This is a genomic window from uncultured Arthrobacter sp., from assembly GCF_964021775.1.
Lineage (GTDB): Bacteria > Actinomycetota > Actinomycetes > Actinomycetales > Micrococcaceae > Arthrobacter.
This window is the reverse complement of the sequence record NZ_CAXHZI010000006.1, coordinates 1-56666: the sequence shown is the minus strand read 5'-3', so window position 1 is coordinate 56666 and position 56666 is coordinate 1. Positions and strand designations below refer to the sequence as shown.

Annotated in this window: 52 protein-coding genes, 1 tRNA gene and 1 pseudogene (1 of these 54 running past the window's edge); 13 read left to right on the top strand and 41 right to left on the bottom strand. The window is 68.0% G+C overall.

All coding sequences use genetic code 11. The features are described from left to right. On the top strand, nt 1–35 hold the end of the coding sequence (locus tag ABIN76_RS08025; RefSeq protein WP_346959187.1) for an isochorismatase family protein. Its footprint begins 619 nt before the window's first position; only the last 35 of its 654 coding nucleotides appear in the window; the start codon falls outside the window, past its left edge; its stop codon occupies nt 33–35. A 76-nt stretch (nt 36–111) separates the two neighbouring features. Further along, nucleotides 112–456 carry a hypothetical protein gene (locus tag ABIN76_RS08020; protein WP_346959186.1) on the top strand — a complete coding sequence of 115 codons (345 nt, stop codon included), beginning with the start codon at nt 112–114 and terminating at the stop codon, nt 454–456. Nucleotides 457–540: 84 nt separating this feature from the next. On the opposite strand, the gene ABIN76_RS08015 is transcribed toward ABIN76_RS08020, so the two are convergent. The 8 genes from ABIN76_RS08015 to ABIN76_RS07980 all read right to left on the bottom strand — a co-directional run bounded on the left by ABIN76_RS08015 (nt 541) and on the right by ABIN76_RS07980 (nt 10161). Further along, nucleotides 541–2328, bottom strand: coding sequence for a DEAD/DEAH box helicase (locus ABIN76_RS08015; protein WP_346959185.1), 1788 nt, complete (start codon nt 2326–2328; stop codon nt 541–543). A 193-nt stretch (nt 2329–2521) separates the two neighbouring features. Further along, nucleotides 2522–2842: a DUF3039 domain-containing protein gene (locus tag ABIN76_RS08010; protein WP_346959184.1), complete on the bottom strand. Its 321-nt coding sequence runs from the start codon at nt 2840–2842 to the stop codon at nt 2522–2524. A gap of 29 nt (nt 2843–2871) precedes the next feature. Continuing rightward, a complete protein-coding gene (gene nagB / locus ABIN76_RS08005) occupies nt 2872–3654 on the bottom strand; it encodes a glucosamine-6-phosphate deaminase (protein ID WP_346959183.1) in 783 nt (260 codons plus the stop codon). A gap of 52 nt (nt 3655–3706) precedes the next feature. Further along, nucleotides 3707–5278 (bottom strand): transporter, encoded by a 1572-nt coding sequence (locus ABIN76_RS08000; RefSeq protein ID WP_346959182.1) that lies wholly within the window; start codon nt 5276–5278, stop codon nt 3707–3709. Further along, nucleotides 5260–6045: an ABC transporter ATP-binding protein gene (locus ABIN76_RS07995; RefSeq protein WP_346959181.1), complete on the bottom strand. Its 786-nt coding sequence runs from the start codon at nt 6043–6045 to the stop codon at nt 5260–5262. The genes ABIN76_RS08000 and ABIN76_RS07995 overlap by 19 nt, the downstream gene beginning before the upstream one ends. 36 nt (nt 6046–6081) lie before the next feature. Next, nucleotides 6082–7182, bottom strand: coding sequence for an NADH:flavin oxidoreductase/NADH oxidase (locus tag ABIN76_RS07990; protein ID WP_346959180.1), 1101 nt, complete (start codon nt 7180–7182; stop codon nt 6082–6084). Continuing rightward, the gene (locus ABIN76_RS07985; protein WP_346959179.1) at nt 7182–8183 is read right to left on the bottom strand and encodes a tetratricopeptide repeat protein; all 1002 of its coding nucleotides are present in this window, start codon (nt 8181–8183) and stop codon (nt 7182–7184) included. Before ABIN76_RS07985 ends, ABIN76_RS07990 begins: the two co-directional genes overlap by 1 nt. Nucleotides 8184–8310: 127 nt before the next feature. Then, the gene (locus ABIN76_RS07980; protein WP_346959178.1) at nt 8311–10161 is read right to left on the bottom strand and encodes a hypothetical protein; all 1851 of its coding nucleotides are present in this window, start codon (nt 10159–10161) and stop codon (nt 8311–8313) included. Nucleotides 10162–10492: 331 nt separating this feature from the next. Between ABIN76_RS07980 and ABIN76_RS07975 the strand changes: the two genes are divergently transcribed. Further along, nucleotides 10493–11686, top strand: coding sequence for an AI-2E family transporter (locus ABIN76_RS07975; RefSeq protein ID WP_346959314.1), 1194 nt, complete (start codon nt 10493–10495; stop codon nt 11684–11686). Nucleotides 11687–11772: 86 nt separating this feature from the next. On the opposite strand, the gene ABIN76_RS07970 is transcribed toward ABIN76_RS07975, so the two are convergent. Both ABIN76_RS07970 and ABIN76_RS07965 read right to left on the bottom strand, forming a co-directional pair. Further along, nucleotides 11773–12570 carry an alpha/beta hydrolase gene (locus tag ABIN76_RS07970; RefSeq protein ID WP_346959177.1) on the bottom strand — a complete coding sequence of 266 codons (798 nt, stop codon included), beginning with the start codon at nt 12568–12570 and terminating at the stop codon, nt 11773–11775. Between the two features lie 59 nt (nt 12571–12629). Further along, complete coding sequence (locus ABIN76_RS07965; protein ID WP_346959176.1) at nt 12630–13004, bottom strand: ATP/GTP-binding protein; 375 nt, start codon at nt 13002–13004, stop codon at nt 12630–12632. Between the two features lie 101 nt (nt 13005–13105). Here ABIN76_RS07965 and nucS point away from each other — a divergent pair, with 101 nt between their 5' ends. The 3 genes from nucS (at nt 13106) to ABIN76_RS07950 (ending at nt 15604) form a co-directional block, all read left to right on the top strand. Then, entirely contained in the window at nt 13106–13801 is a 696-nt protein-coding gene (gene nucS / locus ABIN76_RS07960; protein WP_346959175.1) for an endonuclease NucS, read from the top strand. 33 nt (nt 13802–13834) lie between these two features. Then, complete coding sequence (locus ABIN76_RS07955; protein ID WP_346959174.1) at nt 13835–15079, top strand: amidohydrolase family protein; 1245 nt, start codon at nt 13835–13837, stop codon at nt 15077–15079. Nucleotides 15080–15400: 321 nt separating this feature from the next. Next, on the top strand, nt 15401–15604 hold the full coding sequence (locus tag ABIN76_RS07950) for a cold-shock protein (RefSeq protein ID WP_011692441.1): 204 nt from the start codon (nt 15401–15403) through the stop codon (nt 15602–15604). 151 nt (nt 15605–15755) lie between these two features. Here ABIN76_RS07950 and ABIN76_RS07945 read toward each other — a convergent pair whose 3' ends face one another. The 26 genes from ABIN76_RS07945 to argS all read right to left on the bottom strand — a co-directional run bounded on the left by ABIN76_RS07945 (nt 15756) and on the right by argS (nt 44916). Further along, entirely contained in the window at nt 15756–18245 is a 2490-nt protein-coding gene (locus ABIN76_RS07945) for a DUF2156 domain-containing protein (protein WP_346959173.1), read from the bottom strand. Continuing rightward, nucleotides 18242–19582 carry an alpha/beta hydrolase-fold protein gene (locus tag ABIN76_RS07940; protein WP_346959172.1) on the bottom strand — a complete coding sequence of 447 codons (1341 nt, stop codon included), beginning with the start codon at nt 19580–19582 and terminating at the stop codon, nt 18242–18244. Before ABIN76_RS07940 ends, ABIN76_RS07945 begins: the two co-directional genes overlap by 4 nt. 5 nt (nt 19583–19587) lie before the next feature. Beyond that, complete coding sequence (locus ABIN76_RS07935) at nt 19588–20019, bottom strand: DUF2550 domain-containing protein (protein WP_346959171.1); 432 nt, start codon at nt 20017–20019, stop codon at nt 19588–19590. A gap of 10 nt (nt 20020–20029) precedes the next feature. Further along, nucleotides 20030–20314, bottom strand: coding sequence for a F0F1 ATP synthase subunit epsilon (locus ABIN76_RS07930; RefSeq protein ID WP_104172348.1), 285 nt, complete (start codon nt 20312–20314; stop codon nt 20030–20032). Nucleotide 20315: 1 nt separating this feature from the next. Then, nucleotides 20316–21770 (bottom strand): F0F1 ATP synthase subunit beta, encoded by a 1455-nt coding sequence (atpD, locus tag ABIN76_RS07925; RefSeq protein WP_138768903.1) that lies wholly within the window; start codon nt 21768–21770, stop codon nt 20316–20318. An 82-nt stretch (nt 21771–21852) separates the two neighbouring features. Further along, nucleotides 21853–22746, bottom strand: a complete 894-nt coding sequence (locus ABIN76_RS07920) for a F0F1 ATP synthase subunit gamma (protein ID WP_346959170.1) — start codon at nt 22744–22746, stop codon at nt 21853–21855. A gap of 76 nt (nt 22747–22822) precedes the next feature. Beyond that, the gene (gene atpA, locus ABIN76_RS07915; protein ID WP_346959313.1) at nt 22823–24460 is read right to left on the bottom strand and encodes a F0F1 ATP synthase subunit alpha; all 1638 of its coding nucleotides are present in this window, start codon (nt 24458–24460) and stop codon (nt 22823–22825) included. Between the two features lie 87 nt (nt 24461–24547). Beyond that, complete coding sequence (locus ABIN76_RS07910) at nt 24548–25372, bottom strand: F0F1 ATP synthase subunit delta (RefSeq protein WP_346959169.1); 825 nt, start codon at nt 25370–25372, stop codon at nt 24548–24550. After that, nucleotides 25372–25920: a F0F1 ATP synthase subunit B gene (locus ABIN76_RS07905; RefSeq protein ID WP_346959168.1), complete on the bottom strand. Its 549-nt coding sequence runs from the start codon at nt 25918–25920 to the stop codon at nt 25372–25374. The genes ABIN76_RS07910 and ABIN76_RS07905 overlap by 1 nt, the downstream gene beginning before the upstream one ends. 54 nt (nt 25921–25974) lie before the next feature. Then, nucleotides 25975–26178, bottom strand: a complete 204-nt coding sequence (atpE, locus tag ABIN76_RS07900; protein WP_009356484.1) for an ATP synthase F0 subunit C — start codon at nt 26176–26178, stop codon at nt 25975–25977. Between the two features lie 77 nt (nt 26179–26255). Beyond that, nucleotides 26256–27056 carry a F0F1 ATP synthase subunit A gene (gene atpB / locus ABIN76_RS07895; RefSeq protein ID WP_346959167.1) on the bottom strand — a complete coding sequence of 267 codons (801 nt, stop codon included), beginning with the start codon at nt 27054–27056 and terminating at the stop codon, nt 26256–26258. 91 nt (nt 27057–27147) lie between these two features. Next, nucleotides 27148–27489, bottom strand: a complete 342-nt coding sequence (locus ABIN76_RS07890; RefSeq protein WP_346959166.1) for a hypothetical protein — start codon at nt 27487–27489, stop codon at nt 27148–27150. Beyond that, a complete protein-coding gene (locus ABIN76_RS07885; protein ID WP_346959165.1) occupies nt 27482–27967 on the bottom strand; it encodes a hypothetical protein in 486 nt (161 codons plus the stop codon). The genes ABIN76_RS07890 and ABIN76_RS07885 overlap by 8 nt, the downstream gene beginning before the upstream one ends. 80 nt (nt 27968–28047) lie before the next feature. After that, nucleotides 28048–29073 (bottom strand): glycosyltransferase family 4 protein, encoded by a 1026-nt coding sequence (locus tag ABIN76_RS07880; protein WP_346959164.1) that lies wholly within the window; start codon nt 29071–29073, stop codon nt 28048–28050. Next, entirely contained in the window at nt 29070–30938 is a 1869-nt protein-coding gene (locus ABIN76_RS07875; RefSeq protein WP_346959163.1) for a nucleoside-diphosphate sugar epimerase/dehydratase, read from the bottom strand. Before ABIN76_RS07875 ends, ABIN76_RS07880 begins: the two co-directional genes overlap by 4 nt. A gap of 101 nt (nt 30939–31039) precedes the next feature. After that, nucleotides 31040–32014, bottom strand: a complete 975-nt coding sequence (locus tag ABIN76_RS07870; protein ID WP_346959162.1) for a glycosyltransferase — start codon at nt 32012–32014, stop codon at nt 31040–31042. A gap of 6 nt (nt 32015–32020) precedes the next feature. Beyond that, entirely contained in the window at nt 32021–32929 is a 909-nt protein-coding gene (locus ABIN76_RS07865; protein WP_346959161.1) for a glycosyltransferase, read from the bottom strand. Nucleotide 32930: 1 nt separating this feature from the next. Beyond that, on the bottom strand, nt 32931–33707 hold the full coding sequence (locus tag ABIN76_RS07860; RefSeq protein ID WP_346959160.1) for an L-threonylcarbamoyladenylate synthase: 777 nt from the start codon (nt 33705–33707) through the stop codon (nt 32931–32933). Then, entirely contained in the window at nt 33704–34600 is an 897-nt protein-coding gene (gene prmC / locus ABIN76_RS07855; protein ID WP_346959159.1) for a peptide chain release factor N(5)-glutamine methyltransferase, read from the bottom strand. The genes ABIN76_RS07860 and prmC overlap by 4 nt, the downstream gene beginning before the upstream one ends. A gap of 34 nt (nt 34601–34634) precedes the next feature. Beyond that, entirely contained in the window at nt 34635–35708 is a 1074-nt protein-coding gene (prfA, locus tag ABIN76_RS07850; protein WP_346959158.1) for a peptide chain release factor 1, read from the bottom strand. Between the two features lie 230 nt (nt 35709–35938). Next, on the bottom strand, nt 35939–38032 hold the full coding sequence (rho, locus tag ABIN76_RS07845) for a transcription termination factor Rho (RefSeq protein ID WP_346959157.1): 2094 nt from the start codon (nt 38030–38032) through the stop codon (nt 35939–35941). A gap of 307 nt (nt 38033–38339) precedes the next feature. Beyond that, nucleotides 38340–39326, bottom strand: coding sequence for a homoserine kinase (gene thrB, locus ABIN76_RS07840; protein ID WP_346959156.1), 987 nt, complete (start codon nt 39324–39326; stop codon nt 38340–38342). 2 nt (nt 39327–39328) lie between these two features. After that, complete coding sequence (gene thrC, locus ABIN76_RS07835) at nt 39329–40435, bottom strand: threonine synthase (RefSeq protein WP_346959155.1); 1107 nt, start codon at nt 40433–40435, stop codon at nt 39329–39331. Continuing rightward, entirely contained in the window at nt 40436–41752 is a 1317-nt protein-coding gene (locus tag ABIN76_RS07830; RefSeq protein ID WP_346959154.1) for a homoserine dehydrogenase, read from the bottom strand. Then, a complete protein-coding gene (gene lysA, locus ABIN76_RS07825) occupies nt 41753–43246 on the bottom strand; it encodes a diaminopimelate decarboxylase (RefSeq protein WP_346959153.1) in 1494 nt (497 codons plus the stop codon). Nucleotides 43247–43251: 5 nt separating this feature from the next. After that, nucleotides 43252–44916: an arginine--tRNA ligase gene (argS, locus tag ABIN76_RS07820; protein WP_346959152.1), complete on the bottom strand. Its 1665-nt coding sequence runs from the start codon at nt 44914–44916 to the stop codon at nt 43252–43254. A gap of 171 nt (nt 44917–45087) precedes the next feature. Between argS and ABIN76_RS07815 the strand changes: the two genes are divergently transcribed. After that, nucleotides 45088–45163, top strand: a tRNA-Arg gene (locus ABIN76_RS07815). A gap of 51 nt (nt 45164–45214) precedes the next feature. On the opposite strand, the gene ABIN76_RS07810 is transcribed toward ABIN76_RS07815, so the two are convergent. Beyond that, entirely contained in the window at nt 45215–46192 is a 978-nt protein-coding gene (locus tag ABIN76_RS07810) for a cation transporter (protein ID WP_346959151.1), read from the bottom strand. Nucleotides 46193–46304: 112 nt separating this feature from the next. On the opposite strand from ABIN76_RS07810, the gene ABIN76_RS07805 reads away from it, so the two are divergent. Together ABIN76_RS07805 and ABIN76_RS07800 are read left to right on the top strand one after the other, a co-directional pair. Beyond that, nucleotides 46305–47351 (top strand): M4 family metallopeptidase, encoded by a 1047-nt coding sequence (locus ABIN76_RS07805; protein ID WP_346959150.1) that lies wholly within the window; start codon nt 46305–46307, stop codon nt 47349–47351. Between the two features lie 25 nt (nt 47352–47376). Then, entirely contained in the window at nt 47377–47694 is a 318-nt protein-coding gene (locus tag ABIN76_RS07800; RefSeq protein WP_346959149.1) for a protealysin inhibitor emfourin, read from the top strand. Nucleotides 47695–47699: 5 nt separating this feature from the next. Here ABIN76_RS07800 and ABIN76_RS07795 read toward each other — a convergent pair whose 3' ends face one another. Next, nucleotides 47700–48665 carry a helix-turn-helix domain-containing protein gene (locus ABIN76_RS07795; RefSeq protein WP_346959148.1) on the bottom strand — a complete coding sequence of 322 codons (966 nt, stop codon included), beginning with the start codon at nt 48663–48665 and terminating at the stop codon, nt 47700–47702. Nucleotides 48666–48746: 81 nt separating this feature from the next. On the opposite strand from ABIN76_RS07795, the gene ABIN76_RS07790 reads away from it, so the two are divergent. Then, nucleotides 48747–48914 carry a hypothetical protein gene (locus ABIN76_RS07790; RefSeq protein ID WP_346959147.1) on the top strand — a complete coding sequence of 56 codons (168 nt, stop codon included), beginning with the start codon at nt 48747–48749 and terminating at the stop codon, nt 48912–48914. A 107-nt stretch (nt 48915–49021) separates the two neighbouring features. Here the strand turns inward: ABIN76_RS07790 and ABIN76_RS07785 are convergent, their stop codons facing one another. Next, nucleotides 49022–49687, bottom strand: coding sequence for an SDR family NAD(P)-dependent oxidoreductase (locus ABIN76_RS07785; protein WP_346959146.1), 666 nt, complete (start codon nt 49685–49687; stop codon nt 49022–49024). Between the two features lie 101 nt (nt 49688–49788). Between ABIN76_RS07785 and hrpA the strand changes: the two genes are divergently transcribed. Continuing rightward, nucleotides 49789–53850: an ATP-dependent RNA helicase HrpA gene (hrpA, locus tag ABIN76_RS07780; RefSeq protein WP_346959145.1), complete on the top strand. Its 4062-nt coding sequence runs from the start codon at nt 49789–49791 to the stop codon at nt 53848–53850. A 31-nt stretch (nt 53851–53881) separates the two neighbouring features. Here the strand turns inward: hrpA and ABIN76_RS07775 are convergent, their stop codons facing one another. Continuing rightward, nucleotides 53882–54310 (bottom strand): HIT family protein, encoded by a 429-nt coding sequence (locus ABIN76_RS07775; protein WP_346959144.1) that lies wholly within the window; start codon nt 54308–54310, stop codon nt 53882–53884. Beyond that, a complete protein-coding gene (locus ABIN76_RS07770) occupies nt 54307–55467 on the bottom strand; it encodes an NAD(P)-dependent alcohol dehydrogenase (RefSeq protein ID WP_346959143.1) in 1161 nt (386 codons plus the stop codon). The genes ABIN76_RS07775 and ABIN76_RS07770 overlap by 4 nt, the downstream gene beginning before the upstream one ends. 142 nt (nt 55468–55609) lie before the next feature. Between ABIN76_RS07770 and ABIN76_RS07765 the strand changes: the two genes are divergently transcribed. Next, entirely contained in the window at nt 55610–56041 is a 432-nt protein-coding gene (locus tag ABIN76_RS07765) for a hypothetical protein (RefSeq protein ID WP_346959142.1), read from the top strand. A gap of 290 nt (nt 56042–56331) precedes the next feature. Continuing rightward, nucleotides 56332–56666, top strand: a pseudogene (locus tag ABIN76_RS07760) (HNH endonuclease); the annotation flags it as partial.

Below are 56666 nucleotides of genomic sequence, written 5' to 3'. Positions count from 1 at the left end.
CGGAGATGGAGCTCGGCGGCGTCGACCTCGCCTGAGCCCGCCTCCCCCGAACCACAGTAGACTCGGAACCCTTGCCAGTAACGTCGGACCCGTAAATTCCCGGAGTACACCATGAAGAAGACCCTGACCGTCCTGATCGCTGCCGGGACCCTGCTCGGCGCAGCCGCCTGCTCGGCCCCGAAGATGACCAACGAGGAAACCTGCGCCCGCATCAAGACCATCACCGCGTCGCCGACGTCCGGCTCGGACAAGTTCGGCATGACCCGGCTGGCGAACCAGATCCGGCCCATCGAGGCGACCGCCTCCGAGGAGCTGCAGGCTCCGCTGCAGTCGATCCTGGACTACCTGGACGAGTCCGCGAAGAAGGATTCGGACGCCGCCAAGCTTGACGAGCTCAAGGCCAAGTACACCGCGGCCGGCCAGTCGCTCTCGCAGACCTGCGGCGCCGCCCAGTAGCGGGAACACCGCAGACAAAAAGGGACCGGGTGACCCCGGTCCCTTTTTTTGCGCCCCGCGGCCTGCCGGGGCTGCCGCCGGCGGCTACTTCCGGCCGATGAACCAGTCCTGGAGCTTGCGCAGCCGCGTCTGCAGCTGCTCCTCGTTGGCCTGCGCCACGGGAGGGCCGCCGCAGACCGTCCGCAGCTTGGTGTGGATGACGCCGTGCGGGGTCCCGGTCCGCGCGGACCAGGCCGCCACGTTCTTCGCCAGTTCGGTGCGCAGGTCCATCAGCATCCGGTGGTCCGGCACGGCGGGCGCGGCCTCCGCCGCGGCTGCTCCCTGCGGGGAACGCTTGTTCTTGCGGTTCAGCTGCTCGTGCTGGCGCTGGCGCAGCAGGGTGCCGACCTGTTCGGCGTCGAGCAGGCCGGGGATCCCGAGGAAGTCCAGCTCGTCCTCCGAGCCCACCTCGCCGCCGGTCCCGAACTCACCGCCGTCGAACAGCACCCGGTCGAAGGAGGCCTGCGAGTCGAGCGCCTCGAACTTGCCCTTCATCAGGGTGTCGGAGGCCTTCTCCTCGCGGTTCGCCTCGTCCATCAGCGAGTCCTCCGGGTTGAAGAGCCCGTCGGCGTCTTCCTTCTCCGGACGGTCCAGGGCGTGGTCGCGCTCGGCTTCCATGGAGTTCGCCAGTGCCATCAGCTGCGGCACGGAGGGCAGGAACACCGACGCCGTCTCGCCGCGCTTGCGGGCGCGCACGAAGCGGCCCACGGCCTGGGCGAAGAACAGCGGGGTGGAGGTGGAGGTCGCGTAGACGCCGACCGACAGCCGCGGGACGTCGACGCCTTCGGACACCATCCGGACCGCGACCATCCAGCGCTTCTCGCCGGCGGAGAACTCCTCGATCTTGGACGAGGCCTTCGCGTCGTCGGAGAGGATCACGGTGGGTGATTCGCCGGTGATCCTCTTCAACTGCCCGGCGTAGGCCCGGGCGTCGTCGTGGTCGGTGGCGATGACCAGGCCGCCGGCGTCGGGCACGGTGCGCCGCACCTCGCTCAGGCGCTTGTCCGCGCCGGCCAGCACAGCCGGAATCCACTCTCCGGCAGGGTTCAGCGCGGTCCGCCAGGCCTGGGAGGTGATGTCCTTGGTGACGGCGGCTTCGCCGAGGGACGCGGCCATCTCGTCCCCGGCGCTGGTCCGCCAGCGCATCTGGCCGGAGTAGGCCATAAACATCACCGGGCGGACCACGTGGTCGCGCAGGGCCTTGCCGTAGCCGTACGTGTAGTCGGCCTTGGAGCGGCGGATGCCGTCGCGGTCCTCGGCGTATTCGACGAACGGGATCGGCGAGGTGTCCGAGCGGAACGGCGTACCGGTCAGCGACAGGCGCCGGGCCGCGGGGTCGAAGGCCTCGCGCAGCCCGTCACCCCAGGAGAGCGCTTCGCCGCCGTGGTGGATCTCGTCCAGGATCACCAGCGTGCGCGCCGCCTCGGTCTTGGCCCGGTGCAGCATCGGTTTGCTGGCCACCTGGGCGTAGGTGACCGCGACGCCGATGAAGCCGCGGCCGTGCTGGCCGTCCGCGTTCTTGAAGTTCGGGTCGATGGCGATGCCGACCTTGGCTGCCGCGTCGGCCCACTGCCGTTTCAGGTGGTCCGTCGGGGCGACGATAGTCACCCGGTTCACGACGCCGGCCTCGATCAGCATCGAGGCCACGCGCAGCGCGAACGTGGTCTTGCCGGCGCCCGGCGTTGCGACCGCCAGGAAGTCCTTGGGGTGGGTGCTGAAGTAGCTGTCCAGGGCTTCCTGCTGCCAGGCACGCAGCTTCGGCGCGGTGCCCCAGGCGGCCCGCTCCGGGTACGCGGGCGGCAGCACGGGTCCGCCAAAGAGTGTCTCTGTCACTTAGCAGGCCTCCGATCCGCACACGGCAACCGGTTCCGGAGAAGCCCAAATAAGCACAAAAACACCAATCTTTTCGGATGAACCGGACAGCAGAATCGCGGCGGATACCGCAGTGCCGGAGGGCAGCGGCGGCACAGCGCCGCCAGCCGCCGCGGATCAGGCCGCGCGGCGCGGGTGGCCTGTTTGAACGGCCTTATTTACCGGAGTCTCCGCCGTCGCCGCCCGGGCGCAGGCCCTCGTAGACCTCTTTGCACTCCGGGCAGACCGGAAATTTCTTCGGGTCGCGGCCGGGCGTCCACACCTTGCCGCAGAGGGCAATGACGGGTTCACCTGACAGGGCGGACTCCATGATCTTTTCCTTGCGCACGTAGTGCGAGAAGCGCTCCCGGTCGCCCGGCTCCACTTCCTGGCGCAGTTCCTCGCGCTCAATCGTGGCCGTCGACGTCCCGGCTCCGGAGAGCTCACGCATCGGGTCGTTTTCCAAGGGATCCGTCATGCTGGTCATGACATCCATCTTAGCCGCTGGAACAGACACCACCGTCGTTACAAACCCTGCCAGCGCGGTTTGCCGTCGTAACTGTGCCGGTAGAAGTCGGCGAGCCGCAGCGAGGAGGCCGCCGCTTCGTCCAGCAGGACCGTGGCGTGCGGATGCAGCTGCAGGACCGAGGCCGGGCAGATGGCGGCGACCGGCCCCTCGGCGAGGTCGCGGACGGCCTGGGCCTTCTGCGCGCCGGTGGCGATGAGGATGACGTGCCGGGCCTCCAGGATGGTGCCAAGGCCCTGGGTGAGGACGTGGTGCGGCACCTCCGCCAGGCTGCCAAAGAAGCGGGCATTGTCCCGCCGCGTCTGCTCGATCAGGGTTTTGATCCGTGTCCGGGAGGCCAGCGAGGACCCCGGTTCGTTGAAGCCGATGTGGCCGTCCGTGCCCAGCCCGAGGAGCTGCAGGTCCACTCCCCCGGCGTCGCGGATGGCATCCTCGTAGGTCCGGCAGGCCGCGGGAATGTCGGCGGCCTGCCCGTCGGGTCCGCGGACGTTGTCCGGGCTGATGTTCACCCGGTCGGTAAATTCGCGCCGGATCACCTCGCGGTAGGCCTCGGGGTGCCCGGCAGGGAGCCCCACATACTCGTCCAGCGTGAAGGCGCGGACGCGGCTGAAGTCGAGGCCGCCGCGCTCATGCCGCTGCGCGAGTTCCTCGTACACCGGCAGCGGCGAGGATCCGGTGGCCAGGCCCAGGACCGCGTCGGGCTTGCGCCGCAGCAGGGCCTCGATCGCGTCGGCGGCGAGGGCGGCGATCGGCTTGCCGCCGGGAAGGATGACAACTTCCATGAACCGCAGGCTACCCCACTGGCGCCGTTCCGGCCCGGGCCGTCGGACCCGGTCAGCGGTTGACGGCCAGCCGCGCGAGCAGTTCCGGGGCGCGCGAGTCGAACCATCGGCCGCCCAGCCGAACCCCGGCAATGAACAGGACGGAGCCAAGGACCGGGCCCAGCACCAGGGCGATCCAGCCCGGCACCGTGCTGCCGCCGGCCAGCTGCAGCGCCACGAGGGCCACCTCCGGGCTCACCAGCAGCAGCAGGACCGCCATGCCGCCGAACTGGACGGCGAGGGTCTGCGCCACGTTGCCCGGCGGTTTCTTGAACGGGCTGTCACCCGGCAGCGGCACCGGCATGGTGTACCGCGCCGAGACGACCGAGGACAGGCCCAGGCCGGTCAGCAGGACGCCCACGGCCAGGCCGAGGATCCCGGGCAGGAGCGGCCAGTCGCCGGTGAGGAACATCGGCACGATGCTGAAGACCAGCACCACGGGGAGCGCGAAGACCAGGCACGCCAGGGCCCGCCCCAGCCTGTCCTGCCGGCCGCGCACGCCGGCGGAGACGTGCAGCGCGAAGGCGGTGCTGTCGTAAGAGACGTCGGAGGAGATGGACCAGGCCAGCAGGAAGGCGGTCAGTGGCCCGACGAACTGCAGGATTCCGTAGTACCCGGACTGGCTGGCCTGGAACCAGAGCAGCACCGGCAGCAGCGGCACCACCACGAGGGAGCCGGCGTAGCGCGGATCGCGCAGCCAGTAGCTCAGCGAACGGGCCACGATCGCCCCGGTGGGGGTTGCCGGAACCAGCGCGAACAAGCCCAGCCCGGAGGTCTTTTTCTTGGCGGTGCCGGCGTATGGCGGGGTGACGAGGGCGCGCTGCAACAGCAGCCTCCAGCACAGGGCCAGGCCGGCCAGGGTGGCGAGGGCGATGAGCAGCTTCAACGCGGCCGGTCCGTAGCTGCCCGCGGCGAGGTCGCCGCCGAGCGCCCAGGCCGCCCCGACGGGCGTCCACGCCACGAACCGCGCCAGCTCTGCGACGAACCCGGCGGACCCGGCGATCCCGCGGGCAACCCCGGCCACGATCGGTCCCATCAGGACCAGCGGGATCAGGAAGGCGACCGCGCTGACGTCCTTGAAGCGCCGGGAGTTGGCCAGTCCCACGGTGCCGGTGGTGACCACCCGGGAGAGCACAACGCAGGTGAGCACCCCGAGGACGGCGCCGGCCAGGGCACCGGACGCGGCCAGGAAGCCCCTGGACCAGGTGCCCACGGTGGCCAGGGCAACCAGCGACGTCGCCGCCCCCGGAATGCCGATCAGGCCGGCGAGGGCCAGGCCGGCCAGCAGCTGCGGCATCGGCACGGCGAAGGTCGTGAAGCGGGCCGGGTCCAACGTCATGTCCGCCGCGGAAGCCACCAGGGGGATAACGGCCCAGCCCAGGACCGCGGCGGCACCGCCCAGCACCACCACTGTCTGCGCCGTCCCGACGTCGGCCTGGCGCAGGAGCAGCAGCCCGGCGACGCCGAGCCCCACAATCCCCAGGGCGTACAGCGCCCCGATGCCCAGGCCCACCAGCTGCCACGGGCTGCGCCGGAGGCTGTTGCGCAGCAGGGTGAGCTTGAGCCTCAGAAGGTGCGCAACCATTCCAGCCCTTCCGTGTGGCTGCGGCCGCCCACCAGCTGGACAAAGCGGTCCTCCAGTGACTCGCCGGCGCGGACCGCGTCGACGCTGCCGGCGGCGAGCACCCGACCCCCGGCCACGACTGCGACGTGGTCGCACATCCGCTGCACGAGGTCCATCACGTGGCTGGAGACGATGACCGTGCCACCGGAGGCGACGTAGCGGTCCAGGATGTCGCGGATGTTGGCGGCGGAGACCGGGTCCACCGATTCGAACGGTTCGTCCAGCACCAGCAGCCGGGGCGCGTGGATCAGTGCGGAGGCGAGGGCGATCTTTTTGGTCATACCCGCGGAATAGTCCACCACCAGCGTGCCGGCGTCCTGGCTGAGGTCCAGGGCCGCGAGCAGTTCCGCCACGCGCGCCGCCACCACCTCCCGGTCCATGCCGCGCAGCAGGCCCGCGTAGCTCACCAGCTGCTCGCCGGTCAGCCGGTCAAAGAGCCGGACGCCGTCCGGCAGCACGCCCATCAGCTTCTTGGCCTCCAGCGGGTGCTGCCAGACATCCACACCGTGGACCAGGGCGGTGCCGAAGTCCGGCCGCAGCAGCCCGGTGGCCATGGACAAGGTGGTGGTTTTGCCCGCGCCGTTGGGGCCGACGATCCCGTAGAAGGAGCCGGCCGGAACGTCCAGGCTGATGCCGTCGACGGCGATCTTTGTGCCGAAGCGCTTGGCCAGCCCGCGCAGCGCCAGCGCGGGGACGGGCGGTTGCGGGTGCGGTTGTTCGAAAGTCATGTCGTTAGACTAACTGCCACCGGCCGGTGTGCGGGCCTAGAACGTATGCCGCGGAATGGCGCGCTCATACTGCGGCGGCCAGGCCAGCTCGTGGCCCAGCTCGAACGCCGCGCGCAGCCACCAGTGCGGGTCCCGGAGCGCGGCCCGGGCGATGAAGACACCGTCCGCCTGCCCGGTGGCGACCGCGTGCTCGGCCTGGCCCGCCGAGGTCAGCAAACCGACGGTGCCGGTCCGGACGCCGGCTTCGCGCCGGATCCGGGCGCTGAACCCGGTCTGGTAGCCGGGGCCGACGGGGATGGACTGGTGCGCGACGGCCCCGCCGCTGGAGACGTCCACGAGGTCCACCCCGTGTTCGCCCGCGGCGCGGGCCAGCCGCACCGAGGCCTCGGCGTCGATGCCGCCTTCGGCCCAGTCGGACGCGGAGATCCGCAGCAACAGCGGCATGGACTCGGGGATGACATCCCGCACGGCGTCGATGACGGCCAGCATCAGGCGGTTGCGGCCCTGTTCGTTCCCGCCCCAGCTGTCCGTGCGGTCGTTGATTAGCGGGCTCTGGAACTGGTGCAGCAGGTAGCCGTGGGCGCCGTGGATCTCGATCGTGTCGAAGCCGGCGTCGACCGCGCGGACGGCGGCGGCGGCGAAGTCGGCGATCATGCCGTCGATTTCTTCCACGGTCATCGCCGACGGCGGCGCGTAGCCGTCAAAGGCGCCGGTGCCCGGTCCCACCGTGGTCCAGCCGCCGTCGGAGACGGGGACGGTGCCGGTCTTGCCGGAGAACGGCCAGTAGGAGGACGCCTTGCGCCCGGCATGCGCCAACTGGGTGCCGATCTTGGCGCCGGCGGAGCCGTGCCGGTGCACAAAGTCGACGATCCGCTGCCATGCCTCGGCCTGGGCATCGTTGTAGAGGCCCGCGTCCCGCGGGCTGATCCGTCCGGCGGCGTTGACGGCGGCCGCCTCGGTCAGGATCAGGGCGGCTCCCCCGGTGGCAAAGGAGCCCAGGTGCATCAGGTGCCAGTCGGTGGGCACGCCCTCGCCGGTCTCCGGTTCGCAGCTGTACTGGCACATCGGCGAAACCCAGCCGCGGTGCTCGAGCCGCAGCGAGCGCAGCTCCAGCGGTGTGAACAGTGCCGACCCCATTAGAACAGCACCCGGGCGAGGTTCTGCCGGGCCTTGGCGACCCGCTCGTCGGACGTGCCCACGACGTCGAACAGCTCCAGCAGGCGCACCCGGGCGGTTTCGCGTTCCGGGCCGAAGTTCCGGCCGATGAATGCCACGATCCGGCCGAGGCCGTCCTCGACGTGGCCGCCGGCGATGTCCAGGTCGGCGACGGCGAGCTGGGCCTCAAGGCTGTCCGGTTCCTCGGCGGCCCGGCCGCGGAGGGCCTCCGTTTCCGCGGCGGACAAGGCCTGCAGGCGGCCCATGAGCTCCACCTGCGCCAGTCCGGCCTTGGCCTCGGCATCGGCCGGCATCTCGGTCAACGCCTGCCGGTAGGCCGCGGCCGCGCCGGCGTAGTCGCCGGCTTCAATGGCGTCAAAGGCTTTCTGGTGCAGCGGCGGCAGCGGCGGAGCCTCGGGCTCGGCCGCGCCGGGGCCGCCGGCACCGATCCGGCCGGTCACGCCGTTTGCTGCCGCCACCTTGAGGAGTTCGTCGAAGAGGCTGCGCACCTGCTGCTCATCGGCGCCGCCCTGGAACAGCGGCACGGGCTGGCCCTTGACGACGGCGACGGCGGTCGGAACGGCCTGCACCTGGAAGGCCTGGGCGAGCTGGGGGAACGCTTCGATGTCGGCGGCGCCAAGGACCAGTTGGCCGCCGTAGCTCTCCACGATCTGCTCCAGCGCGTCCACCAGCTGGGCGGAGCCGGGCGAATAGCCGGCCCACAAAGCAATCACCACGGGGACCTGGGCGGAGAGATCCACCAGCTCCTGGAAGTTGGCCTCGGTGACGTCCACGCGCAGCGGCGCGGCGGAGCCGCCGTCGGGTGCAGCGGCACCCGGCGCGCCAGCTCCGGGGGCCGGCGGCCGGCCCGCGCCCGCGGGCGGCGCAGGGCGCTGCTTCAGCGAGGAGAGGTCGACGGCGCCCCGCAGGTTAAGCGGGTTGGCGGCAGCTGGAGGGACCGGACGGGAAGCTGGCGAAGTCATGGCTCCACTCTATCCACTACGCCCCGCACAGCAACGACCGGGCCGCAATGGCGGCCCGGTCGTCGTAGGTGCGCTGCGGTTTACTGCTCTGCGCGTTACTGTCCTAGGGTTTACTGCCTTGGGCGGGCTACTTGAATTTCGCCCCGACCAGGCCGCGCGTTGCGGCCACCAGTTTCATCGGGTCCTTGGATCCGGTCGGCGGCACGTAGACGGCCACGGACTCGGCGAAGTTCAGGACCATGCCGGTGCTCGTTTCCTTGCCGCCGGCCAGGGCCGCCGCGTCGTTGCCGATCGTCAGCTTGTCGCCGGAGTTCTTCGGCGTGCCGTCCAGGGCAAAATCCAGCCGGCCCAGGACCAGCGCGCCGCCGTCGGCCGTGCGGAACACCACGGTGTCCGCCGGGACCACCTTGTGGGTGAAGGCGAACTTGCCGTTGGCGCCGGACTTCACCACGTCCTTCTGGTAGGCCAGGGTGTCCGCGATGTAGGGCGAGGACTTCCCTTCGATGAGCTTGTCCTTGAAGGTGGAGTCGGCCTTGGTCAGCCGGTCGGCCAATCCGGAGAGTGCTTCCTGGCCGCTGTACAGCAGGCCGGACTTATCCGCGGCGGCCAGGGTTTCGGTGCCCCCGCGGTTGATCCCCGGGAAGGTGGTGCCCGGCTGCAGCGGGGTGGCCCCGACCAGCTTGTAGTTCTCCCGCGGCGAAGCCTGCACCAGGGTCAGCAGTTGCGGAACTACGTTGCCGTCACCCTGGGTCACGGCCATCACTGACCGCGGCCATGCACGCTTGTTGCTGACCACGGTGGTCAGGAGCTTGGTGGCGCGGACCGGCATGCGGGGCTCGTAGCTGCCCACCTTGGAACGGATCTTGTAGTTCTGCTTGCGTACCTCAAGCTCGCTCGCGCCCACGCGGGGCGCCAGCTTGGCGGCGTCCTTGGCCGCGTCGCCGGCGTCGACGGCGCTGGAAACCTGTTCCAGGACGCGGCGGAACTGAGCGTCCAGCAGGACCGGGGCGGCGGCGTCCTCGGCGGCCGAAGAGGCCGAGCCGCTCGGCGACGGCGCGGGGCTTTGGCTGGCTTGCGCCGCAACGCCGGTGCCCGCTACCGCGACGGCGGTGAGCAGCGCCACCGCGCCGGAGCGGCGGCGGACGGCGAACGTGGCCGGCTTGTTCTTTACAGCGCTGCCTGCTGCGTTGCCGCTACGGGCCGGGTTGCCGTCAGCGGCGCCGCCGGCAGGGGCTGCGTTGCCGGCTGCGGACTTGGCCTTGGCTTTCGCCTGGGCCTTCGCCTGGGCGCGGCGGGCAAAGAGGCTGCCCTTCGCAGGGCCGCCGGGGCCGCCGGTGGAACCGTCGGAGCCGTTCCGGTCCTTGGTACCGCGCGCCGGCTTGAGCAGCAGCAGTGCGGCTCCCGCCAGGATCAGCAGTCCGCCCAGCACCATCAGGGGAATAGCCCACGGGGTGGAGGTGTCGTTGGGGAAGGTCATCGAAATCGAGGACGGGGCGGCCTTCTTGCCGTCGGAGGCGAGCAGGAGGGCCCAGTCGCCGTCGGCCGGCGCGGTCCACGAGTAGTCGAGGGTGCCGCTGGCGTTCTCCGTGGTCACCCACAGATCCGACCCGGCCGGTGACGGCGCGGTGGCTTCGCCGTCGGCGTGGTCAAGCTGCAGCGACTTGCCGTCCTCCGAGACGCCGGAGACGGTGTTGTGGGCGGTCTTGCCCACCCACGCGTCGACGTCGTCGGGCCGGCCTGCGGCGAGGATGAAGTTGCCCTCCCCCTTGACCTGGATTTTTACCGTGCCGCCGTGCAGGGTGCGCAGTTTTTCGTCAATGACGGTCAACGGGGCAGCGGTCCCGCCGGCGGGCGCGGTGGCGGTGACGGTCTCGGCCGGAGCCCAGACGGTCTTCTGGCCGATGCCTGCCAGCAGTGTCAGGAGGCCGAGCAGCACTAGTGCAACTGCAGTCTTGAAACGCAAAATAATACCTATCATCAGCGGACACGTAGCTTTAACAGTAACCGTTTTGTTACCTGAGAGTCAGATCGGGGACGTTGTCAAGCCCCTCCCCGCCCCCGGCCACCACCGCTGACCCGCCAGTTGACAAGGCGGCTGATAGTGTTTGCGGTGATCATCACACCCGGCACGCAGCCGCGGTTTCGCAGGGATTTAACAGAGAAAAAGGGCATTCGACGCAGTGACTGAACCCACGGATTCGTCCCCCGCAGGACAAATCGCCAGCCAGGAATCCGGCAGCCAGCCACACGGTCCGCAGGAGCCTGCCACCCAGCTCTCCACCCCGCGCGCGGCCGCTGCCGGTTTCCTGATGTCCATGGCACGCCGGCTGCGCCAGCCGTTGCCCGGCGCGCAGCCGCGGCTGCGTTTCGAGATGCCGCCCGAGCTGCCGCCCGGGCAGGACGAAGAGGTCGAAGCCGGTCCGGACACGGAGAGCACCGCACGGTTCGGCAACCCCGGTCCCCGGATGTCGTCCCAGCACCCGCTCTACGTCGGTTTTATGGGCACGGTCGGCGTCGGCGCGGCCCTGCTGGTGTACTGGATCGGCTCCAACACCACCCAGCTGCTGCTCTGGATTGTCACCGCGTTGTTCATTGCCCTGGGCCTGGACCCGGTGGTGCGCTGGCTCGAAAGCAAGAAGGTGCCGCGGCCGGCCGGAATCCTGGTCTCCGTAGCGGTCCTGGCGCTGGCCGTCACCGGGTTCTTCGCCACCCTGATCCCCACGATCGTCCAGCAGGTGACCCAGGTCGTGCAGGAGGCGCCGCACTGGATCCAGGACTTTATCGACTCCGATTTCTTCCGCACGGTGGACAGCCAGTTCGGCGTCCGCGACCGGATCAGCCAGGAACTGGAGAAGTTCGTCAACAATCCGGAGGCCATGAGCGGCATCTTCGGCGGCGTCGTCGGCTTCGGCACGACCGTGGCGAACGGCCTGTTCGGCGCCCTGATCGTGCTGGTCCTGAGCCTCTACTTCCTCTCCGCCATGCCGGCCATGAAGAAGTGGGGCTACCGGCTGGCGCCGCGCTCGCGCCGCGCCCGGGTCGAGGCCTTGTCCGAGGAGATCACCGGCTCGGTGGGCAACTACGTCATCGGCCAGGTCTGCGTCGCACTGCTGAACGCCACCTTCGCCTTCATCGTGATGTCGGTCGTGCGTGTCCCGTTTGCCCTGCTGCTCGGCTTTGTCGTGGCCCTGCTCGCCTTCATCCCCCTGGTCGGCGGCATGATTGCCGGGGTTCTGGTCACCCTGATCGCGCTCACCGCGGGCTGGCAGACGGCCGTGGTCTTCGCGATCTGCTACTTCGCCTACCTCCAGTTCGAGGCCTACTTCATCTCCCCGCGGATCATGCAGAAGGCCGTCGCGGTCCCGGGCGCGGTCGCCGTCATCTCGGTCATCGCCGGCGGCAGCGTGCTCGGGGTGCTCGGGGCCCTGATCGCCATCCCCACGGCCGCGGCGGTCATGCTGCTGGTCAAGGAAATCTTCATCGTGCGCCAGGACAAGCACTAGCGTTTTCGCTACGCCAACGGACAGCCGCTACGTGGGCCCGCGTAGCGGCTGTCCGTTTCCGTAGCGGTTTCCCGCAGGCAGCGCGTTCAGGCGTGGGCGGTGGCGACCGGGCCGTCCCATTCCTCGGGCAGCGCAGCGGCGGCCCCGCCCGACAGCACCTCGGCCACGATCTCGTTGAGCACCCGGCCGGCGTACTTCTCCCCCACCCACAGGTGCTTGGCACCGTCGACGCCCACGACGTCGGCGTGCGGCACCAGGCTGAAGCGTTCCGCGGCGGCAACGGGCTGGAGGTAGTCGTCGTGCTCCGGGACCAGGACCTTGAGCGGCTTGCCGGACGCGGCCCATTCCTTGAGGTGGACTTCCGTGGCGCGGTGCAGCGGGGGCGAGAGCAGGATGGCGCCTTCGATTTCGGTGGTCACCGGCTCGGTGGCGCCGTACATCAGCGCGAGTTCGGTGCCAAAGGACCAGCCGACCAGCCAGCGGTTGGGCAGTCCGCGCTCGACGGCGAAGCGCACCGCCGCCTCGACGTCGAGCCGTTCGCCGATGCCTTCCTCGAAGGAGCCCTGGCTGGTACCGCGCGGCGAGGACGTCCCCCGGGTGTTGAAGCGCAGTACCGCAATGCCGGCAAGGGCGGGAAGGCGGTAGGAGGCCTTGCGGTAGACATGGGAGTCCATGAATCCGCCGTGGGTGGGCAGCGGGTGCAGCGTGATCAGGGTCGCCTTGATGTCGCCGGATTCCGGAACCGCCAGTTCGCCGACCAGCCGGTGTCCGTCCGCGGTGCGGAGTTCCACGTTTTCGCGGCGGGCCGGCAGCACGGTGGAGGCACGGATGGCGGTGGGCGCGGAAGGCTGGCTGAACACGAAGGACGCCGGGTCGAAAGTCATGCCCTCCAGCTTAGCGAAACCGGGCAGGGTTGGCCGTTTGCGGTCCGTACCGAAGGCCGTCAGCGGTACCGGTAGCTGCGCGAGGTCCAGCAGTTGGAGTGCCAGTGCCGGCGCTCGGCCAGGCCTGCGGCCGCGCCAAAGATGTGATCCTCGGACCAGACCACCAGGTGCGCGGTCCCCGGTGGCACACTGGTGTGGCATCCCGGGCAGATATATGTCTTCCCGGCCCGGCTGGCGGAGATCGAGCGGACTACCCATTCGCCGTCGGGCGCGCTCTCGCGCCGCGCAATCCCGGTCCGGGCGCGTTCCAGGTCCAGTTCCGGTGCGGGGCCGGCGGCGTGCTTGCCGGCGGCCCGCCCTGCCCCTTTCCCTCCGCCCTTCCCTGCGGGAGCGTGGCCGGACACGGCGCGGCGGGGACGGTTGGAACGCGGCATGCCTCCATTCTGCCCCAGCCCGGCTGCTCCCGCGCCCCGCGGGCCACCGGCCGGCCGCCACGGCTCCCGGAAGCGCCGCACCAGGCGGTAGTGTTGACCGGGTGCGTTTAGTCATAGCCCGTTGCTCCGTAGATTATGTCGGCCGGCTCAAAGCCCATCTTCCGCTCGCCACCCGGCTCCTGCTGGTCAAAGCCGACGGTTCGGTCCTGGTCCACTCGGACGGCGGATCCTACAAGCCGCTGAACTGGATGAGTCCGCCGGCGAGGCTCCGGGTCTCCACGCCGGACGAGGTGGACGTCGAAGTCGGCGTGATCGAGCAGTGGACGGTGCAGTCCACCAAAACCGACGACCGGCTCATCATCAACATCCACGAACAGCTGCACGACACCTCGCACGAGCTCGGCGTGGATCCCGGGCTGATCAAGGACGGGGTCGAGGCGGACCTGCAGCGGCTGCTCGCGGAGCAGATCGAGACCCTCGGTGCCGGCTTCTCGCTGATCCGCCGTGAGTACTTCACCGCCATCGGCCCGGTCGACATCCTCGCCCGCGACGCCAGCGGCGCCACCGTGGCGATCGAACTCAAACGCCGCGGCGACATCGACGGCGTCGAGCAGCTCACCCGCTACCTTGAGTTGTTGAACCGCGATCCCCTGCTGGCGCCGGTGCGCGGCATCTTCGCCGCGCAGCAGATCAAGCCGCAGGCCAAGGTGCTGGCGAACGACCGCGGCATCGACTGCGTCACCCTGGACTACGACGCCATGCGCGGCGTTGACGACAGCGAGTCCCGGCTCTTCTGAGACCCTGCCGGGGCCGCGCCCTAGACTCTGAGAATGAACTTCGAGCCGGCCGGCCGGCACCTCCTGTACGGCACGGTGGTCAGCGACGGGGCCGCGCAGCATGACGCCGTCGTGGCAGTGGAAGCCGGCCGGATCGCCTACGCTGGTCCAGCTGCCGGCTTCACACCCGGGCCCGCAGGGTTCGGCGGGGTTCCGGCGCTAGAGCTGCCGCCGGGGGCCCTGATCCTTCCCGGCCTGGTGGACCTGCACTGCCACGGCGCCTACGGCGGCGACTTCCCCGGCGGGGAGGAGGCCCCGGCGCGGCGTGCCATCGACTTCCTGCACCGTGCCGGAACCACCACCCTGCTGGCCAGCCTGGTCACCGCCTCCCGGGAGTCGCTGCTGCGCGGGATCGCCCTGCACGCCCGGCTGAGCGGTGAAGGCCTGCTCGCCGGTATCCATTTGGAAGGACCCTTCCTCGCCGCGGCCCGCTGCGGGGCGCAGGACCCGGACTTCCTCCGGGATCCCGATCCGGAACTCCTCGCCGAGCTGGTGGCCGCCGCACGCGGCACCCTCGCCACGATGAGCTTCGCCCCCGAGCTGCCCGGCGCCGAAGCCCTGGCCCGGCAGCTGGCCCGCCACGGTGTGGTGCCCTCGCTGGGGCACACGGACTGCGACGATGCCACGGCCGAGGCCGCCCTGGGCTCCGCCGGGGAGGCTTTACGGGCCGGGGCGCGCCAGGCCGGGGTGCCCACGCGCGGCACGCGGCCCACGGTGACCCACCTCTTCAACGGCATGCCTCCCCTGCACCACCGGGCGCCGGGACCCGTCACCGCCTGCCTGCGCAGCGCGGCCGCCGGGGCCGCGGTACTGGAACTGATCGCCGATGGCACCCACCTGGACCCGGCCGTCGTAGCCACGGTGTTCCAGCTCGCGGGCGCGGCCAACATCGCGCTGGTAACCGATTCCATGGCAGCCGCCGGTCTGCCCGACGGCGCGTACGCCTTGGGCAGCTCCGCGGTCACCGTCACTGCCGGGGTCGCCCGGCTCGACGACGGCGGTGCCCTTGCCGGCGGGACCGCCACGATGCTGGACGTGGTGCGCCACTCCGTGGCGGCCGGTGTTCCGCTGACCGACGCCGTCCTTTCGGCCACCGTGGTTCCCGCCGCCGTCCTGGGGCTCGGCGCCGAACTCGGCTCGCTGCGCCGCGGATTCCGCGCGGACGCCGTCGTCGTCAATTCCGGGCTGGACCTTTTCCGGGTAATGCGCTCGGGGGAATGGCTGGATGCGCTTTCCTAATGCGTCTTTCGGCCGGCGCCTATGGGGCCGCGGCCGGCCTCGCCGGCGGCTTTCCAGGGCCGCGAAGTCGTTCATGAACTCTTTACATAAAATTTATGCCATTTATGCGCCGGGCCCGTTGACCTGACGCAGGCGGCGTGAAATTCTTGTACCAGTCTTTGTGTAGGTGTTTTTCATGCTCGCAAGACATGTTGCGAGCGTGAAGCTCCTGCCGCCAAGGCCCGGTCAATCCGGGCGGACGCCACGGTTCTTCTCGCAGAGTGACCAAGGCCGGTGCAAAGTGCGCCGGACTTATTCAAGATCCACAATGAGGAGAATTAAATGGCACAGGGAACCGTCAAGTGGTTCAACGCTGAAAAGGGCTTCGGCTTCATTACCCCGGATGACTCCGACGGCGATGTCTTCGTTCACTACTCCGAAATCCAGACCGGCGGCTTCAAGACCCTCGACGAGAACCAGCGCGTTCAGTTCGAGATCGGCCAGGGCGCCAAGGGCCCCCAGGCTACCGGCGTCACGCTGGTCTAGTCTCCCCGGCAGGACTGCCGCCGGCAGTCCGCTCGGATAATGATCCCCGGCATTATTGCCGGGGATCATTTTTTTGCTGTTGAATGGCGCGCGCCGCCGCATTGTTTGTGGCGTAATGCCGGCGGTCCGCTAAATCGCAGCGGCCTCAGAATTAGCGCACCAGGGTGCGGAGCAGCCGGGCGCTCTGGCGGACCGAAAGGTCCGGAAGGTACGCCCGGCTCAGCGCACGGCCTATCGCGGGCAGCTGCAATGGGTCCTGGTAATACAGGTACAGGGTGCGGTACTCCGGTTTGAACCGTGATTTGAATGCGGCCAGGGACCGGAATCCGTACACCGGCTCCAGCGCCCGGCCCACCACATCGAGTATTCCGGCGAGGCCCTCGCCGTCGCGGGGGCCAGCGCCGTCCGACGGCGGCTCCTCCCTGGCCAGCGGGGAGCCGGAGAGGGAGATCACCTCCACCGAATCACGGAGCTCCAGCACGGCCGAGGCGACCAGGAACTCCATGGCACCGGGAAAAGAATCTCCGCGCCGGCGCATCACATCCAGCGTCCAGCTCACCAGCCGCCCGCCGTCGAAGACCGGCAGCCAGCTGGTCACTCCGTGCACGCGGCCCCCGGCGTCCACGGCGAGGCAGCAGAGCACTTCCTCGTCCTCGAGCGAGTCCAGGCTGCCCAGGGTGAATCCCATTTCCGGGACGGACTTGCCGGCAGCCCATTCCTCCGACACCTCGCTCAACTGCGCCCGCAGCGGAGCCGGGAACTCGCGGTAGCGGCCCCAGACGGCGCGGACACCGGTCTTGGCCGCCCGGTTCAGGGCCGTACGCACGTTTTGCCATTCCTTGCCCTTGAAAGTCAGCTCACGGACCGCCAGCCGGGTCTCCAGTGCCACGGCAACGCGGCGGAACCCGCGGGCCTCCAACAGCGGCCAGAGCTCGTCCGTGCACGAATAGAAGCCCGGAATCAGCGCATGCTCGTTGCAGTAGTTCAGGAACTGCAGGGCTGCGTCCGCACGGTGCGCTGCCGGTCCAAAAGGTCCCCCTACCGTGAGCGCGACGTTGCCGTGCCGCTGGTAGGCCACTCCCCCGCGGGCCTCCGGAGCGAACCAGTAGCTGTTCGGCTCCCAGAGCGCCATCCAGGACAGCGAGTCACCGCCCTGCCGGATCAGGGCCCGGGCCACTTCACGGTCCCCGGTCCCGGCGTCGGTGCCGTGGTGCCGGCGGAGCAGGACCAACCAGACACCGGCCAGCGCCACGGCCCAGAAAATGATGCCGGACCAGGCGAAGAGGAAGGCCTCGACCGCATTGCGGTTTTGGAAAACGCGGCTGTAGGTGCCGGGGATGGGCAGCGGCAGGTACTGGCGGGCCAGCTCGGCAGCGAGGCCGAGCCAGCCGCCGTCGCGCTCCAGGCCGCCGGCGGCGAACCATGCCGCGGTGTAGCCGCCCGCAAGCACCAGGAAGGTCCCCGCGACGGCCAGCGCCAGGATACGGCGGGCCCTGCGTGAGGTTTCCACCCGGAACAGGCGCCGGTTGGCAACAAGCAGCAGCACCAGCGCGAGCGGGACGGCCACCAGCGGCAGCACGTGCACAACGGCCGAACCCATAACAGCCGTGTGCGCCCGGGCGGGGTTATGCGGGATCCGGGCGAACAGTGTCAGGTACACGCTGGCCAGGGCAGTGACGCCCAGCTGGACCAGGATGGCGATCCGCAGCGCCAGCCGCCGTCCGTGCCGCATGCCGTCGGCGCAAATCAGCAGCAGCACCACGGGAACCACCGCAAGGGCCAGACCCAGCGGACCGGCGTACCCCTCCCGGCCGGCCCCGAGGCAGCCGATGTCTGCGCCGGCGCCGCAGTTCTGTTCCAGCTGGCCCAGGGTGGGCAGCGGATTGAGCACCATCTCGCGCAGCAGCGCCAGCGGTCCGGTGGGGCTTCGCACTGCCGCCGTGATGAGCGGACCCACGGCGAAGATGGCCACCGTCAGTGCCAGCAGGTTGCGGGTCTCCCGCCCGGTGGAGCGGTGGCGGTGAAGCGTGCCCTTGTCATCCTGGATCCACCAGCCGGCCATGAGTCCGGCCACGGCGCCGGCCAGGCCCACCACCGTCTCAGGATGCCCGACGTACAGCACGAGCAGCAGGGCAGCAGAGACCACTGCGGTGCGCAGCCGCCGCTGCCACAAGGCAGGCAGCAGCGCACAGGCTGCCAGCGTCACAGCGAGGATGGCCGCGTACGGGCCGATCAGCCGCGCCCCGACCATGGCGCCGAGCCAGCCGTCACCGGCGAACCGCGCCAGCTGCGTGGCGAGCAGGAACAGGGTCACAGCCGCGAATTGCCCGACCGCGAAAAAGACGGCGGTGCGCAGCGACCCGAGCCGGCGTTCGGCAATGCCCAGCAATCCAAGAATCATCAGCGATGCCGCCAGGTAGGCCAGCGGGTTGGTCGCGAAGAACAGCGAGCTGAACATGGTCCACCAGAGTCCGCCCTGCAGCCCCGGGGCGCTGACCGATGCGGCCTCCAGCAGGGACTCCGGCGGCCCGGCAAGGAAGCTGCCGGACACCACGCCGGTGGCCAGGAAGGCCGCGAGGAACGCCAGCGAGAAGGGGACCGTCTTCAGATGCCCTCCGATGCGGCTAAAGCCGCGCCTCACCGGGTGATCCCCCACCGCGGGGCCAGGAAATCAAGGCCGCCCCGCAGGCCCCTGGCGGCGACCTCCCAGGAATGGCCGGTGCCGGGGACAATCTGTTCCCGGACCGAAAAACCTGCCGAGCGGGCGGCGCCGGAGAGGACGTGCAGGTACCCGACGAACTGGGTATCCCGCTCGCCGGCGGCGAAGTAGGCGGCGTTGGAGTCAAAACGCTGTTGCTGCATCAGGTGCAGCGGGGTCTGCCGCTCGAAGGCTCCGCTGTCTGCGCCGAACGACGCCTCCACCGTTTTGTGCCGTTCCTTGGCGAGGGCCGGTTCTTCCTCGCTTGAGAAAGCCAGCGCCGCGCTGTAGATGCCGGGGTGCCGTGTCACCATCTGGACTGCACAGGTGGCGCCGAAGGAGAAGCCGCCGGCGGCCCACTTGCGCGGATCCTTATCCACGTCGAGGGTGCCGCGGATCCAGGCGGGCACATCCCGGGCCAGGAACGTGTCGGCCTGCGCGATCTTGCTGTCCATGCAGAGCGTATTGCCGTTGGGGCTCCCGTTGGGATCGACCACCACCACCACGGGCGCCACGCCCCGGTGGGCCGCCGCGAAGCGGTCCATCCGGCTCCGCAGGGCACCTCCGGTGAGCCAGTCCGCGGGTCCCCCGGGCTGGCCGGCGAACAGCACGAGCACGGGCAGCGCCGGTCGCGGGGAGTTCTGGTAGGCGGGCGGTAGGTACACGTAGGCGTCCCGGCTGCGGAACCCGGACTCGGTGCCGGGGATGGAGGCCTTGCGGACCAGTCCGGCCGCGGGCAGGGGTCCCGACGGCGTCCAGCCGGCCAGGCTCGCGGCCCGCTCCCCCGGCCGCCGCTTGTGTTCGTCGGCGAGGCTTTGGATCCGCGCGACGGCGGAACCGGTGAGGTCGCCGACCGTGTGGTTCAAGCCGAAATAGCCGTTGATCTGCACCGCGGAGAGTGCCAGGACGCCGGCGAAGGCGGCAGCGGCCGCCGTCATGGGCAAGCCGGGGCGGGCGGGCCGCGGCCGGGCGCGCCAGGTTCTCCAGGCGCGGTGCAGCGCCAGCAGCAGGGCGGCGACGGCAGGAACGGACCAGCCGAGGACCTCGGACGGAAGCACGTCCGGGAAGACGGCTACGGCGTAGACCAGGAACCAGTGCACGCCCAGGACAAGCGCTGCGGCGGGAACCAGGGCGGCGAGTGCAGCGGCGGCAGCGTGGAGCGCCGGAGTGCGCCGCCGGCCGCGCGGCCAAAGTAGGTACAGGGCGCCCGCGATTCCGGCGACCCACGCGGCCCACAGCACCGGGCCGTCGACGATCCGGAGGTCCTCGGCGAAACCCACCGGGACTAGCGCCAGGTGCCGACGCCGATGACGGGTCCGGCCTCAAGCCAGGAGGACAGCCCGGTGTAGGCGTCGAACCTCATCGCCAGCAGGACGTCCCGGCCCTCATAGCGCAGTTCCACGATCACGGTCTCGGGCTGCACCTTGACCAGTTCGGATTCGGTCGGTTCACGTCGGCCCAGCAGTTCGAGCGAGCTGCGGCGGAAGGTGTGCTTCGGCCGCACGCTCAGCGAGGCGAGGCGGAACCATTCCAGGTCGTTGTCCTGATAACGACAAACCCCCATCTGCCAGCTGTTTCCAGCCACGCAGATGGAGGCGTCCACCGTGCCCAGGGCGCGCCGCAGATTGAAGCGGCGCACCCCGGAAAGGCACAGTGCAAAGACCAGCAACGCAAACACGGTTGCCAGGACGATGAACGGAAAACCAGTAACGTTCATCAAGGTCGGGCTAGCGGATCCCCGCAGTAGCCGCGTCGCCCATTTGGGCGTTGTCAGCAACAATGACGACCCTGTTGTTGTCCACGGAGAAGAACCCACCGTCGACGACTACAGCAATGCGGTCACCGGACACCGGCTCAATCGCCAGTTCACCTTCGGCCAGAATCGCCAGCAGGGGCGAGTGGCCGGGCAGGATTCCGATTTCACCATCGCTGGTGCGGGCCTTGACCATCTTGGCCGCTCCGGACCACACGAAGTGGTCCGCTGCGACAATCTCAACCTCAAGCTCAGCCATATTACTTGGTCTGTTCCTGGATCTTGGCCCACTGGCGCTCTACGTCATCCAGGCCGCCGACGTTGAAGAACGCCTGCTCTGCGATGTGGTCGAGGTCGCCGTCGCAGATCGCGGTGAAGCCTTCCACGGTGTCCTTGATGGACACGGTGGAGCCTTCGACGCCGGTGAACTGCTTTGCCGTGTAGGTGTTCTGCGAGAGGAACTGCTGGATACGGCGTGCACGCGACACGACGATCTTGTCCTCTTCGGAGAGCTCATCGACACCGAGGATGGCGATGATGTCCTGGAGTTCCTTGTTCTTCTGCAGGATCTGCTTGACGCGGACGGCCGTGTTGTAGTGGTCGTGGCCGATGTACTGCGGATCCAGGATGCGCGAGGTCGACGTCAGCGGGTCAACGGCCGGGTACAGACCACGGGAGGCGATTTCACGGGAAAGTTCCGTGGTCGCGTCGAGGTGTGCGAAGGTCGTGGCCGGAGCCGGGTCGGTGTAGTCATCTGCGGGAACGTAGATGGCCTGCATCGAGGTGATGGAGTGGCCCTTGGTGGACGTGATGCGCTCCTGCAGGAGGCCCATCTCGTCGGCCAGGTTGGGCTGGTAGCCCACGGCCGAAGGCATGCGGCCGAGGAGGGTGGAAACCTCGGAGCCTGCCTGGGTGAAGCGGAAGATGTTGTCGATGAAGAGCAGCACGTCCTGGTTCTGCACATCGCGGAAGTACTCCGCCATGGTCAGTGCGGACAGGGCCACGCGCAGACGCGTTCCCGGCGGCTCATCCATCTGGCCGAAGACAAGGGCGGTGTCCTTGAGGACGCCGGCCTCTTCCATTTCAACCCAGAGGTCGTTGCCTTCACGGGTACGCTCGCCAACACCGGCGAACACCGAGGTGCCACCGAAGTTGCGGGCAACACGGGTGATCATTTCCTGGATCAGCACGGTCTTGCCGACGCCGGCACCACCGAACAGACCGATCTTGCCACCCTTGATGTACGGGGTGAGGAGGTCGATCACCTTGATGCCGGTCTCCAGCATCTCGGTCGAGCCTTCCAGCGTTGCGAAGGCCGGAGCCTTGCGGTGGATCGGCCAGCGTTCGCTGATCTGCAGCTCGGACTCGGTCACGTCCAGGGGCTGGCCCAGCACGTTAAAGATGTGGCCCTTGACGCCGTCGCCGACGGGCACGGAAATCGGGGCACCGGTGTCCACCACGTTGGTGCCGCGGACCAGGCCGTCGGTCGCCTGCAGCGAGATGGCGCGGATGAGGTTGTCGCCGAGGTGCAGCGCAACTTCGAAGGTGATGGTCTTGGTCTCACCGTTGAGAGTAATCTCCGTGGTGAGTGCGTTGTAAATCGAGGGGATTGCGTCAGCCGGGAATTCGACGTCGACAACCGGGCCAATAACACGTGCAATACGGCCGGTGGCACCGGACGTTGCGGCTACGTGTTCGGTAGCAGTGGCAGTCATCTCTCTCACTTCACTCAGTAGATGGCGTGGGCGGTTAAGTTTGTTCTTTGGTGCAGGTACAGCTGGGTCCGTAGCGGGCCGGCTAGGACGCGTTCAACGCGTCGGCGCCTGCCACGATTTCGGAAAGCTCCTGCGTAATTTCAGCCTGGCGGGCAGTGTTGCGCAGACGCGTGTACTTCTTGATGAGCTCCGTAGCGTTGTCACCGGCGGATTTCATTGCCCGCTGGCGGGCTGCGAGCTCGGAAGCTGCGGCCTGCAACATGGCGGCGAAGATACGTGACTCGATGTAGCGCGGCAGCAGGGCATCGAGAACCTGCTCCGCCTCCGGCTCGAATTCGTACAGCGGCAGGAGCTCCGATTCGGAGGCAGCCTGCTCTTCGACGACCTCAAGCGGGAGCAGGCGGATGACCGTCGGCTCCTGCGTCACCATGGACTTGAAGCGGGTGTACACCACGTGGATCTCGTCGACGCCGCCCTCTTCGTAGGCCGTGGCGAAGTCCTCCAGCAGTGCTTCGCCGACTTCCCGCGCCGTCTCGAACTGCGGTGCGTCCGTGTTGCCGGTCCACACACGCTCGTAGGGGCGGTTCCGGAAGTCGAAGTAAGCCTGTGCCTTGCGGCCCATGACGTACGTCTTGACTTCCTTGCCTTCCTCGTGGAGCAGCTCGGTGAGGCCTTCGGCCTGCTTGAGCACGGTGGCCGAGTAGGATCCTGCAAGGCCGCGGTCGGAGGTGATGACCAGGACGGCGGCGCGGCGGATCTGCTCCGGCTCGGTAACCAGCGGGTGGTCGATTTCGCTCTGGCTTGCGACAGCAGAAACGGCACGCGTGATCGCGTTTGCGTAAGGCAGTGAAGCCGCTACGCGTGCGCGGGCCTTGCCGATGCGCGAGGTAGCGATCAGTTCCATCGCCTTGAAGATCTTGCGCATCGACGTCGTCGAGCTGATCTTCTGGCGGTAGACCCGGATCTGGGCTCCCATACTTATCCTTTCCTAAGATCCCGGTGGCCGGGACTGCCGGAACCCGGTGGGGTTCCGGCAGTCCCTGCCAGCGAAACTAGCGCTTCTGCTTGACGATTTTTTCCTGGTCGACCTTGTCCTCGTCGATCGGGGCGTACTCCTCGTGCCCCGCACCGACCAGGTAGCTGTCGCCCTCGCCGAAGAAACCCTTCTTGAAGTCCACGATCGCGGTCTTCAGCGCCTCTGCCGTGTCGTCGTCCATGACGTTGGTCTGGGCCAGCGTCGTCAGGATGGAGGACTTGTGCTTGAGGTGCTCCAGGAACTCGGTCTCGAAGCGGTTGATGTCTTCAACCGGAACGTCGTCGAGGTAGCCGTTGGTGCCGGCCCAGATGGAGACGACCTGGTTCTCGACCGGGAACGGCGAGTACTGGCCCTGCTTGAGCAGTTCCATCAGGCGTGCGCCGCGGGTCAGCTGCTGGCGCGATGCCGCGTCGAGGTCCGACGCGAACATTGCGAACGCCTGCATGTCGCGGTACTGGGCCAGTTCCAGCTTCAAGGTACCGGAGACCTTCTTCATCGACTTCACCTGCGCGGCACCACCAACGCGGGACACGGAGACACCCACGTCGACGGCGGGACGCTGGTTGGCGTTGAAGAGATCCGACTGCAGGAAGATCTGGCCGTCGGTGATGGAGATGACGTTGGTCGGGATGTAGGCGGACACGTCGTTCGCCTTGGTCTCGATCAGCGGCAGTCCGGTCATCGAGCCTGCGCCCAGTTCGTCGGAGAGCTTGGCACAACGCTCCAGCAGACGGGAGTGCAAGTAGAAGACGTCGCCGGGGTAGGCTTCGCGTCCCGGCGGGCGGCGCAGCAGCAGCGACACCGCACGGTAGGCCTCGGCCTGCTTGGAGAGGTCATCGAAGACGATGAGGACGTGCTTGCCGCCGTACATCCAGTGCTGGCCGATGGCCGAACCGGCGTACGGTGCCAGGTACTTGAAGCCGGCGGGGTCGGACGCCGGGGAAGCCACGATGGTGGTGTATTCCAGGGCGCCGTTGTCTTCCAGCGTCTGGCGGACGGCCGCAATCGTGGATGCCTTCTGGCCGATGGCGACGTAGATGCAGCGGACCTGCTTGTTCACGTCGCCCGAAGCCCAGTTGGCCTTCTGGTTGATGATCGTGTCGATGGCGATCGCCGACTTGCCGGTCTGGCGGTCACCGATGATCAGCTGGCGCTGGCCGCGGCCGATCGGGATCATGGCGTCGATAGCCTTCAGACCGGTCTGCATCGGCTCGTGGACCGACTTGCGCTGGGTCACGCCGGGCGCCTGGAGTTCCAGGGCGCGGGTGGTCTCGGCCTTGATATCGCCAAGGTCGTCGATGGGCTGGCCCAGGGGGTCAACCACGCGGCCGAGGAAGGCGTCGCCGACCGGAACAGAGAGAACCTGTCCGGTGCGGTGCACTTCCTGGCCTTCTTCGATGCCGGTGAAGTCACCGAGCACGATGACGCCGATTTCGCGGACGTCAAGGTTCTGGGCCAGGCCCAGCGTGCCGTCTTCGAAGCGAAGCAGCTCGTTCGCCATGACCGAGGGAAGGCCCTCAACACGGGCGATGCCGTCACCTGCGGTTGTTACGCGGCCAACCTCTACGCGCTCTGCGTTTCCGGGTTCGTAGGACGCCGCGAACTCGTTCAACGCATTACGGACGTCGTCGGCGTTGATGGTCAATTCGGCCATCTGCAGTCCCTGCTCTCCTGTTTTCGTGATCATCGTTGCTCACGATGACCGGGGTTTCTTGTCGGTAAGTTGTGCTTGTCCGGCTAACTAAGCAAGCTGACGCTGGAGCTGGCCCAGACGGGCGAGGACCGAAGCGTCAACCACTTCGTCGCCGATCTGGATCCGGATACCACCGATCAGTGCCGGGTCAACGTTCATGTTGATCTTCAGCTCGCGGCCGTAGAGGGCGTTCAGGCCCGCCTGCAGACGGTCAGCCTGCGCCGCCGTCAACGGACGGGTGACGCTGACCGTAGCGATCCAGCGCTGCTGGCGCTTGGCTGCAAGCTCGGCAAAACGGCTGACGAGCTTGGTGGCCTTGAGCCCGCGGGGCTGCGAAACTGCCTGTCCGATAAGGACTTTCGCTTCCTCGCTTGCGCCGGGAACGAGCTTTTCGGCGAGGGCAATCTTGGCCGCCGGGCTCGCTTGCGGCTCGGACAGAGCACGCTGTACCTCGTGGCTGGAGTCCACGGCATGGTTGAAGGAGAACAGATCGTTCTCCAGCTCTTCCAGTCCGGTGATTCCCGAGGCAGAGACGGCCGACTTGTTTTCAGCAACGGCAATTACCACCGAAGCGGCAAGAGTCTCGAGTGCATCGCCGATGTCCCGGGCCGACGCCCAGCGCGAGCTGGCCAGCCCGCCCGCGATCTCCGCAGCGTCGGCGGAAACTTTCCCGCCGAAGAGCTGCTTGACCAGCGCCGACTTTTCGTCACCGCTGCGGGACGGGTCGGTCAGGGCACGGCGCAAGCCAGCCGAGCTGTCCACCGTTCCCAGGATTCCGAAGAGTTCCTTTGCCAACTGCAGCGAGGCGTTGGGAAGCTTGGCTTCCAACGCGACCAAGGCCGCCGTCAGCGATTCGCTCGATACACCTGCCATTACTTAGCTGCACCTGCGTTCTGGTTCTCCAGATCTGCCAGGAAACGGTCAACCACACGGGCCGAACGCGCGTCATCAGTGAGCGACTCACCAACAATGCGGCTCGCCAGCGTGGTTGCCAGCGTGCCAACCTCCGAGCGGAGCGACACGACGGCCGCCTGGCGCTCGGACTCGATCTGCGCGTGTGCCTGGGCGGTGATGCGGGCAGACTCTACGGCTGCCTTCTCCTTCAGATCCGCAAGGATCTGTGCGCCTTCGGCGCGGGCTTCCTCGCGGATGCGGTTGGCCTCGGCGCGGGCATCGGTGAGCTGCTGCTTGTACTCTTCGAGGGCGGCGGACGCCTCTGCCTGGGCCTGCTCGGCCTTGGCAATGCCGCCTTCGATGGCCTCGGCTCGCTCTGCGAAGGTCTTCTCGAACATCGGGACCACAAGCTTGATCACGATGCCCATGAGGACAGCAAAGCTGATGATGACAACGAGCATTTCCCAGATGTTGGGGACCAGGGGGTTAGCGCCCTCTGTGGCGGCTGAGACAATCAGCTGCTTCATAATTCCCGTCCTTATCTACTAGGTTCTGGATGTTCGCTTTTTCTGAAGTTCAGACTAGAGAACGAAAGCGAAGACCAGGCCCAGGATGGCGAGGGCTTCAGTCAGCGCGAGGCCAAGGAATGCGATCGGCTGCAGGACGCGCTGGGCTTCCGGCTGACGTGCCACGCCGTTGATGTAAGCGGCGAACACGAGACCAACACCGATACCACCGCCGATTGCGGACAGACCGTAACCTACGAGGTTGAGATTGCCTTCCATTTTTTTCCTTTCAAGATGCCATCTATGTGGCAGGTTGTTTGGTTTGCTTCATCCCCGCGAGGGGAAGATTTGGGAGCCTAGTGGCTGTCCGCGTGCAGAGCGCCTTCGATGTAGATGGCAGTCAGCAGGGTAAAGACGTAAGCCTGCAGCGCCATGATCAGCGCTTCCAGCATGTACATGGCGATCGCGCCGACCAGGACCAGGACCGAGGTGCCCTTGAGGAGCACGTTCTCCTGCATGACCAGGTACTCGATGCCGGAGCCGGCAATCATCACGATCAGGTGGCCGGCCAGCATGGTGGCGAACAGACGGAGGCTGTGCGTGACCGGGCGGACCAGGAAGTTAGAGATGATCTCGATCGGGATAACGATCGGAAGGATGTAGACCGGGACGCCGCTCGGAACGGTGGCCAGCTTGAAGTAGCGCAGGCCGTTCTTCTTGATGCCGATCGCGATCCAGGTGACGTAGACGATGCCGGCGAGCACATAGGCTCCGCCGACGTGCGAGAAGCTCGGCAGCTGGATTACGGGGATGGCGCCGTAGATGTTGTTCACCAGGATGAAGAAGAAGAGGCTGAACAGCAGCGGGACGTACTTCATGAAGTCTTTGCCGCCGATGATGTCCTTGGCGATGCCGTTGCGGACGAAGCCGTAGGCGGCTTCACCCGCGAACTGCAGCTTGCCGGGAACGAGCTGCTGCTTACGCGCAGCCAGCACAAAGAACGTGGCGATAATGACGACCGAGAGGATCACCAGCAGCATCTGCTTGGAGAATCCTTCGGCCGCACCCCAGGGCAGGATAGCCGGCAGGTGCATTTCTTCGATTCCAGGCGGCGTGAAAGTTCCTGAATCTTGGGCCGGGAGCGCAAGCGCGATCAACGCGTTTCCTCTCTGCAGTGTCCATCATTGGGCGTCGGTCGGGGACCGGCGACAATTACGTCGGCCTTTCCCCCTGTGAAATTATTTGGCATTACTGTTCCTCGTCCTGGGACGGGCCACCTGCAGGATTGTCTTCACCGGTTGATGTGCGCGAACTGGTGAGGCCATGCATATGAGAAAGATAGAACCCGCCCGCAGCTCCAAGCAGGGCGCCTGCGAGCACAATCCAGCGGGTTCCCCACAGATTATCCAGACCCCACCCTATCAAACTCCAGACGATGATTCCGCCAACAATGTAGCTGAAGACGGCGATCCCGGCGTTGTATCCGCCGTCGGCGCCGTCGCTTGATACACCGGGAGCGCCGTCGGTTGTTTTGGGGGTCCGTAGCGTGTTGGCGGGAAGGTGGCTGCGCTTGTTTTTGCGGTTACGCATCGGTTCCGCCTTCCGGGATTTCGGGGTCGTTGTAGATCTGCAGCCGTGCCTTGCCGAAGCCATAGATCTCGGCCGCCTGCCAGAGGACCACCGTGACGACGGCGCCGATCAGGAACCAGCGGCCGGACAGCCAGGCGGGCGCGCCAACGGCAAACAGCACCACGGCGAAGCCCACGACTTTGATGAAGTAGGTGGCAACGAAAAGCCCGATCGCCCCGGAGGAATGGTTGCGGCCGCCGAAGTGGCCGACCAGCAGGCTGATGGCGAAGAAGACCATCACCAGTACGCCGCCGAAGAGGGCCGACAGGGCCGCTTCGAGTCCGTCAAGGAACAGCGCGGCGACTCCGGCCAGCAGCAGGGCGGTGCCCGCGGCCGCCGCACTGAGGGCGAGCAGCTTCAACCAGAGCGAGGTGGTGGGGCCGGAGCCGCCAACGGAACCGCTGCCGGACGTGCGTCCGGAATCGGCGTTGGAGGTCATGGGATCCCAATCGTCGCAGGTGGTGGGGGCAGGAACGCGGCGATATGCCGCCCCTGAATTCTACACGAGATAGAACATCCCTAGGCCACCGGGAGGCGGGTGACCTTCGTCCGCCGGCGGAAGCGGCGGATCAGGTCCGGGGAAGCCAGGTACAGCACCAGAACCAGCAGGCTGCCGGCCACGCAGAGGGCGACGACGGGCAGCGCGGCGGTTGCCGCGGTGAAGCCCAGCACAATCACGGCGATGGTGCAGGCCGTGACGACGGCGGCCGATTGCAGGTGCGAGAAGCCGACGTCGGTAAGCCGCTGGTAGACGTGCTCGCGGTGCGACGCGTACCAGCGCTCCCCCGCCTTGATCCGGCGCAGCAGGGTGTATCCGGTATCCGCGGCGTACACCAGGATCGGCGAGAGGACGTACTCTACGTAGACGCCGCTGAGGAAGCCGGCCACGGCGAGGGCCGCGATCGAGGCGCCCAGCAGGTAACTGCCGACGTCGCCCAGGAAGACCGAGCCGCGGCCCAGGTTCCAGGGCAGGAATCCGAGGAAGGCCATCGCCAGCACCGTGCCCCCGGCGGTCAGCCAGGGTTGTCCCCCCAGCAGGCCGGCCACCGCGTAGGCAGCGCCGGCGGTGACACCGTGCAGGCCGGAAATCCCGTTGATGCCGTCCATGAAGTTGGCGATGTTGACGTAGGCCGCGATGGCCACGGCCGCCAGCGGCAGCCACCAGAGCGCCTGCGACGTCAGCACGATCAGCGCGGCGGAACCGGCGGCCCCGATCCCCAGCTGGGCGGCCGCGCGTCCCCGGATGGACAGGCCGCGGAGATCCTCGATCCATCCCACCGCGGCACTCGTGGCGATGATGGCCAACACAACGGCGAAGACCGAGCGGTCCACCGTGACGAGGCCCACGAGCACCGCGGTGAGGTACCCGATCGCGGTGGCGAGGGCGGCAGCCATGCCCATGCCGCGGATGGTGGCCTGGTGATGGGAAGAACGCGCGGAGGGAATGTCGACGACGCCCAGCCGGACCAGCCACGGCTTCACCGCGAACGGCAGCAGCAGGCTGGCCAGCAGGGTCGTCGCGGCCACGACGGCCAACGGGATCACGAGGCCACCCGCACAGCCCCGGCCTCGTCGGCTTCGTCGTCGGGGATGTCGGCGATGTTTGCGCCCTGCTCGGCCTCGCAGCGGGCCAGCCAGACATTGAGGTCCAGCTTCGCCGGGTCCTGCTCGGACGCACGGGTGTGCGAAATTTTCGGATGCAGCGGGCGCTGGTCCAGTTCGCCGGTGCCGACCAGTTCCTCGTGCAGCTTCTCCCCCGGCCGCAGGCCGGTGTAGATGATGTCGACCTTCTTGCCGGACATGGCGATCATCCGCTGGGCGACGTCCAGGATCTTCACCGGCTCGCCCATGTCGAGGATCATCACGTCGCCGCCCGAGCCGATCGCGCCGGCCTGGATCACCAGCTGGCAGGCTTCCGGAATCGTCATGAAGAACCGCGTGACTTCGGGATCGGTGACCGTGACCGGGCCGCCGACCCGGATCTGCTCGGTGAACAGGGGCAGCATTGAACCGCGGCTGCCCATCACGTTGCCGAAGCGGACGGACACAAACGTGCTGGCGGTCTGGCCGGCCATCCACGCGGTCAGCTTCTCCGCGACCCGTTTGGAATGGCCCAGGGCGGTGGTGGGGTTCGCGGCCTTGTCGGTGGAGATGTTCACAAAGTGCGAGACGCCGGCCCGCTGGGCGGCGCGCAGCACGTTCAGGGTGCCACAGACATTGGTCTTCCACGCCTCGACGGGGTATTGCTGGAGCAACGGCGCATGCTTGAGTGCGGCGGCGTGGAAAACTACTTCGGGCCGCCGGTCCTCGAAGATGTCCAGCAGGGCCTCGCCGTCGCGGATGTTGGCCAGCACGGTGTCGCGGCCGGCCAGCAGCCCGCGGCCGGTGATGGAGATCTGGGTCTGCTGCAGCCCAGTCTCGTCGTGGTCGAGCATGATCAGTTCGGCCGGGGAGAACTGAACGATCTGGCGGCACAGTTCCGAGCCGATGGAGCCACCGGCCCCGGTCACCAGCACCCTTTTGCCCTTGATGTATCCCGCGATTTCGTCGACCTTGATGTCCACTGGCCGGCGGCCGATCAGGTCTTCGACCGCCACCTCACGGAAGTCTGAGAACCCCTCGGGCGCGCCGCCGCCGAGCATGTCCCGCAGCGGGGGCAGCACAAGCACCCGGATGTTCAGGCCCGCCACGGCGTCCGAGATGCGCCGGACCACAGAGGCCTCGACGTTGGCAAAGGCCAGAACCAGGACCGTGGCGCGGGTCCGGCGGATGATCGCGGGGAGGTCGTCGCTGCGCCCCTGGACCTGGACGCCGGAAAGCCGGAGATGCTTCTTGGCGGGGTCGTCGTCGATCAGGCCGACCGGGAAGTACGGGGAATCGGGGTCCTGCAGCATCCGGGTCAGGAGCGAGTTGCCCAGGAACCCCGCGCCGTAGATCAGGGTGTTCTGTGCACCGTCGCCGGGCCGGGTCTTGCCCTCGACGTAGAGCCGCTTGGCGTAGCGGGCGGCGCCCATAAAGAGGCAGGCGAACGGGAAGGCGATCAGGCCCACGCTGCGGCCGATGTTGATGGCTCCGTACACCACCAGCAGCGTTACGGTGATGGAGGCGGCCACGATCACCGTGACAAAGACGAGGGCCCTCGCCTCCTGGAAGCTGCCGAAGGGATACCGGCCCCGGTACAGGGCCAGGGCGTAGCCGGCCAGGATTTGGGCTATGACGGCGACGGCGGCAATGAAGAAAGCACCCAGGAACTGTTCGGCGCGGATCCCCATCTCGTAGCGCAGCAGCAGGGCCAGGGCGATTGCCACGATCCAGGACATGGAGTCCAGGAACAGCTGGATCCAAATCCAGAGGGCGGGCTTCTCGTCCCGTACTGCGGCGGGTTCGCTCGCTTCAGATTTCGTAGTCAACAGAGATTGCAACCGACTTCCACTACCACGGCGGCCATGCGCCTGTTTCAAAAATTTCCCCGCCACACAACTGTCGGACAGCGGCAGAGCCTAAAACGATACTAATCTCTTTCGCTTCCGCTGCCGGGGTACCCGTCCGCCGGAGACGGCAACGACGGCATGGGTTTCCAGCCGGTATCCGCGAGGATGGCGCGCGATTCCCGCCATCCCTGCCAGAGCAGGCCAATCCCCTTCAGGGTCCGTTCCACCACCACCAGGCGGACCAGTTCCTTCAGGTACGTCAAGGCCGTTCCGGCCCCGAACCCGAACCTGTTGAACTTGCCGTGCGCCCTCAGGTACTGCGCAACGTGCCCGCGGTTGCGCATCACGTAGCGGCGGCTGAGGTCACTGGAATCGTTAAGGTGGCGCAACCCCAGGTCCACCTGCCGCTGGACGCGCACCTTCTTGATGACGAAGGCATTCACATAGACCACCGGAGTCTGCAGCGCGGCGAGCCAGCCGTAGATCAGGTCGTCCCACGTGATGAAGAAGCGCGGGTCCGGCAGCCCGATGGTCCGGGCCAGGGATGCCTTGATCAGCATGCCTTCAAAATTTCCCACATTGGTGCGGAAGACGTCCGAATGCCGGAACACATCCCGCGAGACCGGCAGGAAGATGCCCAGCGCCTCGACGAAGTGGTGCTGCCAGAAGAAGGGTTTGCCCTTGGCGTCGTAGCGGCGGCCGATCAGGCAGGAATACTCCGGGGTAAACCTGCCCAGCGCTTCCACCGCCCCGGGGAGCACCTCGACGTCGTCATCCATCAGCCAGAGCCACTCGGCACCGGATTCCAGCGCCAGCTCGACGCCGCGGGAGAAACCCCCGGCACCGCCGGCGTTGACGCTCAGCCGCTCGTACTGGATGGGCGTGCCGCCGGCGGCACTGGCCCGGGCGACGACGTCGGCGGTGTGGTCGGTACTCGCGTTGTCCACCACCAGGATCCGCGCCGGGCGGATGCTGAGGCGGTCGAAGGAATCCAGCAGGTTCTGCAGGAAATCGGCACGGTTGTAGGTGACGACGACGGCGAACAGGTTCTCCACGGCGGCCTAGGTGTTGGTGGACATCAGTCGCGCGGGCGAGCCGAAGCCCTTGCCGCGGAAGCCGGTGGAATAGGCGCTGAACCAGCGGGCCAGGCCTTTGACGTCCCCGGACTTGAGGAAGTAGTACGGGAAGCCGACGATGTCTGCCCCGAACCAGCGCAGGTTCCGGTACTTGCGGGTCAGGTAGCCCCGGTTGCGGAAGTAGCAGTAGCGCTTGAACTCCCCCTCCGGGATGACCGGGGTGATGAAGCCGCCGAAAACCGGTTTCATCTCGGTCCAGGTGGCGGGGTGCTGCACGGCCACGGTGGCCAGGGTCCCGTACTTCAGCCCGGCCTTCTTGACGCGCGAGAGGAAGTCGACTTCGTCGCCGCGGATGAAGAACTTCACATCCGGAATGCCGATCTTATAGAAGACCTCGGTGCGGATCAGGGCGCCGTTGAAGAAGTGCACCATGTCCGGCAGATAGCCCATCGGGGCGAGCCTGGAGCGGTCGTTGGTCAGCAGCCCGTTGATCCTGAAGTTGAAGGAGAGCCGGTTGGGGTCGGCCGTGGCGGCCACGAGCGGGCTGACAATGTCCAGCTGGTGTTCCTCCGCCGTTTTGAGCAGCTCGGCGAGGCAGTTGGCGTCCTCGGGGTGGCCGTCGTCGTCCATCATCCAAATCCACTCGGCGCCGCTTGCCATGGCGGCCAGGATCGCGTAGGCAAACCCGCCGGCGCCGCCGAGGTTGGCCTCGGAGCGCAGGTAGTTGATGTTCGCTCCCCCGGCGCGGACAACGTCGGTGGCGGGAACCGTGCCGGAGTCCACCAGGGCAATCGAATGGATGGGGGCCGTCTGGGCCGCCAGCCCCTTCAGGAGGAGGGCAAGTTCCTCATGGCGGTCAAACGTTACTGCCGCGACGGCGACTTTGGGCTGCATGTCAGTTCTCCAGGGACTCGTCGGCGGCGGCGGCGGGGCCGCTGTCTGCGGGGGCGTCCCCGGCGGCGGGGGTCGCCGCGGCGGCAGGGGTCGCCGCGGCGGCGGGGGCGGCCGGCTCTTCGCCGGCTCCAAGCACGTCCGGCACTACTTCACGCAGGCGTTCAAGGCTGATGGCTCCCTGGCGGACCACACGCAGCGGCAGGGCCGTGGCGTCGATAATCGTGGACGGCTCGGCTCCGTCTCCGTCGACCGGCCGGCGGCCGCCTTCGAGGTAGACCTCCACGGACTCCGCCAGCTGCGCTTCGGCGTCGGCGGCGCTCTGCGCGGCGGGCTGGCCGGTACGGTTCGCGGAGGAGACCGCCAGCGGGCCGGTCAGGGTGAGCAGGTCCTGTGCCACTTCATCGTCCGGCAGGCGCAGGGCGACGGTGCCCTTGGTCTCGCCAAGGTCCCAGTCGAGCGAGGGCTGCGCGTGCAGGATCAGGGTGAGTCCCCCGGGCCAGAACGCCTCGGCCAGGCGGCGGGCCTCGGCGGGGACGTCGGTAGCGAGACCGTCCAGGGCATTCAGCCTGGCGATCAGCACCGGCGGCGGCATCTGCCGGCTGCGTCCCTTGGCGGCGAGCAGCAGCGTTACGGCCTGCGGCGAGAACGCGTCGGCGGCGATCCCGTAGACAGTGTCGGTCGGCATGACCACACACTTTTGCTCCCGGATGGCCCGCTGGGCGTGTTCAAGTCCTGCGGCGCGCTGCTCCGCGTCTGCGCAATCGTAGCTAGTCGTCACTGGCCTATCCTTTCATCACTGCGGGCGTCGGGTTTGCGGACGGCGCTGGTGGCGCGTTCGCGGCCGTTGAGGTCCAGGTGCGTCGCCACCTGCGACCAGAGGCCGGAGCGCTCCAGCATCGCGGCGATCCAGCCGGCCTGCACCTCGGCGTGTTCCATCACGAAGTAGCCGCCCGGCACCAGCAGCCGGGCCGCGGAGGCCGCCGCCGCCGTCGGCAGTTCCATGCCGTCCGCTCCCCCGCCGTAGAGTGCCTCCGGCGGGTCGTGCAGCGCCACCTCGGGTTCGTTGGGGACCGCCTCGGCGGGAATGTAGGGCGGGTTGGACACGACGACGTCGAAACTGCCGTTGAGTTCGGGCAGCGCGTCGCGCAGGTCGCCGCGGACCAGGTGGACGCCGAGGGGCAGCAGGTTTTTGGCCGCCCAGGCGTGCGCGAATTCGCTGAATTCCACGGCGTGTACCTCGGCGCCCGGAACCTCGTGCGCGATCGAGCCGGCAATCGCCCCCGAACCGGTGCCCAGGTCCACGATTTTGGGCCGCGCCGACGGTGCCCTGTCCTTGAGCCAGTCGATCACCAGCTGCACCACGGACTCGGTCTCCGGGCGCGGGATAAACACGCCGGGGCCGACGGCCAGTTCCAGGTAGCGGAAGTGCGCCACACCGGTGATGTGCTGCAGCGGGGTCCGCTGTGCGCGCTCGGCGACGAGTTCGGCGTAGCCGGCCGGCGCGGGCGTGTCCCCCAGTGCCAAGGCGCGGAGCCGGCCCGGGCCGACGCCGAGCAAGTGGCCGGCGAGCAGCTCGGCGTCGACTTTAGGGCTGGGCACGCCGGCGGCAGCCAGCACGGCTGTGGCCTCGCGGACGGCGTCGGCGAGGCTCAGCGCAGGCTCAGGAGTCATCACGGTCAGGTGTCATCAGCGCGCGGCGTCCGTACTAGTCGCCGATGGCGTCGAGGCGGGCCTGCTCGTCCATCTCGATGGCGGACTGAATCACCGGCTCCAGGTCGCCGTTCATGACCTGGTCCAGGTTGTACGCCTTGTAGCCGGTGCGGTGGTCCGCGATCCGGTTTTCCGGGTAGTTGTAGGTGCGGATGCGCTCGGAGCGGTCCATGGTGCGGATCTGGGACTTGCGCTGGGCCGAGTTCTCGGCGTCGATCTGCTCCTGCTGGTGGGCCAGGATGCGGGCACGCAGCACACGCATGCCGGCCTCGCGGTTTTGCAGCTGGGACTTCTCGTTCTGCATCGCCACCACAATGCCGGTGGGAAGGTGCGTGATGCGCACTGCGGAATCGGTGGTGTTGACCGACTGGCCGCCGGGCCCGGAGGACCGGTAGACGTCGATCTTGAGGTCGTTCTGGTTGATTTCCAGTTCCTCGGGCTCGTCGACTTCGGGGAGGACCAGCACGCCGGCGGCCGAGGTGTGGATGCGGCCCTGCGACTCGGTGACCGGAACGCGCTGCACGCGGTGCACGCCGCCTTCGAACTTGAGCCGGGCGTAGACGCCCTCGGCCGGGTCGTTGGAGTTGCCCTTCACGGCCATCTGGACGTCCTTGTAGCCGCCCAGGTCCGATTCGGTGGCCGAGATCAGCTCGGTCTTCCAGCCACGGGATTCCGCGTAGCGGGTGTACATCCGCAGCAGGTCGCCGGCGAACAGGGCGGCCTCGTCGCCACCTTCGCCGCCCTTGACCTCGAGGATCACGTTGCGCGCATCGTCCGGATCGCGCGGGATGAGCAGCCGGCGCAGCTTGGCCGCGGCCGTGTCCAGGGCAGCCTCAAGCTCGGGCACCTCCGCAGCAAACTCCGGATCCTCGCCGGCCATTTCCTTCGCGGCCGCCAGGTCATCGCGGATGCCCTCCCAGCGGTGGTAGGCCTCCACAATGCCGTTCAACTGCGCCGAACGCCGCCCCAGCTTCCGGGCGAGCCTCTGGTCAGCATAAACAGCAGGATCCCCAAGCTGGGCCTGGATAGCAGCATGCTCATCCAAAAGCCCCTGTACGGACTCAAACATTTCAAAACCTCTTTCGACTTGGAACCAAGTCTAGTTATGCGGCGACGTTAGGCGAGATGACAGCATGGCGTTCGATTCTTTGCCGCCCCGGGAGTGGCATCGGGCCTGCCGGAGCTGGGAGGCTGCGATCGAAGATCGCAAGCCTCCCAGCGCAGGGGCGGGGGCGGCAAAAATCGAACGACAAAGGGTGGGGCCCGCGAACCTACGCGACGGCCCCACCCCCTGCTCAGCTATTTGTCGTTATCGGACTTCGCACCAAGCGTCGTCTTCTGCACCTGCATGAGGAACTCGACGTTGCTCTGGGTCTCCCGGATCTTGTTGGTCAGCAGCTCAAGGCTCTGCTGCGTTTCGAGTCCGGAGAGGACACGGCGCAGCTTCCACATGATCTTGACTTCCTCCGGGGAGAGCAGGTTCTCCTCGCGGCGGGTACCGGACGCGTTGACGTCCACGGCCGGGAAGATGCGCTTGTCCGCGAGCTGGCGGGACAGGCGCAGTTCCATGTTGCCGGTGCCCTTGAACTCTTCGAAGATGACCTCGTCCATCTTGGAACCGGTCTCCACGAGCGCGGTTGCCAGGATGGTGAGCGAGCCGCCGTTTTCGATGTTGCGGGCTGCGCCGAAGAAGCGCTTCGGCGGGTACAGCGCGGCGGAGTCGACGCCACCGGACAGGATGCGGCCGGAAGCCGGTGCTGCCAGGTTGTAGGCACGGCCCAGGCGGGTCATCGAGTCCAGCAGGACCACCACGTCCATGCCCATTTCCACGAGGCGCTTGGCCCGCTCGATGGAGAGTTCGGCCACGGTGGTGTGGTCATCGGCAGGACGGTCGAAGGTGGAGGCAATGACCTCGCCCTTGACCGTGCGCTGCATGTCGGTGACTTCTTCGGGACGTTCGTCAACGAGCACCATCATGAGGTGGACCTCAGGATTGTTGGTGGTGATGGCGTTCGCGATGGACTGCAGGATGAGCGTCTTGCCGGCCTTCGGCGGCGAGACGATCAGGCCGCGCTGGCCCTTGCCGATCGGAGCAACCAGGTCGATGACGCGGGGGCCGATCTTCTTCGGGTCCGTCTCGAGGCGCAGGCGCTCGGAGGGGTACAGCGGGACGAGCTTCGCGAACTCGACGCGGTCCTTGAGCTCCTCGGGCGTCTTGCCGTTGACGGAGGTGACGCGGACCAGGGCGTTGAACTTCTGGCGGGCGGACTGCTGGTTGCTGCGGTCCTCGCCTTCACGCGGGGCGCGGATGGCGCCGACGACGGCGTCGCCCTTGCGCAGGTTGTACTTCTTGACCTGGGCGAGGGAAACGTAAACGTCGTTCGGGCCCGGCAGGTAGCCGGAAGTGCGGATGAACGCGTAGTTCTCCAGCACGTCCAGGATGCCGGCGACGGGCAGCAGGACATCGTCCTCGGTGACCTCGACGTCGTCGACGTCGGGTCCCTGCGAGCGGCCGCGGCGGCGTTCGTTGCGGTCGCGGAAGCGGTCGTTGCGCGAGTTGTCGCGGTCCTGACCGCCGGAGCGGTCGTTGCGATCGTTGCGGTCACGGCGGTTGCGCCGGTTGCGGCGGCTGCCGCCCTCGGAATCGTCGTTGTCGCGGCTGTTGTCGCGGTTGTCGCGGGCGTTGTCGCGGTTACCGGACGTGTTGTCACGGTTGTCCTCACGGTTGCCACGGCCGCGGGTGTTCTCGCGGCGCTGGCCGTCCTCGCTGCCCTGTTCGGACTGGCGTTCCTGGCGCTGTTCGCCGGCGGCCTGCTCGGCCGGGGCTTCCACGGCGGCGGCCGGCTGGGCTTCGCCCTGGCCGGTGGCCTGCGCGGCGGCTTCGCCGCGGCGGCGGTTGCGGGTCCGCGGCTGGCGGGTGCGGTCGCTGCCCTCTGCGGACTCGGCCGGAGCTGCTTCGGCGGGGGCGGACTGTGCCTCCACCGGTGCCGCGGCGGGAGCCTCGGCGGCGGGAGCGGTGATGATGCCATCGCTGCCTGCACGGCGGCTGCGGCCCCTGGTCCGGGCCCGCGGGTTTTCCTGGGCCGGAGCCCCGGAGGCGGCGGCTGCGGGTGCAGCGGCCGGTGCCTGGGCGACGGTGCCGTTGTCGCTCGCCTTTTCGGCGGCACGCTCGGGTGCCTTGCTGACCGGGGTGCCGGCGCGGTGGGCGGAAATGGCGGATACCAGATCGCCCTTACGCATCCGGGATCCCCCGGAGATTCCCAGCTGGCTGGCCAGGGCCTGGAGCTGGGCGAGCTTGAGGCCGGCGAGGCCGCTGCTCTTGGCGGGTGCTGCCGATGCGGCAACAGAAGATGATGTTTCCACAGCTGAAGACAGCTCAGTGGTTTCGGTCACGAAGGATCCTTCCCCCTCGACGGCGTCCAGGCTAGGAGCTGGACGCGGTGATTTGATCTGGGCTGCAGTTCAGATCTGCAGCCGGGATTTCGGCCTTGCCGGTTGGATTTCGGCCGGCAGGGCCGGATACTGCTACACCAAGACACGCCCCGAAATTGAGGAACGGCCGGCTGACACTTCAGGGGTACAGAGGAATTCTGCAGCTTCCTGCGTCAGACCGAAAGCAGGTGGCACCGGAAAATATTGCGCTGAAAGATGAGAGAGGGCAACTTGGCCAACATCGCGGTCTTATAAAAAGCTTGCGTGATTACCGCCGGTGCACTTCCACTTTAGCACCCTCAGTGTCCACAGCCAGCTTCATCACACGCCAGGCCACGTCCGGCGTGTTGTCCCTGGTGAACGCGTCGATGAAGTCGACGACGTCGGACGCCTCCTTGTCGCCGGCCGCCAGGACCAATACCGTGGGTCCGGCGCCGGACACGACGGCGGCATGGCCGGCACGGCGGAGCGCGGCGATCAGTTCCGCGCTGGGCCGCATGGCCTGCGCCCGGTAGCTCTGGTGCAGGTAGTCCTCGGTGCCGGGCAGCAGGAATTCGGGCTTTTGCGTCAGCGCGTGGATCAGCAGGGCGGCCCGGCCGGAGTTCATGGCGGCGGCGTGGTGCCCCACGGAGGCCGGAAGCAGCGCCCGGGCGGCCTCGGTGGAGAGCTCGAAGTCCGGCACCGCCACAACCGGGACAATGCCGGCGTCGACGCCCGCGGAGGTGCTGCTGTACTGGTCACTGTCCTGCCAGGACAGCGCCAGTCCGCCGAAAATGGCGGGTGCGACGTTGTCCGGGTGGCCCTCCAGCCGGGACGTGAACTGCAGGATCCAGTCCTTGCCGCGGCGGGATTCCGCCGGGACCAGGGCGTTTGCGGCACTGGCGGCGGCTACCACGGCGGCCGCCGATGACCCGAGGCCGCGGCCGTGCGGGTTGACGTTGTCCGCGGTGATCCGCAGTCCCTCGTGCCGGAAGCCCAGCAGGTGCAGCGCCTCGGTGAGGGCCTTGGCCACCAAGTGGCTCGCGTCGCGGGGCAGTGTGTCCGCCCCCTCGCCGCTGAGCTCGAACTCAAGCTCACCGGTCTCCAGCGTTTCCACCGTCAGCGTGTCGTGCAGCGAGAGGGCCAGCCCCAGGCTGTCGTAGCCGGGGCCCAGATTGGCGCTGGTGGCCGGGACCCGGACGGTGACGACTTGCCCGGCCGGAACCGCCGGGGTGTCGGCGGGTGACTCGGCCGGGACGGTGAGGGTGGTTTCCACGGCTATTTTTCTTCCAGTCCCAGTTCGGCGGCGACCGTGACGACGTCGTTGGCGACCTTGACCGGCTGCACGTCGCTGCCGTCCTCGGTGCGCAGCGCCCACTGCGGATCCTTGAGGCCGTGGCCGGTGACCGTGATGACGATGGTCTTGCCGGTGGGTACCTCGCCCGCGTCGTGCTTCTTGATCAGGCCGGCGACGCCCGCGGCGGAGCCGGGCTCGACGAACACGCCTTCCCGGGCCGAAAGCCAACGGTGCGCGGAGAGGATTTCCTCGTCGGTGACCGCCTCGATGACACCGCCGGATTCGTCGCGGGCGGCGACGGCGGTGTCCCAAGATGCCGGGTTGCCGATCCGGATGGCGGTGGCGATGGTGTCCGGCTCGGTGATGGGGTGGCCCGCGACGAAGGGGGCGGCGCCGGCGGCCTGGAAGCCCCACATCACCGGCGTCTTCGTGGCGACGGCGGGAAGGTTCCCGGCGGTGGCGGATTCGTAGGGCGCCGCGTACTCCTTGTAGCCCTTCCAGTAGGCACTGATATTGCCGGCGTTGCCGACCGGGAGGACGTGGATGTCCGGGGCGTCCCCGAGCGCGTCGACGACCTCGAACGCGCCGGTCTTCTGGCCCTCGATCCGGGCCGGGTTGACCGAGTTGACGAGGAAGACCGGGTACGACTCCCCCAGCTTGCGGGCAATGTCGAGGCAGTCGTCGAAGTTGCCGTCCACCTGCAGCAGGGTGGCCCCGTGCGCGATCGCCTGGCTGAGCTTGCCCATCGAAATCTTGCCCTCGGGCACCAGCACGGCGCACTGCAGCCCGGCCGACGTCGCGTAGGCCGCCGCGGAGGCGGAGGTGTTGCCGGTGGAGGCACACACCACGGCCTTGGCACCGGAGGCGACCGCCGCCGTCATGGCCATGGTCATCCCGCGGTCCTTGAAGGATCCGGTCGGATTCATGCCCTCGACCTTGAGGTAGACGGTGCAGCCGGTGAGCTCGGAGAGCTTCCGCGCGTGCACGAGCGGGGTGCCGCCCTCGCCCAGGGTGATGACCTTGGTGGCCTCGGTGACCGGCAGGCGTTCGGCGTATTCGCGGATGACTCCGCGCCATTGGTGAGCCACTTAGACCCCTTCTACCCGCAGTACGGATGTGACGGAATTGATGACGTCCAGTCCCTTGACGGCCTGGACGGTTGCTGCCAGTGCGGCTTCGCTCGCACGGTGGGTAACGATCCGCAGCTCCGCCGACTCCGTCTTGGAGGCGGAGTCGCGGTGGATGGTCTGCCGCATGATTTCGATGGAGACGCCGTGCTCGGCGAAGAGCTGCGCGATCCGGGCCAGGACGCCGGGCTGGTCCGCGACGTCGAGGCCGATGTAGTAGCTGGTGATGGCCGCGTCGATGGGTAGCGCCGGGACGTGTCCGGTGGTGGTTTCGGTGCGTCCCGGGCCGCCCAGGACGATCCGGCGGGCGGCCGAGACCAGGTCGCCCAGCACGGCGGAGGCCGTCGGGGTGCCGCCGGCGCCCTGTCCGTAGAACATCAGCTCGCCAGCGTTCTCGGCCTCGATGAAGACGGCGTTGAACGCGCCGTGCACCGCGGCCAGCGGGTGCTCGCGCGGCAGCAGGGTCGGGTGGACGCGGACGGACACACCCTCCTTGCCCTCGGGATCGGTGAGCTTTTCGGCGATCGCCAGCAGCTTGATCACGAAGCCGGCGTCCTTCGCCGCCGCGATGTCCGCGGCGGTGACGGAGGTGATGCCTTCGCAGTAGACGTCCTCGAGGGCGAACCGGGTGTGGAAGGACAGCGAGGCGAGGATCGCGGCCTTGGCGGCGGCGTCGTGGCCTTCGACGTCGGCAGTGGGGTCCGCCTCGGCGTAGCCCAGCCGCTGGGCCTCGGCGAGGGCGTCGGCGAACTGCGCACCCGTGGTGTCCATCTGGTCCAGGATGAAGTTGGTGGTGCCGTTGACGATGCCCAGCACCCGGGTGATCCGGTCGCCGGAAAGGCTGTCCCGGATGGGGCGCAGGATCGGGATGGCCCCGGCGACGGCGGCCTCGTAGGACAGCTGCACGCCGGCCTTGTCCGCCTCCTCGTAGAGGGTGGGACCATCCTGAGCGAGCAGTGCCTTGTTGCCGGTTACGACCGACGCGCCGTGCCGGATCGCGGTGAGGATCAGGCTGCGCGCCGGCTCGATCCCGCCCATCAGCTCGATCACCAGGTCCGCGTCCTTGACCAGGGTTTCGGCGTCGGTGGTGAAGAGTTCGCCGGGCAGCTCGACGTCGCGACGGGCGTCCAGGTTGCGCACGGCGATGCCGCTCAGTTCGAGGCGGGCCCCGGTGCGGGACGCCAGGGTCTCGGCGTCGTCAATGAGAATCCGCGCAACCTGGGCCCCGACGTTGCCACAGCCCAGCAGGGCCACTTTCAAGGTTCGCAATTCCGTCATTCAGACTCCCATGTCGCGGTTCAGCAGGTCTTGTTCAGTTTCGCCGCGGACAATGAGCCGGACTGATCCATCGCGTACCGCGACAACGCCCGGCCGGGCCAGATAGTTGTAGTTGCTTGACAGGGCCCAGCAGTAGGCGCCGGTCCCCGGTACAGCGAGCAGATCACCGGCTGCCACGTCCTCGGGCAGATATACATCTCTAACAACTATGTCGCCGCTCTCGCAATGTTTGCCCACCACTCGGGACAGCTGCGGGGCCGCGTCGGAGCTGCGGGAGGCAAGAATCGCCGAATAATCCGCGTCGTACAGCACCGGGCGGGCGTTGTCGCTCATGCCGCCGTCCACCGACACATAGCGGCGGGGGTACGTAACGTTTTCGGCGGCCGATGCGCCGGTTTCTCCGCTTCCGGCCGCAGCCGGTGCGTCCACCCGGACGGTCTTGAGGGTGCCCACCTCATAGAGCGTGAAGGTGCTGGTACCCACGATCGCGCGGCCCGGCTCGATCGAGATCCGCGGCGCGGTGATGCCGAGTTCGGCCACCTTGGCGCGGACGACGGCGGCCATCGCCTGGGCGATCTCGGCCGGCGGCCGCGGGGTGTCCACCGGGGTGTAGGCAATGCCGTAGCCGCCGCCCAGGTCCAGCTCGGGCAGCACGATCGAGTACTTGGACTGCATCGCGGCGAGGAAGTCGAGCAGCTTTTCCGCGGCGAGGGCGAAGCCGTCCGGCTCGAAGATCTGCGAGCCGATGTGGCAGTGCAGGCCCAGCAGCTCGATGCTGTCATGGCCGGCGGCCGCTGCCACAGCCTCCTCGGCGGCGGACAGGCCGGCCTGCTCGGTCGAGTCGCCGGCCATCGAGAGGCCGAACTTCTGGTCTTCGTGCGCGGTGGCGATGAATTCGTGGGTGTGCGCGTGCACGCCCGGGGTCAGCCGCAGCATGACCTTCGCCGTTTCGCCGCGGTTCCCGGCGATCGCGGCGACCCGCTCCAGCTCGTCGAGGCTGTCGACCACGATCCGGCCCAGCTTCATGTCCAGGGCGCGGTGGATCTCGGCGTCGGACTTGTTGTTGCCATGCAGGGCAACGGCGGCTCCGGGAATGCCGGCGCGGGCCGCGACGGCGAGCTCCCCGCCGGAGGCAGTGTCCAGCCGCAGCCCCTCCTCCTCGACCCAGCGGACGACGGCGGTGCACAGGAACGACTTGCCGGCGTAGTAGACATCCACTCCCCCGCAGATGTCCGCGAAGGCCTCATTGAAAGCGTCCTGGAACGCCCGGGCCCGGGCCCGGAAGTCGGACTCACTCATGACGAACAGCGGCGTGCCGAACTGCCGCTGCAGTTCGCTGACGGAGACGCCGTCAATGGCCAGTTCACCCCCGCCGGTGCGCGCGACGCCGGCGGCCCACATCGGTTCGTGCAGGGCGTTGAGGTCCTCCGGGACGGCCAGCCAGTCCGGCGCCAGCGGGGAGGCGGCAGCGCTGTTGTTCGGGTTCGCGGTCATGGCGGTCACATCCGTTCCGGCGCCGAAACGCCCAGCAGTTGAAGTCCGTTGGCGAGCACCTGGCTGGTGGCATCGTTGAGCCACAGCCGGGTGCGGTTCAGGTCGGTGATGGCTTCCTCGCCCAGCGGCGCGACGCGGCAGGCGTCGTACCAGCGGTGGTAGGCCCCGGCAATGACTTCGAGGTGGCGGGCGACGCGGTGCGGCTCGCGCAGCTCGGCGGCCTTGGCCACGATCGAGGGGTAGCTGCCCAGGTGCGAGAGCAGCTCGTTTTCCGTCGCATGGTCCAGCAGCGCGGCGTCGAAAGCGTCGTGGCCGTCCACCCGGCGCTCCACACCGGCGGCGACCGCGTTGCGCGCGGCGCCGCGGGAGCGGGCGTGCGCGTACTGGACGTAGAAGACCGGGTTCTCGTTGCTGTGCTTCTTGAGCAGTTCCGGGTCCAGGGTCAGCGGCGAGTCGGCCGGGAAGCGCGCCAGGGAGTACCGGACGGCGTCCTTGCCCAGCCAGGAGATCAGGTCCTTGAGCTCGATGATGTTGCCGGCCCGTTTGGAGAGCTTGGCGCCGTTGACGGAGACCAGCTGGCCGATCAGCACCTCGATGTTGACCTCGGGATCGTCGCCGGCCGCGGCCGCGATCGCCTTGAGCCGGTTGATGTAGCCGTGGTGGTCGGCGCCAAGCAGGTAGATCTTCTCGGTGAAGCCGCGGTCCTTCTTGGACAGGTAGTACGCCGCGTCGGCGGCGAAGTACGTCGGCTCGCCGTTGGCGCGGATCATCACGCGGTCCTTGTCGTCGCCGAAGTCGGTGGTGCGCAGCCAGACCGCGCCACCGTCGTCGTAGACGTGGCCCTGTTCCCGGAGCCGGGCAACGGCGTCGGCGATGGCGCCGGCGTCGTGCAGTTCCTGCTCGGAGAAAAAGACATCGAATTCGACGCCGAACTCGGCAAGGGTCTGCTTGATGTCGTGCAGCTGCGCCTTGTAGGCGGCGCCGCGAATCACCGGCAGCGCGGCGACGTCGGTGAGTTCGCGGATCCCGGGGTGCTGGGTCAGGACCTCATGGCCGAGGTCGGCGATGTATTCGCCCGGGTAGCCGCCCTCCGGCACGCCGCGGCCGTGCAGCCGGGACAGCACCGAGTGGGCGAAGACGTCCATCTGCGAGCCGGCGTCGTTGATGTAGTACTCCGCGGTGACGTCCGCGCCGGAGGCCCGCAGGACACGGGCGATCGAGTCGCCCAGGGCGGCCCAGCGGGTGTGGCCGATGTGCAGCGGTCCGGTGGGGTTGGCCGAGACGAATTCCATGTTGACCGTGCGGCCCGCGAGCGCCGTGTTGGTGCCGTAGGCGGTGCCGGCCTCGACGATTGCCTTGGCGAGGGCCCCGGCGGCGGCGGCGTCAACGGTGATGTTCAGGAAGCCGGGTCCGGCGATGTCCACGGCGGAGACGCCCGCGATCGACGCCAGCCGGTCGCTCAGCAGGCCGGCGAGCTGGCGCGGGTTGGTGCCGGCGGGCTTGGCCAGCTGGAGCGCGATGTTGGTGGCCCAGTCGCCGTGGTCCCTGTTCTTGGGACGCTCCACGCGCACCGCCTCCGGAATGTCGGCGGCGTCCAGGGCAATGTCACCGGCGGCGACGGCGTCCTTCAGGCAGGCGGATATGGCGAGGGAGAGTTCTTCTGGGGTCACAGTTCCAGCCTACCGGGGGCCCGCAGTCCCGCGGAATTTCCGTGCCGTCATCTTGTCACCAGGGCCCGCCGGGAAGGTCCGCCGCGGCCCCCGGGGCGGCGATTTTCCTTTGGAGCCCACCTTCCTGCTAAGCTCTAGGACGTCCCGCCGGTCACGGCAGGAACCCTGATTGCCCTCGTAGCTCAGGGGATAGAGCGTCTGCCTCCGGAGCAGAAGGTCGTAGGTTCGAATCCTATCGAGGGCACCAACAAAAACCCCGCCGTTTCAGCGAAACGGCGGGGTTTTTTGCGTGTGGTCCTCAGGCTCCGGCGCGGCTTTGCCCGGCCTCGAAGTCCAGGCTGGCTTCGTCCGGGGTGGACAGCGTCAGCACGGCCTCCTCCACCGTCTCGTGGTCCTCGAGTTCGCGTTCAATCCGGCGCAGGGCCACCGCCACCTCGTGTTCCGGGAGGTCGCCCTGCAGATCAACGGCCGCCACCAGGTAGAGCCGGCGCGGGCCAACGAACTCCAGGTGCAGGTACGTGAGCCGGGCGATATCCGCGTGCTCCAGCACCCGGCGTGCCATGGACTGCTCGATGTCCGGGGTGACGCCCTGGCCCACCAGGAAGCGCCGGTTGCGGTCGATCAGTACGACGGCGACGACGGCGAGGAGCACGCCGACGATGATCGAACCCACCGCGTCCGGCAGCGGCGAACCCGTGACCTGGTGCAGGAACACGCCCGCAAAGGCCACGACCAGGCCGACCAGTGCCGCAGCGTCCTCCGCAAAGACGGCCCGCAGGGTGGGGTCCGAGCTGATCAGGACCTGCTCCAGGGTGTGCCGTTCCAGCTGGTGTGCCGCCTTCCGGGTCTGCCGGAACGCCTGGATGAAGGAGATTCCTTCGAAGACGAAGGCGACGGCCAGGACCACGTAGGCCACCGCGAAGTCGGCTGCCGGCTCCGGCGCGATGATCTGCTGGATCCCGTGCATGATGGACACCACGGCACCCGCAGTGAACAGCCCGAACGCCGCAAACATCGACCAGACGTAGGCTTCCCGGCCGTAGCCCATGGGGTGGCTCTTGTCCCGCGGACGGGCGGACCGCCGTTCCGCGAAGAAGAGGAACACCTGGTTTCCGGTGTCCGCCCAGGAGTGGGCCGCCTCTGCGGTCATGGAGGCCGATCCGGTGAGGACGGCGGCCACCGATTTCGCCGCGGCCACGAGTAGGTTCGCCACGAAGGCGATGATGACCGTCAGCAGGGTCGAGCCGGGTTTCTTTTGCTTCTGGGTTTGCGCCATTGGCCTACCGTATCCAACCGGAGCCACCGGCGCCCTCCCCCGGATCCCCCCCTGCCAAATGTCGGTCCCCGCTCGTAGGCTGTTCGCATCGGCAGAAGCAAAGGGGTCTCACATGTACTGCTCCATCATCCCTCCCTACCTGTTGCGCCGGCTGGCAGCGCAGCATCATGAACCACGGCTGCTGGTGGCAGCCCGGGCCGCGAAGGAAGCCCTGCAGCACGTCAAGAGCTTCCAGGCCTCCCGCGCGGCGCAGGTGCCCGCAGCGCCCCCGGGGCTGCGGCAGCTGACCCCCGGGCCGCCGCAGCGCACCGTGTATGACGCGAAAGCCTCGGAGAACCTGCCGGGCGTGCTGGTGCGCAAGGAAGGCGAACCGGTCACCGGGGACCCGGCCGCGGATGAGGCGTACGACGGCCTGGGCCACACGCACCGGCTCTACGCGGAGGCGTTCGGACGCAACTCGATTGACGGCAACGGACTGCCCCTGGACGCCACAGTGCACTTCGGCCAGCGCTACGACAACGCCTTCTGGGACGGCAAGCAGATGGTCTTCGGCGACGGCGACGGCCAGGTCTTCAACCGCTTCACCGCCTCGCTCAGCGTGATCGGTCATGAACTCGCGCACGGCGTCACCCAGTACACCGCCGGGCTCGCCTACCGGAACCAGGCGGGCGCCCTGAATGAATCGCTCTCCGACGTCTTCGGCGTCCTCGTGGAGCAGTATGTGAAGCAGCAGTCCGCGGCCGAGGCCAGCTGGCTGATCGGCGAGGGGCTCTTCACCGACCAGGTGCAGGGAGCGGCGCTGCGCTCCATGAAGGCGCCGGGCACCGCGTACGACGACGACGTGCTGGGCAAGGATCCGCAGCCTGATTCGATGGACTCCTACGTCCACACGAGTGCCGATAACGGCGGGGTACACCTGAATTCGGGCATCCCCAACCGTGCCTTCTGCTTGGTCGCGACGACCCTGGGCGGGAACGCGTGGGACACCCCCGGGCGTATCTGGTACGACACGCTGACCGGGGGCTCGCTGCCCACCGCCGCGACCTTCAGCGCGTTTGCGAAGGCCACGGCGGCGTCCGCCAAGGAGCTGTTCGGAGCCGAATCGGCCGAACATGACGCCGTGCGGCAGGCGTGGGAAACTGTCAAGGTGAGGCTGTAAACGGCACCTGCCTAAGGATCACCCCATGAAGATAACCGTCCAGCGCAGCGGTGGCATCGCCGGGATGGAGCGCGTCTGGAGCGTGCAGGCGGTAACCGCGGATGACCGGGACCAGTGGCAGCCCCTGGTCGAGGCCTGCCCCTGGGACGAGCTGCCCGGCCGGGGCGCGGCGAGCGCCGCCGGCGCCGCCGGTGCGCAAATCCCCCAGCCGGACCGCTTCGTCTACCGCATCCGGGCCGGGCAGCGCCGGGCCACCCTGCCGGAGCGGGACCTCGTCGGCCCCTGGCGGACTTTGGTGGACTGCACGCGGGCCGCGGCTGAGTCGCCCGACCAGCCGGGTTAGTCAGGTCAGACCGCCGCCAGGTGCCCGCGGAAGGTCCGCCGGTAGGACTGCGGGCTGGTGTCCAGCACCTTGGCGAAGTGGTGCCGCAGCAACACCGAGTGGCCGAAGCCGGCCTCCCGGGCGATCTCGTCGATGTTCAGGTCGGTCGTTTCCAGCAGCTCCTGCGCCCGCAGCACCCGCTGGGAGTTCAGCCAGGCCGCAGGGGTGGCGCCTGTCTCGGCCCGGAACCGCCGTGCAAACGTCCGCGGCGACATGTGCACGCGGGCGGCCAGCTCGTTGACGGAGTGCTCCTCGTCCAGGTTCCGAACCATCCAGCGCAGCAGCTCTTCCATCGGCTGCGAGCCGCACCGCGGCATCGGCCGGTCGATGTACTGCGCCTGGCCGCCATCGCGGTGCGGCGGAACCACCATGTCCCGGGCGATGCTTGCTGCCACGTTGGCGCCCAGCTCCACCCGGACCAAGTGCAGGCTGGCGTCAATGCCGGCCGCGGTGCCGGCGCTGGTGATGATCCGGCCGTCCTGGACGTAGAGCACGTTCTCATCGACGAGCGCGGCCGGATAGCGGCTGGCGAGCTCCTGCGAGTAGTGCCAGTGCGTGGTGCAGCGGCGGCCGTCCAGCAGCCCGGCCCGGGCCAGGGCGAAGGCGCCGGAACAGATCGACATCACCCAGGCTCCCCGCGCGTGCGCCGCCCGCAGGGCTTCCAGGACAGCCTCGGGAACATCAGCGTCGTTGCCGAACGGGGTCATGATGACCAGGTCCGCGTCGGCCGCGGCGTCGAGCCCCAGCCCCACGTGCATCGACAGCCCGGACTTCATCGGGACGTCGCCGGGTTCCGGCGTGCAGACCCGGAAATCAAAGGCCGGCACCCCGGTGCCGCGGTCCGACCGGTCGACGCCAAACACCTCGAAGGCGGTCCCGAACTCGAAGATCGAGAAGTTGGGAACCACGATCATTGCCACTGAATTGATCATGCTTTCAGTGTGGCAGAAATTATAGGTTTTTGGGCATTTCTGCCACTTTTTTTGCACCCTGCACCGGAGAACCATGGAGGTATGGAACTCATCGGAATCGCCCTCATCGTCCTGATCCTCGCCGGCGTCGCCGCCACCCTCCGGGCTCTCCGGAAGGACGGCCTTGGCCACAACCCGCCCGTCCGCTCGGAAGAGTACTGGATGGCCCACGACCTCCCCAGCACCAGCTACACGCTGCGGTTCTTCTGACCGCGGACACCAAAAGGCCCCGACCTCCGGCTCGATCAACCGGAAGCCGGGGCCTCCCCTATGTCAGTTCTGTCCGCCGTGCGCGGGGCGGCGTTGGTGGTGGGCGCCTAGTCGGCGCTGATTTGAAGGCGGAACCGGTCGCGCTTGGTGTGCAGGTCCCACAGATGGCCGGCCAGGACGGCGGGGTCCTTCTCAGGGTCCCCCTCGATGATCCGGCCGCCAATAATGAGCTGGGAAACCTGGATGCCTTCCTCGCCCAGGGCCTCGTTAAGCAACTGGGCATAGGCCGCCTGCCCGGCAAACGCCACCGAGGTCCCTGTGACGTTGCGCCCCGGCTTCACGGCCGAGCCGCCGTTGACAAACAGGATCGTTCCCTTGTTCTCGCCGAGGAACCGCATGCCGGGAAGGACCTGGTGGACCGCCGCGACCGGGCCGTAGATGGAGAACTCCACCGGGCCCACCAAATCTGCCGGTGTGGTCTCCAGCACCGGCCGCATGAAATCCTTCTGCGGCAGCGGGCTGTACTGCAGCACCTCGATCGGCCCCAAGGTCTCGGTGGCGCGTTCCAGCGCCCGGGTGATGGATTCGGGATCGCGGACGTCCGCCGCGAAGCCTTTGGCCTCGATGCCTTCGGCCGCGAGCGTTTCGGCCAAGGCGTCGACGCGGCCCTGGTTGCGGGAAATCAGCGCGACGGAGAAGCCTTCCTTGCCGAAGCGCCGCGCGACGGCGGCGCCCAGTCCGGATCCTGCACCAATGATTGCGATAGTAGTCATAGGAGCTACAAGGCCTGCGGGCGGGCAACTATTCCTCAGTACCCTTAGTTTTCTGTCCGGACGCGGTGGCCCTGACGCTTCCCAGTAGACTGTTTCCAGCCATGACACTGCATATTTCCTACCCCGCCGAGCTGCCGGTCTCCGAGCGCCGCGAGGACCTGATGGCCGCCATCGCCGCAAACCAGGTGACCATCATCGCCGGCGAGACCGGTTCCGGTAAGACCACCCAGATCCCCAAGATGTGCCTGGAGCTTGGCCTGGGCGAAAACGGCCTGATCGGCCACACCCAGCCGCGCCGGCTCGCCGCCCGCACGGTTGCGGAGCGCATCGCCGAGGAGCTCGGCGTCGAGATCGGCCAGGAAGTCGGCTTCCAGGTCCGCTTCACCGGCGAGGTCAGCCGCTCCACCAAGGTCAAACTGATGACCGACGGCATCCTGCTGGCCGAAATCCAGCGCGACAAACTGCTGCGCAAATACAACGCGATCATCATCGACGAAGCGCACGAACGCAGCCTCAACATCGACTTCATCCTCGGCTACCTCAAGCGGATCCTCCCGCAGCGCCCGGACCTGAAGATCATCATCACCTCGGCCACCATCGATCCGGAGCGCTTCGCCAAGCACTTCGGCAGCGAGGACGAACCCTCCCCCATCATCGAAGTATCCGGCCGCACCTACCCGGTGGAAATCCGCTACCGGCCGCTGTCGGCGCCCGCCGGCGGCCCCGGCGCCGCGGGTGACGACGGCGTCGGAGAAGGCACTGCCTCCGACGACGAACTTGAGGAGGACCGCGACCCGCTGGACGCGGTGTGCGACGCCGTCGACGAACTCGCCCTCGAGGCCCCCGGCGACATCCTGGTCTTCTTCTCCGGCGAGCGCGAAATCCGCGACGCCGCGGAGGCGCTCAACGCACGGATCCAGACGAACCGGCGGCTTGCCGGCACCGAGGTGCTCCCCCTCTTCGCCCGGTTGAGCCTGCAGGAGCAGCACAAGGTCTTCCACCCCGGCAGCAAACGCCGGATCGTGCTGGCCACCAACGTGGCCGAAACCTCGCTCACGGTGCCCGGGATCAAGTACGTCATCGACACCGGCACCGCGCGCATCTCGCGTTACTCGCACCGCACCAAGGTCCAGCGCCTGCCGATCGAGCGGGTCTCGCAGGCCTCGGCCAACCAGCGTTCCGGCCGCTGCGGCCGCGTCTCCGACGGCATCGCGATCCGGCTGTATTCCGAGGAGGACTTCGAATCCCGGCCGCTGTTCACCGATCCGGAGATCCTGCGCACCAACCTTGCCGCCGTCATCCTGCAGATGACGGCCATGGGGGTGGCCCGCGGACCGAAGGACGTGGAGAACTTCCCGTTCGTGGAACCGCCGGACTCGCGCGCAATCAACGACGGCGTCACCCTGCTCCGCGAACTCGGTGCCCTGAGTGCCGCCCGGCCGCAGGAGCAGGCGGGCGACGGTGACGGACGTCCCGGCCGCCAGGGCGGCGGCAGGAACGGCGGCCGCGGCGGCGGCGGCGGGCTCACCGCCGTCGGGCAGCAGCTTGCCCAACTGCCGGTGGACCCCCGCCTGGGCCGGATGATCGTCGAATCCGGCAAACGCGGCTGCGTCCGCGAAGTGATGATCCTGGCCGCGGCCCTGACCATCCAGGACCCGCGCGAGCGCCCGACGGACAAGCAGCAGCTGGCGGCGGAGAAACACGCCCGGTTCCGGGACGAGAACTCGGACTTCACCGGCTACCTGAACCTCTGGAACTACCTGCAGGAGAAGCAGCAGGAGCTCTCCTCCACCGCTTTCCGCCGGCTGTGCCGCAACGAGTTCATCAACTATCTGCGCGTCCGCGAATGGCAGGACCTCTTCGCCCAGCTGCGCCAGCTCGCGCGGCCGCTGGGCATCAGCCTGGACAACAAACGGCTCACCGACCCGGTGGGCAACCACGAGGGCATCCATATCAGCCTGCTGTCCGGGCTGCTGAGCCACATCGGCATCCTGGACGAACGCAAGCGCGAGTACGCCGGCGCCCGCGGCAGCCGGTTCGCGATCTTCCCCGGCTCGGCATTGTTCAAGAAGTCCCCCACCTTTGTGATGGCTGCCGAGCTGGTCGAAACCAGCCGGCTCTGGGCGCGGGTGGCGGCGAAATTCGATCCGCTCTGGGCCGAGCAGGTGGCGCCGGACCTGGTCAAGCGCAGCTACAGCGAACCGCACTGGTCCAAGAAAATGGGCTCGGTGATGGCGCATGAGAAGGTCACGCTCTACGGCGTGCCGATCATCCCCAACCGGCGGGTCAACTACGGACGGGTCGATCCCGAGCTGTCCCGCGAGCTGTTCATCCGGCACGCCCTGGTGGAGGGCGACTGGCAAACCCACCACAAGTTCTTCCACCGCAACCGTGCCCTGCTCCAGGAGATCGAGGAGCTCGAGGCCCGGATGCGGCGCCGCGACATCCTGGTCGACGACGAGACCCTGTTCGAGTTCTACGACGCCCGGATCGGCAAGGACGTGGTGTCCGAACGCCACTTCGACAAATGGTGGAAGGAAGCGCGCCAGCAAGACCCCACGCTGCTGGACTTCGACCAGTCGCTGCTGATCAGCGACGACGCCGACGCTCTGGACGATTCGGCCTACCCAAAGACCTGGCTGCACAAGGGCTTCGAGCTGCCGCTGAGCTACGAGTACCACCCGGTGGCGCCCGGCTCGCCGCCGAACCCGTCCGACGGCGTCACCGCCGAGGTCCCCGTACTCTTCCTAAACCAACTCGACGACGCCGCGTTCCGCTGGCTGATCCCGGGCCAGCGAGTGGAGCTGGTCACGGCCCTGATCAAGTCCCTGCCCAAGCAGGTGCGCAAGAACTTCGTTCCCGCTCCCGACGTCGCCCGCCAGGCCGTGGCGGCGCTGGAGGCCGATTTCGACCCCGCCACGGATGAGCTGGAGCCCTCGCTCGAACTCGTGCTGCGCCGGCTCCGCGGCCAGGTCATTCCGCCGGCGTCCTGGAACTGGGACGCCGTCCCGCCGCACCTGCGGGTCAGCTTCCGCGTGGTCGACTCCCGCGGCAAGGTCCTCGACGAGGGCAAGGACCTCGCAGTGCTCCAGGAAAAGCTGGCACCCGCCACCCGGCGGGCCATCGCCGAATCTCTCGGGGCCACGCCGTCCACGACGGCGCCAAAGGCGGCAACCGCCGGCCGCGGCAAGGGCAAGGCGAACGGCACCGCCGACGGCAAGGCCGCCGGATCCGCCGCCGCAACAGCAAGTCCGGCGCAGGCCACGGCGGCTCCGGCAGGCTTCGCCGAGCTGTCCGGCCTGAAGGACTGGACCTTCGGCACCGTGCAACGCCAGGTCCAGGGGACCGTGAAGGGCCACACCGTCACCGGGTATCCCGCCCTGGTCGACGAAGGCACCTCGGTGGCGCTGCGGCTCTTCCAGACCGGCTCGGAACAGGAACAGGCCATGCGCGGCGGGGTGATCCGGCTGCTCGCCCTGAAGGTGCCGCCGCCGGACCGCTACGTGCTGGAACACCTGAACAACACCGAGAAGCTGACCTTCAGCCAGAACCCGCACGGCTCCGTCTCGGCCCTGATCGCGGACTGCGCCCTGGCCGCGATCGACAAGCTCACCCCGGCCGCGCTGCCGTGGGACGAGGCCTCCTTCAAGGCGCTGTACGAGCAGGTCCGTGCCGAACTGATCGACACGGTCTTTACGGTGACGGCCGTCGTCGAACGCATCCTCGCCAGCACGCGCCGGATCGAGAAGCAGCTCAAGGGCACCACCAGCCTGGCCCTGATCAGCGCCCTGAACGACGTCAAGAGCCAGCTGGAGCAGCTGGTCTTCCCGGGTTTCGTGGCACGCACGGGCTACGCCCAGCTCAGCCAGTTGCCGCGCTACCTCGCGGCGATCGAGAAGCGCCTTGAGAAGCTCCCCGGGAATGTCCAGCGCGACGCGCAGCACATGGCGGTGATCCAGGGCCTTGAGGATGACTACGACGACGCCGTGTCGGCCCTGCTGCCCGGGCGGCGCGCGGGCGCGGAGTTAACCCAGGTCCCCTGGATGATCGAGGAACTGAGGGTGAGCCTCTTCGCCGTCGAACTCGGGACCGCTTATTCGGTGTCCGAAAAGCGGATCCGGACCGTGCTGAACAAGGCGCTGGCGCCGGCGCAGAACCCCTGAGGAGTGCTGCGCCGGCGCCAGTTCCCGAGTGCTAGGCGTCCGGGACGTGCTCGGCGTGGCCGGCCTTGCGGAGGCCCTCGCGCAGTTTTTCCGCGTTGGCGTCAAGCCGGGCCGGGTCCGGGTGCTGGTCGACCGAGCCGAAGTCAAAGTCCGCCATCGAGTTGGACGGCCACACGTGCACGTGCAGGTGGTTGATCTCGTAGCCCGCCACGATCAGGCCGGCCCGGGCGGCGTCGAACACGTCCACCTGGACCGCGCCGATCTTGCGCGCAACTTCCATCACGCGGCCCAGCACCTCCGGCGGGGCATCGGTCCAGCGGTCCACTTCCTCGGTGGGGACCACCAGGGTGTGCCCGTCGGCCAGCGGGCCCACGGTTAGGAACGCCACGACGTCGTCCTCGCGCCAGACGAAGCGGCCCGGGATCTCGCCGTTGATGATCTTGGTAAACAGGGTGCTCATACGTCCGCCTTTTCCGCCGGGGACCCCAGGGTGCTGGCGTCCAGAACAAAACGGTACTTCACGTCGCCGGCCACCATACGGTCATAGGCCTCGTTCAGCTGGTCCGCGCGGACCACCTCGACGTCGGACACCACGCCGTGTTCGGCGCAGAAGTCCAGCATCTCCTGGGTCTCGGCGATGCCGCCGATCAACGAGCCGGCGTAGGCGATCCGGCGGCGGATCAGCGCGCCGGGGTTGACCGGCGGCATGGCTTCCGAGGGCAGGCCCAGCTGGAACAGCGCGCCGTCCACCCGCAGGGTGCGGAAGTACGGGTTGAGGTCGTGCGGCGCGGCAACGGTGTCGATGATGACGTCGATGCTGCGGTCCGCCGCTTCCATGGCGGCCGGATCCGTGGAGAGGACAACGTGGTCCGCACCCAGGTCCCGGGCCGCGGAGAACTTCGCCTCCGACGTCGTAAAGACCGTCACTTCCGCGCCCATGGCCTTGGCGATCTTGACCGCCATGTGGCCGAGGCCGCCGAGCCCGACGACGCCGACGACGTCGCCTTCCTCGACCTCAAAGTGGTTCAGCGGCGAATACGTGGTGATGCCGGCGCACAGCAGGGGCGCCGCGGCGGCCGGGTCCATGCCCTCCGGAACCCGCAGGACGTAGTTCCGGTCCACGACAATCGCGGTGGAATAGCCGCCCTGGGTGGTGGCGCCGCCGTTGCGGGAATCCTTGGCGCCGTACGTCCCGGTCATGCCGTTCTCGCAGTACTGCTCCAGGCCATCGAGGCAGCTGTCGCATTCGCGGCAGGAATCGACCATGCAGCCGACACCGACGCGCTCCCCGACGGAGAAATCGTCGACGGCGGAGCCCAGCCGGGTGACGCGGCCGACGATTTCGTGGCCGGGGATGAGGGGGTAGTTTTGCGTGCCCCATTCGCCGCGGGTGGCGTGCACGTCCGAGTGGCAGAGGCCGCAGAATTCGATGGCGATCTCGACGTCGTCTTCCTTGGGGGCGCGCCGGGCCACGGTCAGCGGAACGAGGCCGCTGTCGCTGGCCGTGGCACCGTAGGCCGCGGCGAGCGTGGGTCCGCCGGTTTCGCTGGCGTTGAGGTCGTTGAGATCGGGAAGCGGCTTGGCGAGGGGCGGCGGTACGGGGCGTCCTGGAGTCATGGTTTGACGCTACCCCCGGGAGCGGTTTCCGTGCCACTTGGCGTGGCCCGGGGCGGCGGTAGGCGTATGCCGCATGCCGGAACGTTCAGCCGCTCAGATGTATCCTCGGGGCAAACGGGTGACAGCCTGAGGGGGCAGCGCAATGCATCGTCTATCACTTCCTGTTTTCGGGGCCGCCTGCATCGCCGTGTTGCTGGGCGGGTGCTCAGCACCAGCAGGACTCGCGGTGTTCCAGCGCGAAGCGGTGGCCGGGGACCAACTGCCCGCAGAGGCCGCCATCACGGAGAACCCCAAGCTGGAAAATAGCCGACTGCTCGTAGAGGCCGACGGAGTGCGCTACTACGCCGCGCAGGGCGATCACCGCACGCTGTCCTGCTTGATCGCCGTTCCCATGGCAGACCAGGGCGGGTTCGTAGGCGGGTGCGGCAGCTCGATGACGACCGGCCAGATAGTTTCCGTCTCCAGACATGACGGTAAAACGGCCACCCTGGTCACGGACGGCTTCGAGACGACAGAACTTGAAGCCCAGGGGTGGCGCAAGCTGCACCAGAACCTGCTGGTGGGGCGTAGCTAGAAGCCGCCCCTCAATTGTCATGTCTGCTCCAGCAACTGGCCGCCACGGGATCCATCAGCGGGGCCTTCGATGGCTCCGTGATCGGGACAGGAGCCAGCCCGCGATCCCGCCGAGCAGAGTCAGGGCCGGGACAAGGTTCCATGTGAGGCCCTGTAGTTCCCGGATCAGCCCGGTGCTGGCTTCCAGCACCGGGGTGATCAGCAGGTAGCACGTGAACGCAACGGCGAAGCCGACCACAGCTCTTTGCTGCGGCCGCTTTAATTGTCACAGCTGCGCGATACCGTGTTTCCATGGACGGCAAGCAAGGGCCCGACGTGGCTCCGACGGACAGCGTAACGGTCGCGGACCTTGCGCGGATCCTGGCCGGAATCCCGGCCCCGGCCAGCGCCGCGGCACTCATCGACGAAACACGCGAACTGGAAGACCTGAAGTCAGCCCTGGCCGCCCGCCAGGCCCGGGACGCCGCCGCCTTCGACCTGTCCCAGCGCCGCGAACAAGCCGACGCCGGGATACCGGCGGACCAGCTCGGCACCGGCGTCGCTGCGCAGATCGCCCTCGCACGGCGCGAATCCCCGGCCAAAGGCGGACGGCTCCTGGGCCTCGCCAAAGCCCTCGTCACCGAAAT

Coding starts and splice junctions, on each gene's coding strand:
- ABIN76_RS08020 (WP_346959186.1), top strand. CDS start 112: ATGAAGAAGACCCTGACCGTCCTGATCGCTGCCGGGACCCTGCTCGGC.
- ABIN76_RS08010 (WP_346959184.1), bottom strand. CDS start 2,842: ATGGATGTCATGACCAGCATGACGGATCCCTTGGAAAACGACCCGATG.
- nagB (WP_346959183.1), bottom strand. CDS start 3,654: ATGGAAGTTGTCATCCTTCCCGGCGGCAAGCCGATCGCCGCCCTCGCC.
- ABIN76_RS08000 (WP_346959182.1), bottom strand. CDS start 5,278: ATGGTTGCGCACCTTCTGAGGCTCAAGCTCACCCTGCTGCGCAACAGC.
- ABIN76_RS07995 (WP_346959181.1), bottom strand. CDS start 6,045: ATGACTTTCGAACAACCGCACCCGCAACCGCCCGTCCCCGCGCTGGCG.
- ABIN76_RS07990 (WP_346959180.1), bottom strand. CDS start 7,182: ATGGGGTCGGCACTGTTCACACCGCTGGAGCTGCGCTCGCTGCGGCTC.
- ABIN76_RS07985 (WP_346959179.1), bottom strand. CDS start 8,183: ATGACTTCGCCAGCTTCCCGTCCGGTCCCTCCAGCTGCCGCCAACCCG.
- ABIN76_RS07980 (WP_346959178.1), bottom strand. CDS start 10,161: ATGATAGGTATTATTTTGCGTTTCAAGACTGCAGTTGCACTAGTGCTG.
- ABIN76_RS07975 (WP_346959314.1), top strand. CDS start 10,493: ATGTCCATGGCACGCCGGCTGCGCCAGCCGTTGCCCGGCGCGCAGCCG.
- ABIN76_RS07970 (WP_346959177.1), bottom strand. CDS start 12,570: ATGACTTTCGACCCGGCGTCCTTCGTGTTCAGCCAGCCTTCCGCGCCC.
- ABIN76_RS07965 (WP_346959176.1), bottom strand. CDS start 13,004: ATGCCGCGTTCCAACCGTCCCCGCCGCGCCGTGTCCGGCCACGCTCCC.
- ABIN76_RS07955 (WP_346959174.1), top strand. CDS start 13,835: ATGAACTTCGAGCCGGCCGGCCGGCACCTCCTGTACGGCACGGTGGTC.
- ABIN76_RS07950 (WP_011692441.1), top strand. CDS start 15,401: ATGGCACAGGGAACCGTCAAGTGGTTCAACGCTGAAAAGGGCTTCGGC.
- ABIN76_RS07935 (WP_346959171.1), bottom strand. CDS start 20,019: ATGAACGTTACTGGTTTTCCGTTCATCGTCCTGGCAACCGTGTTTGCG.
- ABIN76_RS07930 (WP_104172348.1), bottom strand. CDS start 20,314: ATGGCTGAGCTTGAGGTTGAGATTGTCGCAGCGGACCACTTCGTGTGG.
- atpD (WP_138768903.1), bottom strand. CDS start 21,770: ATGACTGCCACTGCTACCGAACACGTAGCCGCAACGTCCGGTGCCACC.
- ABIN76_RS07920 (WP_346959170.1), bottom strand. CDS start 22,746: ATGGGAGCCCAGATCCGGGTCTACCGCCAGAAGATCAGCTCGACGACG.
- atpA (WP_346959313.1), bottom strand. CDS start 24,460: ATGGCCGAATTGACCATCAACGCCGACGACGTCCGTAATGCGTTGAAC.
- ABIN76_RS07910 (WP_346959169.1), bottom strand. CDS start 25,372: ATGGCAGGTGTATCGAGCGAATCGCTGACGGCGGCCTTGGTCGCGTTG.
- ABIN76_RS07905 (WP_346959168.1), bottom strand. CDS start 25,920: ATGAAGCAGCTGATTGTCTCAGCCGCCACAGAGGGCGCTAACCCCCTG.
- atpE (WP_009356484.1), bottom strand. CDS start 26,178: ATGGAAGGCAATCTCAACCTCGTAGGTTACGGTCTGTCCGCAATCGGC.
- ABIN76_RS07890 (WP_346959166.1), bottom strand. CDS start 27,489: ATGCGTAACCGCAAAAACAAGCGCAGCCACCTTCCCGCCAACACGCTA.
- ABIN76_RS07885 (WP_346959165.1), bottom strand. CDS start 27,967: ATGACCTCCAACGCCGATTCCGGACGCACGTCCGGCAGCGGTTCCGTT.
- ABIN76_RS07865 (WP_346959161.1), bottom strand. CDS start 32,929: ATGCAGCCCAAAGTCGCCGTCGCGGCAGTAACGTTTGACCGCCATGAG.
- prmC (WP_346959159.1), bottom strand. CDS start 34,600: ATGACTCCTGAGCCTGCGCTGAGCCTCGCCGACGCCGTCCGCGAGGCC.
- prfA (WP_346959158.1), bottom strand. CDS start 35,708: ATGTTTGAGTCCGTACAGGGGCTTTTGGATGAGCATGCTGCTATCCAG.
- ABIN76_RS07830 (WP_346959154.1), bottom strand. CDS start 41,752: ATGACGGAATTGCGAACCTTGAAAGTGGCCCTGCTGGGCTGTGGCAAC.
- lysA (WP_346959153.1), bottom strand. CDS start 43,246: ATGACCGCGAACCCGAACAACAGCGCTGCCGCCTCCCCGCTGGCGCCG.
- ABIN76_RS07810 (WP_346959151.1), bottom strand. CDS start 46,192: ATGGCGCAAACCCAGAAGCAAAAGAAACCCGGCTCGACCCTGCTGACG.
- ABIN76_RS07805 (WP_346959150.1), top strand. CDS start 46,305: ATGTACTGCTCCATCATCCCTCCCTACCTGTTGCGCCGGCTGGCAGCG.
- ABIN76_RS07800 (WP_346959149.1), top strand. CDS start 47,377: ATGAAGATAACCGTCCAGCGCAGCGGTGGCATCGCCGGGATGGAGCGC.
- ABIN76_RS07795 (WP_346959148.1), bottom strand. CDS start 48,665: ATGATCAATTCAGTGGCAATGATCGTGGTTCCCAACTTCTCGATCTTC.
- ABIN76_RS07790 (WP_346959147.1), top strand. CDS start 48,747: ATGGAACTCATCGGAATCGCCCTCATCGTCCTGATCCTCGCCGGCGTC.
- ABIN76_RS07785 (WP_346959146.1), bottom strand. CDS start 49,687: ATGACTACTATCGCAATCATTGGTGCAGGATCCGGACTGGGCGCCGCC.
- hrpA (WP_346959145.1), top strand. CDS start 49,789: ATGACACTGCATATTTCCTACCCCGCCGAGCTGCCGGTCTCCGAGCGC.
- ABIN76_RS07775 (WP_346959144.1), bottom strand. CDS start 54,310: ATGAGCACCCTGTTTACCAAGATCATCAACGGCGAGATCCCGGGCCGC.
- ABIN76_RS07770 (WP_346959143.1), bottom strand. CDS start 55,467: ATGACTCCAGGACGCCCCGTACCGCCGCCCCTCGCCAAGCCGCTTCCC.
- ABIN76_RS07765 (WP_346959142.1), top strand. CDS start 55,610: ATGCATCGTCTATCACTTCCTGTTTTCGGGGCCGCCTGCATCGCCGTG.